The 57,671-nt window shown below is 42.2% G+C and carries 51 protein-coding genes, 1 tRNA gene and 5 pseudogenes; 47 read left to right on the top strand and 10 right to left on the bottom strand.

Annotated elements, in window-relative coordinates; genetic code table 11:
- Positions 1 to 11 precede the first annotated feature (11 nt).
- The 24 genes and pseudogenes from JCM14108_RS05900 to JCM14108_RS05785 all read left to right on the top strand — a co-directional run bounded on the left by JCM14108_RS05900 (position 12) and on the right by JCM14108_RS05785 (position 22,588).
- A complete protein-coding gene (locus JCM14108_RS05900; RefSeq protein ID WP_152536912.1) occupies positions 12 to 1,154 on the top strand; it encodes a CamS family sex pheromone protein in 1,143 nt (380 codons plus the stop codon).
- 87 nt (positions 1,155 to 1,241) lie between these two features.
- Complete coding sequence (gene gatC, locus JCM14108_RS05895) at positions 1,242 to 1,553, top strand: Asp-tRNA(Asn)/Glu-tRNA(Gln) amidotransferase subunit GatC (protein ID WP_035179206.1); 312 nt, start codon at positions 1,242 to 1,244, stop codon at positions 1,551 to 1,553.
- Complete coding sequence (gene gatA / locus JCM14108_RS05890) at positions 1,553 to 3,016, top strand: Asp-tRNA(Asn)/Glu-tRNA(Gln) amidotransferase subunit GatA (protein WP_035179203.1); 1,464 nt, start codon at positions 1,553 to 1,555, stop codon at positions 3,014 to 3,016. Before gatC ends, gatA begins: the two co-directional genes overlap by 1 nt.
- Positions 3,016 to 4,437 (top strand): Asp-tRNA(Asn)/Glu-tRNA(Gln) amidotransferase subunit GatB, encoded by a 1,422-nt coding sequence (gatB, locus tag JCM14108_RS05885; RefSeq protein WP_035179200.1) that lies wholly within the window; start codon positions 3,016 to 3,018, stop codon positions 4,435 to 4,437. Before gatA ends, gatB begins: the two co-directional genes overlap by 1 nt.
- A 15-nt stretch (positions 4,438 to 4,452) precedes the next feature.
- Positions 4,453 to 5,457 carry a diacylglycerol kinase gene (locus JCM14108_RS05880; RefSeq protein WP_035179227.1) on the top strand — a complete coding sequence of 335 codons (1,005 nt, stop codon included), beginning with the start codon at positions 4,453 to 4,455 and terminating at the stop codon, positions 5,455 to 5,457.
- A gap of 81 nt (positions 5,458 to 5,538) precedes the next feature.
- Complete coding sequence (gene rlmD, locus JCM14108_RS05875) at positions 5,539 to 6,909, top strand: 23S rRNA (uracil(1939)-C(5))-methyltransferase RlmD (RefSeq protein ID WP_035179197.1); 1,371 nt, start codon at positions 5,539 to 5,541, stop codon at positions 6,907 to 6,909.
- A gap of 619 nt (positions 6,910 to 7,528) precedes the next feature.
- Positions 7,529 to 8,727, top strand: a pseudogene (locus tag JCM14108_RS05870) (quaternary amine ABC transporter ATP-binding protein).
- Positions 8,720 to 9,571, top strand: coding sequence for an ABC transporter permease (locus JCM14108_RS05865; protein WP_035179193.1), 852 nt, complete (start codon positions 8,720 to 8,722; stop codon positions 9,569 to 9,571). The pseudogene JCM14108_RS05870 and the gene JCM14108_RS05865 overlap by 8 nt, the downstream one beginning before the upstream one ends.
- A gap of 12 nt (positions 9,572 to 9,583) precedes the next feature.
- Positions 9,584 to 10,486, top strand: coding sequence for a glycine betaine ABC transporter substrate-binding protein (locus JCM14108_RS05860; protein ID WP_035179190.1), 903 nt, complete (start codon positions 9,584 to 9,586; stop codon positions 10,484 to 10,486).
- Between the two features lie 386 nt (positions 10,487 to 10,872).
- Entirely contained in the window at positions 10,873 to 11,319 is a 447-nt protein-coding gene (gene fabZ, locus JCM14108_RS05855) for a 3-hydroxyacyl-ACP dehydratase FabZ (RefSeq protein ID WP_035179187.1), read from the top strand.
- Between the two features lie 38 nt (positions 11,320 to 11,357).
- The gene (locus JCM14108_RS05850; protein WP_035179184.1) at positions 11,358 to 11,825 is read left to right on the top strand and encodes a MarR family winged helix-turn-helix transcriptional regulator; all 468 of its coding nucleotides are present in this window, start codon (positions 11,358 to 11,360) and stop codon (positions 11,823 to 11,825) included.
- Complete coding sequence (locus JCM14108_RS05845; protein WP_035179181.1) at positions 11,822 to 12,805, top strand: beta-ketoacyl-ACP synthase III; 984 nt, start codon at positions 11,822 to 11,824, stop codon at positions 12,803 to 12,805. Before JCM14108_RS05850 ends, JCM14108_RS05845 begins: the two co-directional genes overlap by 4 nt.
- 74 nt (positions 12,806 to 12,879) lie before the next feature.
- Positions 12,880 to 13,119 (top strand): acyl carrier protein, encoded by a 240-nt coding sequence (locus tag JCM14108_RS05840; RefSeq protein ID WP_035179178.1) that lies wholly within the window; start codon positions 12,880 to 12,882, stop codon positions 13,117 to 13,119.
- Positions 13,120 to 13,131: 12 nt separating this feature from the next.
- Positions 13,132 to 14,049, top strand: a complete 918-nt coding sequence (locus JCM14108_RS05835) for an ACP S-malonyltransferase (RefSeq protein ID WP_035179175.1) — start codon at positions 13,132 to 13,134, stop codon at positions 14,047 to 14,049.
- Positions 14,049 to 14,780, top strand: coding sequence for a 3-oxoacyl-[acyl-carrier-protein] reductase (gene fabG, locus JCM14108_RS05830; protein ID WP_035179172.1), 732 nt, complete (start codon positions 14,049 to 14,051; stop codon positions 14,778 to 14,780). The genes JCM14108_RS05835 and fabG overlap by 1 nt, the downstream gene beginning before the upstream one ends.
- A 19-nt stretch (positions 14,781 to 14,799) precedes the next feature.
- Positions 14,800 to 16,029, top strand: a complete 1,230-nt coding sequence (gene fabF / locus JCM14108_RS05825) for a beta-ketoacyl-ACP synthase II (RefSeq protein ID WP_035179169.1) — start codon at positions 14,800 to 14,802, stop codon at positions 16,027 to 16,029.
- 3 nt (positions 16,030 to 16,032) lie between these two features.
- Complete coding sequence (gene accB / locus JCM14108_RS05820) at positions 16,033 to 16,515, top strand: acetyl-CoA carboxylase biotin carboxyl carrier protein (protein ID WP_035179167.1); 483 nt, start codon at positions 16,033 to 16,035, stop codon at positions 16,513 to 16,515.
- 5 nt (positions 16,516 to 16,520) lie between these two features.
- On the top strand, positions 16,521 to 16,937 hold the full coding sequence (locus JCM14108_RS05815) for a 3-hydroxyacyl-ACP dehydratase FabZ family protein (RefSeq protein ID WP_035179164.1): 417 nt from the start codon (positions 16,521 to 16,523) through the stop codon (positions 16,935 to 16,937).
- Between the two features lie 36 nt (positions 16,938 to 16,973).
- Positions 16,974 to 18,353: an acetyl-CoA carboxylase biotin carboxylase subunit gene (gene accC / locus JCM14108_RS05810; protein ID WP_035179162.1), complete on the top strand. Its 1,380-nt coding sequence runs from the start codon at positions 16,974 to 16,976 to the stop codon at positions 18,351 to 18,353.
- Entirely contained in the window at positions 18,334 to 19,176 is an 843-nt protein-coding gene (locus JCM14108_RS05805) for an acetyl-CoA carboxylase carboxyltransferase subunit beta (RefSeq protein WP_035179160.1), read from the top strand. The genes accC and JCM14108_RS05805 overlap by 20 nt, the downstream gene beginning before the upstream one ends.
- A complete protein-coding gene (gene accA, locus JCM14108_RS05800; RefSeq protein ID WP_035179157.1) occupies positions 19,169 to 19,939 on the top strand; it encodes a carboxyltransferase subunit alpha in 771 nt (256 codons plus the stop codon). The genes JCM14108_RS05805 and accA overlap by 8 nt, the downstream gene beginning before the upstream one ends.
- Before the next feature lie 26 nt (positions 19,940 to 19,965).
- Entirely contained in the window at positions 19,966 to 20,724 is a 759-nt protein-coding gene (gene fabI / locus JCM14108_RS05795; RefSeq protein WP_035179155.1) for an enoyl-ACP reductase FabI, read from the top strand.
- Between the two features lie 244 nt (positions 20,725 to 20,968).
- Positions 20,969 to 21,961 (top strand): biotin--[acetyl-CoA-carboxylase] ligase, encoded by a 993-nt coding sequence (locus JCM14108_RS05790; protein WP_035179152.1) that lies wholly within the window; start codon positions 20,969 to 20,971, stop codon positions 21,959 to 21,961.
- A 91-nt stretch (positions 21,962 to 22,052) separates the two neighbouring features.
- Positions 22,053 to 22,588: pseudogene (locus JCM14108_RS05785) on the top strand (biotin transporter BioY).
- A gap of 123 nt (positions 22,589 to 22,711) precedes the next feature.
- Here the strand turns inward: JCM14108_RS05785 and JCM14108_RS05780 are convergent.
- Complete coding sequence (locus tag JCM14108_RS05780) at positions 22,712 to 24,067, bottom strand: gluconate:H+ symporter (protein ID WP_035179149.1); 1,356 nt, start codon at positions 24,065 to 24,067, stop codon at positions 22,712 to 22,714.
- Positions 24,068 to 24,127: 60 nt separating this feature from the next.
- Positions 24,128 to 25,690, bottom strand: coding sequence for a gluconokinase (gntK, locus tag JCM14108_RS05775; protein WP_035179147.1), 1,563 nt, complete (start codon positions 25,688 to 25,690; stop codon positions 24,128 to 24,130).
- 322 nt (positions 25,691 to 26,012) lie between these two features.
- Here gntK and JCM14108_RS05770 point away from each other — a divergent pair, with 322 nt between their 5' ends.
- Both JCM14108_RS05770 and JCM14108_RS05765 read left to right on the top strand, forming a co-directional pair.
- Entirely contained in the window at positions 26,013 to 26,858 is an 846-nt protein-coding gene (locus JCM14108_RS05770) for a MurR/RpiR family transcriptional regulator (protein ID WP_035179144.1), read from the top strand.
- Between the two features lie 310 nt (positions 26,859 to 27,168).
- The gene (locus tag JCM14108_RS05765; RefSeq protein WP_035179141.1) at positions 27,169 to 27,930 is read left to right on the top strand and encodes a GH25 family lysozyme; all 762 of its coding nucleotides are present in this window, start codon (positions 27,169 to 27,171) and stop codon (positions 27,928 to 27,930) included.
- 50 nt (positions 27,931 to 27,980) lie between these two features.
- Here JCM14108_RS05765 and JCM14108_RS15180 read toward each other — a convergent pair whose 3' ends face one another.
- A complete protein-coding gene (locus JCM14108_RS15180; RefSeq protein ID WP_237745731.1) occupies positions 27,981 to 28,181 on the bottom strand; it encodes a DUF4828 domain-containing protein in 201 nt (66 codons plus the stop codon).
- Positions 28,160 to 28,336 carry a hypothetical protein gene (locus JCM14108_RS15175; RefSeq protein ID WP_237745730.1) on the bottom strand — a complete coding sequence of 59 codons (177 nt, stop codon included), beginning with the start codon at positions 28,334 to 28,336 and terminating at the stop codon, positions 28,160 to 28,162. The genes JCM14108_RS15180 and JCM14108_RS15175 overlap by 22 nt, the downstream gene beginning before the upstream one ends.
- Positions 28,337 to 28,471: 135 nt before the next feature.
- Here JCM14108_RS15175 and JCM14108_RS05755 point away from each other — a divergent pair, with 135 nt between their 5' ends.
- From JCM14108_RS05755 to JCM14108_RS05745, 3 genes are all read left to right on the top strand, one after another.
- Positions 28,472 to 29,473: a Gfo/Idh/MocA family protein gene (locus JCM14108_RS05755; RefSeq protein ID WP_035179138.1), complete on the top strand. Its 1,002-nt coding sequence runs from the start codon at positions 28,472 to 28,474 to the stop codon at positions 29,471 to 29,473.
- 17 nt (positions 29,474 to 29,490) lie between these two features.
- On the top strand, positions 29,491 to 30,780 hold the full coding sequence (locus JCM14108_RS05750) for a DEAD/DEAH box helicase (RefSeq protein WP_035179136.1): 1,290 nt from the start codon (positions 29,491 to 29,493) through the stop codon (positions 30,778 to 30,780).
- A gap of 102 nt (positions 30,781 to 30,882) precedes the next feature.
- Positions 30,883 to 30,955 (top strand) — tRNA-Arg (locus JCM14108_RS05745).
- Positions 30,956 to 31,053: 98 nt separating this feature from the next.
- On the opposite strand, the gene JCM14108_RS14815 is transcribed toward JCM14108_RS05745, so the two are convergent.
- The 3 genes from JCM14108_RS14815 to JCM14108_RS05735 are packed head-to-tail and all read right to left on the bottom strand — an operon-like array spanning position 31,054 to position 32,619.
- The gene (locus tag JCM14108_RS14815; protein WP_169790404.1) at positions 31,054 to 31,206 is read right to left on the bottom strand and encodes a hypothetical protein; all 153 of its coding nucleotides are present in this window, start codon (positions 31,204 to 31,206) and stop codon (positions 31,054 to 31,056) included.
- Positions 31,207 to 31,239: 33 nt separating this feature from the next.
- Positions 31,240 to 31,665 carry a GtrA family protein gene (locus tag JCM14108_RS05740; protein WP_035179133.1) on the bottom strand — a complete coding sequence of 142 codons (426 nt, stop codon included), beginning with the start codon at positions 31,663 to 31,665 and terminating at the stop codon, positions 31,240 to 31,242.
- A gap of 6 nt (positions 31,666 to 31,671) precedes the next feature.
- Positions 31,672 to 32,619: a glycosyltransferase family 2 protein gene (locus tag JCM14108_RS05735; RefSeq protein WP_035179130.1), complete on the bottom strand. Its 948-nt coding sequence runs from the start codon at positions 32,617 to 32,619 to the stop codon at positions 31,672 to 31,674.
- A gap of 389 nt (positions 32,620 to 33,008) precedes the next feature.
- On the opposite strand from JCM14108_RS05735, the gene wecB reads away from it, so the two are divergent.
- Both wecB and JCM14108_RS05725 read left to right on the top strand, forming a co-directional pair.
- Complete coding sequence (gene wecB / locus JCM14108_RS05730) at positions 33,009 to 34,127, top strand: non-hydrolyzing UDP-N-acetylglucosamine 2-epimerase (RefSeq protein WP_035179129.1); 1,119 nt, start codon at positions 33,009 to 33,011, stop codon at positions 34,125 to 34,127.
- A 22-nt stretch (positions 34,128 to 34,149) separates the two neighbouring features.
- Positions 34,150 to 35,049: a YihY/virulence factor BrkB family protein gene (locus tag JCM14108_RS05725; RefSeq protein ID WP_035179224.1), complete on the top strand. Its 900-nt coding sequence runs from the start codon at positions 34,150 to 34,152 to the stop codon at positions 35,047 to 35,049.
- A gap of 63 nt (positions 35,050 to 35,112) precedes the next feature.
- Here the strand turns inward: JCM14108_RS05725 and JCM14108_RS05720 are convergent.
- Positions 35,113 to 35,567, bottom strand: a pseudogene (locus JCM14108_RS05720) (flavodoxin).
- Between the two features lie 97 nt (positions 35,568 to 35,664).
- Between JCM14108_RS05720 and recX the strand changes: the two are divergent.
- The 9 genes and pseudogenes from recX to JCM14108_RS05675 all read left to right on the top strand — a co-directional run bounded on the left by recX (position 35,665) and on the right by JCM14108_RS05675 (position 44,983).
- Positions 35,665 to 36,462, top strand: a complete 798-nt coding sequence (gene recX / locus JCM14108_RS05715; RefSeq protein ID WP_035179126.1) for a recombination regulator RecX — start codon at positions 35,665 to 35,667, stop codon at positions 36,460 to 36,462.
- A gap of 117 nt (positions 36,463 to 36,579) precedes the next feature.
- Positions 36,580 to 37,131, top strand: coding sequence for a nucleoside tri-diphosphate phosphatase (ntdP, locus tag JCM14108_RS05710; protein WP_035179123.1), 552 nt, complete (start codon positions 36,580 to 36,582; stop codon positions 37,129 to 37,131).
- Between the two features lie 150 nt (positions 37,132 to 37,281).
- The gene (locus tag JCM14108_RS05705; RefSeq protein ID WP_035179221.1) at positions 37,282 to 38,361 is read left to right on the top strand and encodes an AI-2E family transporter; all 1,080 of its coding nucleotides are present in this window, start codon (positions 37,282 to 37,284) and stop codon (positions 38,359 to 38,361) included.
- Between the two features lie 108 nt (positions 38,362 to 38,469).
- Positions 38,470 to 38,880 (top strand): glycerol-3-phosphate cytidylyltransferase, encoded by a 411-nt coding sequence (gene tagD, locus JCM14108_RS05700; RefSeq protein ID WP_035179120.1) that lies wholly within the window; start codon positions 38,470 to 38,472, stop codon positions 38,878 to 38,880.
- A 93-nt stretch (positions 38,881 to 38,973) separates the two neighbouring features.
- The gene (locus tag JCM14108_RS05695) at positions 38,974 to 39,567 is read left to right on the top strand and encodes a hypothetical protein (protein ID WP_237745729.1); all 594 of its coding nucleotides are present in this window, start codon (positions 38,974 to 38,976) and stop codon (positions 39,565 to 39,567) included.
- A gap of 86 nt (positions 39,568 to 39,653) precedes the next feature.
- Positions 39,654 to 39,824 (top strand): hypothetical protein, encoded by a 171-nt coding sequence (locus JCM14108_RS15170; protein ID WP_237745728.1) that lies wholly within the window; start codon positions 39,654 to 39,656, stop codon positions 39,822 to 39,824.
- Positions 39,825 to 39,837: 13 nt separating this feature from the next.
- Positions 39,838 to 41,859 (top strand): annotated as a pseudogene (locus tag JCM14108_RS16085) (CDP-glycerol glycerophosphotransferase family protein).
- A gap of 100 nt (positions 41,860 to 41,959) precedes the next feature.
- Entirely contained in the window at positions 41,960 to 43,534 is a 1,575-nt protein-coding gene (locus JCM14108_RS05680; protein WP_035179116.1) for a peptide chain release factor 3, read from the top strand.
- A gap of 21 nt (positions 43,535 to 43,555) precedes the next feature.
- Complete coding sequence (locus tag JCM14108_RS05675) at positions 43,556 to 44,983, top strand: C69 family dipeptidase (RefSeq protein WP_035179114.1); 1,428 nt, start codon at positions 43,556 to 43,558, stop codon at positions 44,981 to 44,983.
- A 122-nt stretch (positions 44,984 to 45,105) separates the two neighbouring features.
- Here the strand turns inward: JCM14108_RS05675 and JCM14108_RS05670 are convergent, their stop codons facing one another.
- The gene (locus JCM14108_RS05670) at positions 45,106 to 46,215 is read right to left on the bottom strand and encodes a MucBP domain-containing protein (RefSeq protein WP_035179112.1); all 1,110 of its coding nucleotides are present in this window, start codon (positions 46,213 to 46,215) and stop codon (positions 45,106 to 45,108) included.
- 188 nt (positions 46,216 to 46,403) lie between these two features.
- Positions 46,404 to 48,641: an ATP-dependent Clp protease ATP-binding subunit gene (locus JCM14108_RS05665; RefSeq protein WP_035179109.1), complete on the bottom strand. Its 2,238-nt coding sequence runs from the start codon at positions 48,639 to 48,641 to the stop codon at positions 46,404 to 46,406.
- Between the two features lie 425 nt (positions 48,642 to 49,066).
- On the opposite strand from JCM14108_RS05665, the gene ykzS reads away from it, so the two are divergent.
- The 7 genes and pseudogenes from ykzS (at position 49,067) to JCM14108_RS05630 (ending at position 57,170) form a co-directional block, all read left to right on the top strand.
- The gene (gene ykzS, locus JCM14108_RS05660) at positions 49,067 to 49,282 is read left to right on the top strand and encodes a protein YkzS (RefSeq protein WP_035179107.1); all 216 of its coding nucleotides are present in this window, start codon (positions 49,067 to 49,069) and stop codon (positions 49,280 to 49,282) included.
- Positions 49,283 to 49,456: 174 nt separating this feature from the next.
- Complete coding sequence (locus JCM14108_RS05655; protein WP_035179104.1) at positions 49,457 to 49,723, top strand: phosphocarrier protein HPr; 267 nt, start codon at positions 49,457 to 49,459, stop codon at positions 49,721 to 49,723.
- Between the two features lie 4 nt (positions 49,724 to 49,727).
- Positions 49,728 to 51,449 (top strand): phosphoenolpyruvate--protein phosphotransferase, encoded by a 1,722-nt coding sequence (ptsP, locus tag JCM14108_RS05650; protein WP_035179102.1) that lies wholly within the window; start codon positions 49,728 to 49,730, stop codon positions 51,447 to 51,449.
- Positions 51,450 to 51,678: 229 nt separating this feature from the next.
- Positions 51,679 to 52,865: pseudogene (locus JCM14108_RS05645) on the top strand (glycosyltransferase family 4 protein).
- A 20-nt stretch (positions 52,866 to 52,885) separates the two neighbouring features.
- Positions 52,886 to 53,908 (top strand): glycosyltransferase family 4 protein, encoded by a 1,023-nt coding sequence (locus tag JCM14108_RS05640; protein WP_035179099.1) that lies wholly within the window; start codon positions 52,886 to 52,888, stop codon positions 53,906 to 53,908.
- Between the two features lie 2 nt (positions 53,909 to 53,910).
- Positions 53,911 to 54,951, top strand: coding sequence for a lysylphosphatidylglycerol synthase transmembrane domain-containing protein (locus tag JCM14108_RS05635; RefSeq protein ID WP_035179097.1), 1,041 nt, complete (start codon positions 53,911 to 53,913; stop codon positions 54,949 to 54,951).
- 158 nt (positions 54,952 to 55,109) lie between these two features.
- Entirely contained in the window at positions 55,110 to 57,170 is a 2,061-nt protein-coding gene (locus JCM14108_RS05630) for an LTA synthase family protein (RefSeq protein ID WP_169790403.1), read from the top strand.
- Positions 57,171 to 57,671 lie beyond the last annotated feature (501 nt).

Here is a 57,671-nt window from a genome sequence, read left to right as displayed (position 1 = left end):
AGGAATCAATTTTGAAAAAAATATTTCTGGGAATTTCGGTTGTTTTAACCGGAATCCTGTTGGCGGCCTGTGGAAGCGTTGATAACTTATCCAATGATACCATTAATTCCGGTAGTTCAAAGGCCAAAACGCAGTTAACTGGGCAAACAAATGCCAGTTACTATCAAGGGGTCATTAAAAACGGCCGTTACCAGACTAGTAAATCACGTGGTGTTAGTGTTCAACAGGAGTCAAATCAATTCAATATCAAAGGATTCGAAAACGGATTACTTAATATTTCCAAGAAAGAGTTTTCTACAAAGAAATACGTTTTTCAGGAAGGTCAATATTTATCGACAGACCGGGTTGAAAATTGGTTAGGCAGAAAATCCAAATCAAATCCAACCGGTCTGAATCCTAAAAAGTCTAAGTCAACTAATCCCAATACCAGAACACCGGTGTATCTGTCACAGATTAGTGAGCAGGACTTTATGACACGGAATGGTAAGTCGTTAAGCCTGCAAGGAATGACAATCGGGTTAGCCATTAATTCCGTGGATTATTATAAGAAGAAGCAATACGGTCCAACTTATGAAACCCATATTTCCAATGCTGAAATTAGTCGCGAAGGTAAAAAAATTGCCGGCCAGGTTTTGCAGCGACTACGGAAAAATAAAAAATTGAAAAACATTCCAATTGTGATTGCATTGTATAAGCAGGCTTCCGATGATAGTCTGGTTGGGGGCAATTTCTTTGCTTATTCAACCAATAATAAGGGATCAAACAGCATTGACAAATGGACCAAGGTAAAGCAAAAGAACTACGTTTTCCCGCTTCAATCAAATAAAAAAGGACCGAGTCAAAACGACGAGGATTCATTTGATAATTTTAAATCCCAAGTTCAGACATTTTTCCCTAATTTAAGTGGTGTGACAGCACAGGCGCAATACACGGATGGGGCCTTAAACGGGATGAATATCAATATCACGACGCAATTTTACAGTCAAACTGAAATCATCAGCTTTACACAATACATTCAAAGCGCAGCTCAAAAATATTTACCTGCAAATGCGCCAATCGATATTACGGTTCAATCAACGGAAGGAATTCAGAGTTTCCTATCGCGTAAAGAAAATGAGAAAAAGTTTTCAGCTCATATCTTTAACAGTTACTAATTTTGTAAGAAATCAGTTTAATTTATATGTTAAAATGAACATTGTTGCTAAATAAAATGACTATTTTCAGAAGAGAGAAGGATTTCAATGACTGAAAAGATCTCCGAAGATCAAGTAAAGCACGTCGCCGAACTGGCTAAGCTAAAGATTGATGACGATCAGCTGCCATACTTTACAACCCAGTTGGACAAAATTATTGGTTTATTTGAGACTTTGAGTGAAGTAGACACTGACGGTGTTGAACCGACAAGCAGCGTCACGGATCAAGTGAATGTCATGCGGGAAGATATTGCTGATAATTGGCATCAGCGTCAAGCATTGCTTGATAATGCTCCGGATACGCAGGATGGTTACATCCGGGTTCCGACAATTATTGATGAAAGTGGGTCGAACGAATAATGAATTATTTTAACCAATCATTGACCAGCATTCACAAGCAGTTAGTCGATAAAGACATTTCTGCCGAAGAGTTAACCAACCAGACTTTAAAGAATATCAAGCAGGTTGATGGTGATATCAATGCGTTTCTAACACTTGATGAAGACGGTGCTTTGGCACAAGCCAAGCAACTTGATGAAAACGGGATTGAACCGGATAATCTTTTATCTGGAATGCCGGTAGCCATTAAAGATAATATCGTTACAAAGGGATTAAAGACAACGGCAGCTTCCAAAATTTTGGAAAACTTTACGCCTATTTATGATGCGACCGCAGCGGCTAAAATGAAAAAGCTCGGCACCATCGCGGTTGGCAAAACCAACATGGATGAATTTGCGATGGGTGGCTCAACTGAAAATTCCGCTTTTAAGATTACACATAATCCATGGGATAAAACGAAAGTTCCTGGCGGCTCATCAGGTGGTTCTGCCGCTGCAGTTGCTGCCGGCGAAGTAATTGCTGCGCTGGGTTCTGACACAGGTGGTTCTATTCGGCAACCGGCTTCTTTTAACGGAGTTGTCGGAATGAAACCAACGTATGGTCGGGTTTCCCGTTGGGGATTGATTGCATTTGGCTCCAGTTTGGATCAAATTGGACCAATCACACGAAACGTTGCCGATAACGCAACATTGTTAAACGCCATTGCCGGGCATGATGATCATGATTTAACATCTTCAACAAAGGAAGTTCCTGACTTCACAAGTACTTTGAAAAAAGGGGTTAAGGGCTTACGGATTGGAATTCCTTCAGAGTTTATGGCTCAAGGATTGGATGATGATGTTAAGAAGGTTGTTAATGAGACTGCCGAAACGTTTAAGAAGCTGGGAGCAACGGTTGATGAGGTTTCATTACCACATACAAAATACGGTGTCGCTGCTTACTACATTATTTCTTCATCCGAAGCATCGTCTAACCTACAACGGTTTGACGGTATTCGATATGGGCGTCGCGCTAAGAATGTTAAAAATCTGGATGATTTGTATATCAAATCACGTTCCGAAGGTTTTGGCGATGAGGTTAAACGGCGAATTATGCTTGGGACTTTCTCACTTTCAGCCGGCTTTTACGATGCTTACTTTAAAAAGGCCGCCCAAGTTCGAACTTTGATGATTAACGACTTTACAAACGTTTTTAAAGATTTTGACTTGATTTTGGCACCAACCGCACCAACTCCTGCTTATGGTATTGGTGAAGATGTTTCAGATCCAATGACAATGTACATGAACGATGTTTTGACTTTACCGGTTAACTTGGCTGGACTTCCCGGAATGTCAGTTCCTGCCGGCTTTTCCAAGGGCTTGCCGGTCGGGGTTCAATTGATTGGACGTCCCTATGACGAATTGACAGTTTATCAAGCTGGTAATGCATTTGAACAAGCAACTGATTTTGCGAAGCAGACACCGAAGATGGGAGGAAACAACTAATGAATTTTGAAACAACAATTGGTTTGGAAGTCCACGTTGAGCTTAAAACGAAATCCAAGATTTTTAGTCCTTCTCCCGTTGAATTTGGTGATAAACCAAATGCCAACACCAACGTTATTGATTGGGGTTACCCCGGTGTTTTACCAACAACCAACAAGGGCGTCGTTCACGACGGTATTATGGCTGGCTTGGCACTTCATGCTGAAATTGAGCGGCATCCACATTTTGACCGAAAGAATTACTTCTATCCTGATAATCCCAAAGCTTATCAGATTACGCAATCTGAAACACCAATTGCGCACGATGGCTGGGTTGAGGTAGAAGTTAACGGCCAAAAGAAGAAAATCGGGATTGCGGAAATGCATATCGAAGAAGATGCCGGTAAGAATACCCATGAGTCTGAACACTCATTTGTTGACCTGAATCGTCAGGGCACCCCGTTAATTGAAATTGTTTCAAAGCCGGATATTGCTTCACCGGATGAAGCCTACGCCTACTTGGAACAGTTACGACAGATCGTTCAATTCACCGGCGTTTCAGACGTTAAAATGGAAGAGGGTTCCATGCGGGTTGATACCAACATTTCTATTCGGCCAATCGGTCAAAAAGAATTTGGTACCAAAGTCGAAATGAAGAACATTAACTCATTCAATTATGTTCGCAAAAGTCTTGAATATGAAGAACAGCGTCAGCAACGGGTATTGATGTCTGGTGGTACTATCCAACAAGAAACCCGTCGATTTGATGAAACGACAGGCCAAACTGAATTGATGCGGGTTAAGGAAGGTTCTGACGATTATCGTTACTTCCCGGAACCTGATCTTCCTGTTCTTGATATTTCTCAAGACTGGATTGACCAGATTGCTAAGGAATTACCAGAAGCACCTAATAAACGTCGGCAACGATATGTTAATGAATTAGGGATTACCGACTATGATGCAATGGTTGTGACTCAGACTAAAGAAATGTCTGACTTCTTTGATCAGATGATTCGTGAAGGCGCCGATGCCAAATTAGCTGCCAATTATCTGCAAGGAAGCGTTAACGAGTACCTGAACGACAACCAAGTTGAGTTGCAGGATACAAAGCTTACGCCGCAACATTTGGCAACAATGATTAAGTTGATTACTGATGGGACAATTTCTTCAAAGATGGCTAAGAAGGTCTTTAAGGCAATTACCAAGGGTGAAGAACCTAAGAAATTTGTTGAAGAAAAAGGAATGGTCCAGTTATCGGATCCTGCCAAGCTTCAACCGATTGTTAACAGCGTCATTGCAGACAATCCACAGTCTGTAGAGGATTTCCACAATGGTAAAGACCGAGCTATCGGCTTCTTGGTTGGCCAAATTATGAAGCAAACTCATGGAAAAGCAAATCCACAGATTGTTAATAAATTATTAAAGGACTCTATGAATAAGTAGAAGGTCAGAATGGTTATGCGAAAACGGGCGAGAGTGATATATAATCCGACTTCCGGAAGAGAAATTCTAAAGCAGAAAATGGTTGATATTTTGGATGTTTTTGAGCATGCAGGATTTGAAACCAGTGCTTTTGCAACAACTCCTCAAAAGGATTCAGCCAAAAATGAAGCACGGCGAGCGGCTCAGGAAGGCTTTGAGTTGATTGTTGCTGCCGGTGGTGACGGTACCATTAATGAAGTCGTTAATGGCGTTGCACCATTGAAGAAACGTCCTCAAATGGCAATTATACCGGCAGGAACAACTAATGATTATGCGCGGGCACTTCACATACCGCGAGAAGATCCGGTTGATGCTGCCAAGATTATCTTTAAAAAGCAAACGATTAATATGGATATTGGTCGTGCCGGTGAAAATTATTTTATTAACATTGCTGCTGGTGGTCTTTTGACTGAACTGACGTATGATGTGCCATCTGATCTGAAAACGTTCTTTGGTTATTTGGCTTACTTGGTAAGGGGAGCTGAACTCTTACCAAGGATTAAACCAATTGAGATGGATATTAAATATGATCATGGTGAATTCAGAGGCAAAGCTTCTATGTTTTTCCTCGCCTTAACTAATTCTGTAGGTGGTTTTGAACAAATTGTTCCTGATGCTTCGTTGGACGACGGCAAGTTTACGTTAATTATTGTTAAGACCAGTAATCTGGTTGAAATCCTTCACTTAGCCTCAAAAGTTTTAAATGGTGGCCGTCATATTGATGATCCACGGATAATTTACGAAAAAACCCGGAAAGTAACCGCTAAACCGGCCCAAAAGGGTGATCGGATGTTAATCAACCTGGATGGTGAATACGGTGGCGATGCACCAATGACGTTTGTTGATTTAAAACAGCACATTACTTTTTATGCTAATCTCGATGAAATCCCGGATGATGCTTACTCTAATGAAACAGATGAAATGAAACGGGTTGAAAAGAACTTCGTCAAAGGTGTTGACAAGTTGCCCGATAAAGAATAGTTTAATAGGTTGTTGAAGAAAATTGCGATTCGAATTCTCGACTCGCAATTTTTGCTTATAAGTAAATGCAAAGGTGAATAAATGAAAACACAAGTACCCGTACAAAAAAATCAAAAATACGATGTTGAAGTAACTGACTTGACTTATCAGGGATTGGGAGTCGCTAAAATTGATGATTTTCCGATTTTCATTGAGAACGCACTGCCAACCGAATCGGTTACGATTCAAGTAACGAAGGTCAAGAAAAACTTCGCTTTTGGGAAAACAATTAAAATTTTGAAAAAAAGCGCTGATCGGGTTGAGCCGGTAAATCGAGCATACACCCAGACCGGGATTGCGCTGCTTCAACACCTGGCTTATCCGGCCCAGTTGATGTTTAAGCAACACCAAATTCAGGTCGATTTTGACAAAATGAAACTTGATGTCGAGGTAGCACCGACAATTGGGATGGAAACGCCTTATCATTATCGCAACAAGGCTCAAATCCCTGTTCGGCTGCTGAATGGTCAATTGCAAACCGGCTTTTATCGAAAGCATTCCCATGATTTGGTGCCAATTGAAGATTTTTATATTCAGGATCCGGAAATTGATAAGGCCGTTGTAGTAGTCAGAAATATTCTTAGGAAGTTTCAAATTACGCCGTATGACGAAAAAAGCCATCGGGGTGTTATTCGAAATATCATGGTGCGTAGAGGTCACTATTCACATGAGATGATGGTGGTGCTAATCACTAAGAGTCGAAAATTACCGAGTGAAGCCGAATTAGTTTCGGAAATTGTTGACCAACTCCCCGAAGTGAAGAGCCTTGTGCAAAATATCAATCCTAAAAATACAAATGCATTGATGGGTGAACAAAACAAGGTACTCTGGGGAAAGGGAACTATTACGGATCAGTTAATGGGGCTGAAGTTTGAAATTTCACCAAACTCGTTTTATCAAGTTAATCCTGTTCAAACCGAGAAATTGTATAAATTGGCTATTCAAAAGGCCCGGTTGAATGAAAATGACGTTGTTATCGATGCTTATTGCGGTATTGGGACAATTTCGCTGTCGTTGGCAAAAGTCGTCAAGAAGGTTTATGGTGTTGATATTGTTCCCGAAGCCATTGAAGATGCCAATCGAAATGCCCGGCTGAACAAGTTGAACAATTGCCAATTTATTACCGGTAAGGCGGAAGACCAACTAGCCAAGTGGCAAAAAGATGGCTTGAAACCGGATGTGGTTGTGGTTGACCCACCGCGAAAAGGTTTGGATGAGTCTTTGATTGAAAGTGTTGCCGGGATGTCCCCACAACGATTAATCTATGTTTCCTGCAATCCGGCAACGCTTGCGAGAGATGCAAAGCTGCTTTTGGAACATGGTTATCAGATTAATCAACCGATTCAGCCGGTGGACCAATTTCCACAAACGGTTCACGTTGAATCCGTAACGGTATTTGAAAAAGTTCGTTAAAATACCATCGAAAATTGGTTTAGCTAAATAAATAATCTAAAAAAGTCTCAAGCCCCAAGGTCAAAGTCAAAACTTTAATCTTGGGGCTTGTTTGCGTGGGAGAGGGCTGAGACAAAAGTAATTTTGTCTAGCCCCGTTTGTTTTAATCACGATTATTACCGAGTGCAAACGCCGAAAGGTAATTTTCTGCTGCAAAATCGAATTGCCCAAACATTTAAGCTCGGAATATTTGACTAATTCGATTGTGCTTTGGAAGTTGCCCTTCGTCCCACGCCTAAAATTTGTGGGGCATTGTTTGCTTAAAAAATCGTCCTTCATCATCTCTTTTATTAAAACCATTATTTTTTAGTTATCTAAGCTACGAAGACCGATTTGGCAGTCATTAAAGCCAATCTGATGTGGAAAACGGCAAATTCTTGTAAAACAGCTGAGAAAGCTTTTACGGTCCCGTTTTGCAAAGAAAATGTTAATCTATAATTAAAGGGCGTTTTTAGGTCAATCGTTTGATTGAAACTTCATTTTTTGTTATGGTAGTAATCGTTATTCTTTTATGAAAAATCCACGACACCCCGTCCGAGTGTCATTTTTTTAAGGTTAATTTTGATAGAGGAGGAAGCGTATGACAGAAAAAATCAAAGTACAAAACCTAACCAAGATTTTCGGCAGACGAATTCAGAGAGCCCAAGAGCTTGTGAAAGCCGGGAAGTCAAAGGCTGAAATTTTGAATTCAGTTGGTGCCACAGTTGGTGTCAATAATGCTTCTTTCACCGTAAATGATGGTGAGATATTTGTTGTTATGGGACTATCCGGCAGTGGGAAGTCGACAATTATTCGAATGATCAACCGATTGATCGAACCAACTTCCGGGAAAATTTCCTGGATGGTCAGGATTTAACAAAGCTGGATAAAAAGGAACTTCTGAATGTTCGGCGAAAAAAGATGAGCATGGTTTTTCAGAACTTTGCGTTGTTTCCTAACCGAACGATTATTGAAAATACCGCCTATGGATTGGAAGTTCAAGGTGTTGACAAAGATACCCGCCATCAAAAAGCTCATGAGGCTTTAGAGCTGGTTGGGCTTCATGGATATGATGATCAATATCCAACCCAGCTTTCTGGTGGGATGCAACAGCGGGTTGGCCTCGCCAGAGCCTTGGCAAATAATTCCGAAATCCTGTTAATGGATGAGGCTTTCTCAGCGCTGGATCCTTTAAATCGAAAAGATATGCAGGATGAATTGTTGGACCTGCAGGAAAATCTCCATAAAACGATTGTCTTTATTTCACATGATTTAAACGAAGCTTTAAGAATTGGTGATCGGATCATGATTATGAAAGACGGTGAAGTTGTCCAAATCGGGACGCCGGAAGAGATCTTGACGCAGCCGGCTGATGAGTACGTTGAACGCTTCATTGAAGATGTTGATCGAACCAAAGTCTTGACAGCTGCTAATGTCATGATTCGACCAAACACGGTCAACATTGATAAAGATGGTCCCAGAATTGCTATGCGGCGAATGCTTGAAAATGAAATTTCCTCGGTATATGTGGTTAACAACAAGCGGGAATTTATTGGAATTGTCGACGCCAGCCATGTAATGGATCTTATTCGAAAGAAGATCACGAAGCTTGATTCTGTCGTGCAGCGTGATGTTCCGACAACAGCGGCGGATACACCAATTACGACAATTATGGAAAAAATTTCAGAGACATCCATTCCATTTGCGGTTGTTGATGATCAAAAGCACCTGTTGGGTATTATCATCAGAGGTGCCGTTCTGGGGGCAATTTCAGGAAATGAGGTGAACGTAAATGACTAATATACCACAATTACCGGTGTCGGATTGGATTAATCATTTTGTTAACTGGCTGGAAGGCTTTACCGGTTTCTTTAACGGCATCACTAATTTCATCGGTGGTATTATTAATGGTTTTCAGTGGATTTTTGATTTAATTCCGATTTGGCTGTTTATTATCATCGTCGTCGGTGTCACTTATTGGCTTAACCGAAAGACTAAGCATTGGTCATTGATTGCTTTTGAATTAATTGGGCTGATTTATATTTGGAATCAAGGCTACTGGCGTGACATGACTCAAACGCTGACACTGGTTCTAACATCGAGTTTAATTGCGTTGGTGATTGGCGTTCCGCTGGGAATCTGGATGGCTAAATCAAAAGCGGTAGAAATCATCGTTAAACCGATCCTTGATTTCATGCAGACAATGCCTGCCTTTGTTTATTTAATTCCTGCCGTTGCTTTCTTTGGTATCGGGATGGTTCCCGGGGTCATCGCTTCTGTTATTTTTGCGATGCCACCGACAATTCGAATGACCAATTTGGGTATTCGCCAAGTTCCGGCTGATTTAATTGAAGCGGCTGATTCATATGGCTCAACGGCATGGCAAAAGCTGATGAAAGTTCAGCTGCCGTTAGCCAAATCAACGTTAATGGCCGGCGTTAATCAAAGTATGATGCTCTCTCTTTCAATGGTTGTAATTGCATCCATGATTGGGGCAATGGGTCTTGGTAACAAAGTTTATTTTGCCGTTGGTCGAAACGATGCCGGTAGCGGTTTTGCGGCTGGTTTAGCAATTGTTATTTTGGCAATTATTCTGGATCGAATTACCCAGGCAATTAATCGGAGCAAAACGCCAAAGGCATAGAAAGGAGTTCAGATGAAAAAGTCAACCAGTAAATTACTAATCTTTATTTCGGTCCTTTTTTCCATCATTCTCCTCTCCGGATGTTCCAGTCAAATGGCGAAATACAATCCAAAGGAAAGTGTTGGCAAGCAGATTAACTACACCATTACCGGAATTGAAGCCGGAGCTGGTGAGATGGCAACAACGCAAAAAGCGATGAAAGCCTATGGATTGGATAAGGGAAACTGGCAGTTGCAAACGAGTTCTACTGCTGCAATGTTATCGACACTTGGAAAATCAATTCGATATAAACAGCCAATTGTGATTACCGGTTGGACACCCCACTGGATGTTCACTAAATATAAACTGAAGTTTTTAAAAGATCCTAAAAATATCTATGGGAAAACGGAAGATATTAATACGATTGTACGAAAAGGGTTAAAGAAGGACAAGCCTGAAGCTTATGAACTGTTGAATCGATTCCACTGGAATCCTGAACAGATGTCGGCTGTCATGTTAAAGGTTAATGGCGGTGAAAGTCCGCGAAAAGCTGCTAATGACTGGATTAAGCAAAATAAGGCCCAGGTTAATACTTGGACAAAGGGTATTAAGCACGTTAAGGGGCAAAAAATTAAGCTGACCTACGTTGCTTGGGACTCAGAAATTGCTTCTACTAATGTGGTTGCCAATGCGCTGCGAACGCTTGGCTATCAGGTTACGATTCAGGCAATGGAGCTCCAGCCAATGTGGACTTCAATTGCGACGAAAGCAGCCGACGGGACGGTTAGTGCTTGGCTGCCAAATACGCAAGGACTTTACTATAAAGACTTCAAGGGTCGTTTTGATGACCTGGGTGAAAATCTGCACGGTGCCAAAGTCGGCTTAGCTGTTCCAACTTATATGAAGAACGTTAACACTATTTCGGATCTGAAATAGGTTTATCAACCATGGCTTGAACTAAAAGCCGATCGAAAATTGAATATGAAAGTTGAACGGGATTGCTGAAGATTCAAGATCAGCAATTTCGTTTTATTTTTTTTATTTGTTAATCCAAATCAGTACGCAGGATTTTCTCATTAAATTTTTATTTTTAATCCAAATCATCAAGAATCCTTTATTTTCGCGGTTCAGTTAGGTAAAATAGGCTTATTTAATAATGCCGTTAACTAAAATAGTTTGATTCTCAAACTATTTTAGTATATAGTGTGATTTGTCCAAAAAAATGGATACCTATGATCAGGTTAATCAAATTTAATTGCAGGTTGGCTGTTAATTATTCGAAAGACCGGGTCACCAGTTTAACAACTGAAAGGAAGAAACCAATGAGTGTACTAGACGCATCTGAAATTATGGAATTAATTCCAAACCGTTATCCAATTTTATTTATGGATCGGGTTGACGAATTGAATCCTGGCGAGTCAATTGTATGTACAAAGAATGTTACGATTAACGAAGAGTTTTTCCAAGGCCATTTTCCCGGTAATCCGGTTATGCCCGGCGTGTTGATTATCGAATCACTTGCCCAGGCAGCTTCAATCTTGATCCTTAAGACCGAAAAATATCAGGGGAAAACGGCTTATCTTGGCTCAATCGATAATGCCAAGTTCCGAAAGGTTGTCCGTCCCGGAGACGTTTTGAAACTTCACGTTGAAATGGAAAAACAACGGGATAATATGGGGAAAGTCAAATGTGAAGCAAAGGTTGATGAAAAAGTTGCCTGCTCCACTACCCTGACATTTATTGTTCCGGATCCAAAAAAGAAAATCTAATTTGTGTTACGGTACCGTAAAACTAGGAGAATTAACCAATGAATGCCACAAGTAATGAAATTAAAGCGGATTACAACTTTATTAGTGACGCCCTGGTGGACATTTATGATCAAATCATGCGAATTGAAGAGAGCGAAATTAGAAAGAGTCGGTTTAAGGACATTACTGCAAAGGAACTTCATTTGGTTCACACGATTGGATTGCATGACCTCAAAACAACTTCGGAAGTTGCCAGAATATTGAGATTGAGTAAGGGGACGCTGACCGCCAATCTCAATAATTTGGAGCGTAAGGGTTATATTACCCGGATTACAAACCAACAGGATCGGCGGATTATTAATCTGACATTAACCAGTAAGGGCCGACTGTTGTACAGGGCGCACTATGCTTTTCACCGAAAATTGGTAGAACAATGTCTGAAGGGGTTTGACGGACCTGCAATTAAAAAAATGAAACAAGCGTTGATTAACGTTGAAGATTTTATTGGTGAGGTTTCAACAAAATGAAATTTGAAGGCTTCAAAATTTTAGCAACCGCGAGCCAGGCGCCTCAAAAAACCGTTGATAATGATGAATTGGCAACGATGATGGATACTTCGGACGACTGGATTGTTCAGCGGACCGGTATCAAGCGTCGACACATTGCAGTGGATGAAACTACCAGTTCGCTATGCACGGCGGTTGCCCAACAACTTTTGCAAAAGAGCGGTGTTTCTTCAAGTGAAATTGACCTCATTATTGTGGCGACCATGTCACCGGATTATCTGACGCCTTCCGTGAGTGCAATGGTTCAGGGAGCCCTGGGAGCAGCTAATGCGGTTGCAATGGATATTGATGCAGCATGTTCAGGATTTGTCTATGGGCTTAACATGGCCAAGCAGATGCTGATGGATGATCAGTCAAAAAAAGCAATTTTAATCGGCGGTGAAACGCTGAGTAAATTAATCGATTGGCACGATCGTTCCACTGCTGTTTTATTCGGTGACGGGGCCGGCGGTGTTTTGCTCAGCAATACGGTTAAAACCGAAGACGCGTTTATTTCTGAAAATTTAAAGACCCTTGGGACCCTTGGTCATTATCTGACTGCCGGTCAAACTGGTGTGCCAACGCCATTTATGGACCAGCAAAAGGCCTTTTCACCGTTCTTTAAGATGAACGGGCGGCGGGTTTATCAATTTGCGGTTAACAACGTTCCCGAATCGATTAACCAGGCACTAGCTGCAGCTTCAATGCAGGCAGATGAGATTGATCACTTTGTTTTACATCAGGCCAACAAGCGGATTGTTGAACGAATCGCGACAGCATTAAACGTGTCGATGGATAAATTTCCGGTTAATATCGATGAATATGGCAACACCGCGGCTGCCAGCGAACCGATTTTATTGGACCAGTTGGTGAGTGACGGGACCATTAAAAGGGGGGATGTCGTTTTGCTGTCAGGTTTTGGCGGCGGATTAACAGTTGGCACCATCATATTGAAATTCTAAGCACAGTTATGAATGCTGGCTGCCATCGGGTAGTCGGTAACTAAAAAATAAAATTATTTCGGAGGAATTTACACATGACAAAAGAAGAGGTATTTAACAAAGTTAAGGACATTATCGTAGACCAATTGGACGTTGACGCAGACAAGATCAAAGAAGATACCAACTTCAAAAACGATCTTGATTTGGACAGCTTGGATATTTTTGAAGTTGTTGACAAGATTGAAGACACATACGACATTGAAATTGAAACGGATGACGGTATGGAAACTGTTGAAGACTTGGTAAATTACGTTCTCAAACAAAAAGCTGAATAGTGAGTTGATATTTTGAAATTAAGTTATTTATTTAGCGGTCAGGGAAAACAATTTGCCGGGATGGGTCAGGATCTCTACCGCCAGGAAGACATCTATCGACAGACCATTGACGAAGCGTCCGATATTCTGGAATTGGATTTGAGTGATGCATCGGTGATGGCCGATCCTGAAAATACACAGGTGGCAATTGTTGCCATGAGTACCGGTATTTATCGAATTCTGGAAAAAGAAATCGGTTCGCCGATTGGGGCTGCCGGTTTAAGCTTGGGCGAATACAGCGCGTTGATTGCTGCTCGTGGCATTCAATTTGAAGAGGCGCTGCCCTTGGTCCGCGATCGTAGCCATTATATGGATCAGGCAGGTAAAAATCATCCTGGTAAGATGGCGGCTGTTTTAAAAGCCAACCCCGATATAGTTGAGGAAGCTTGTCGGGTTGGCTCTCAAGCCGGCGAGGTTTATCCCGCCAACTACAATACAACTTCACAAATTGTGATTGGTGGTTCCAAAGATGGGCTGGCTGCTGCTGCCGATTACTTACATGAACATGGTATTAAACGAGTGGTTCCGCTAAAGATGACGGTTGCTTCACATACGCCCTTTATGCAGGAAGCCAGTGATTTGCTGGCTGATCGGATTAAGAACGTTCATTTTCATGACTTTAAGTTTCCAGTCATCAGCAACACGACCAAGAAGCCCTTTGAAGTTGATCAAATGAAACCAACACTGGCAGCCCAATTGATTCATCCGACCCACTTTGTTGATTGTCTACAGCAGCTTCACGATATGGACAGCCAGGCAATGATTGAAATCGGCCCGGGTGATACTTTAATGAAGTTTGCTTTAAAGACGATTCCAAACGTAACGGCTTATCACATTGATAGTGTTGAAACTTTGAATAGCGTCAGATCAAACATGAAGTTGGTGAAATAATGAGTGAATCAAAGAAAATTGCATTGGTAACTGGTGCCGGCAAAGGAATTGGTTTGGCAATTGCGAAGCGGTTGTTAAATGACGGCTTCTTTGTCGTTATCAATACCCACCACGAATTAACCGATAGCGTCAAAAAGGACTTAGCGGCATTTGAAAACCGGTATGACAATTTAATCGGTGATGTTGCAAATGAAGATGATGCCAAATCAATGGTCGAATCGACCGTTGAAAAGCATGGTCAGTTGGACGTCTTGGTTAACAATGCCGGAATTACCAGGGATAAGCTGTTGAGTCGCTTAAAGCTGGCAGATTTTAAAGCGGTTATTGATACCAATTTGACCGGTGCCTTTAATATGACTAAGTTCGCAATGAAAGTGATGCAAAAAGCCCGGACAGGCGCGATTGTTAACATCTCAAGCATTTCTGGGCTGCATGGTAATCTTGGCCAGGCTAATTATTCAGCCAGTAAAGCCGGCTTGGTTGGTTTAACCAAGACAGCTGCCCGTGAAGGTGCCCTGCGCAATATTCGTTGTAACGCGGTTGCACCGGGAATGATTCGGACTGATATGACAGAAAAAATGAGTGAACGGCGCCAACAGGAATTTGCTGATCAAATTCCTTTGAAAAGGTTTGGCGAGGCGGATGAAGTTGCCGACACCGTTGCGTTTTTGGTTGCCAATCAGTACATCACCGGCCAAGTTGTTACGGTCGATGGTGGACTCACAATTTAAGTATTGAAGGAGTAATTTCATGAACAGAGTAGTTATCACTGGAATGGGAGCCGTGACCCCCATCGGAAACGACGTTGAAAGTTTCCTTCAGAATTTGTTTGATTCAAAAGTCGGCATTAACAAGATTACCAAGTTTGATGCTGAACCAACCGGTATTTCGGTTGCTGGTGAAGTTAAGGACTTTGAGCCACTTAACAGGCTTGACAAAAAAGCTGCTAAACGAAACGATCTTTTTGTGAACTATGCATTGTACAGCGCATATGAAGCAATGGAAATGGCCGGATTAAACGAAGATAACATTAAACCTGAAGAATTAGGTGTTATTTACGGTTCCGGAATCGGTGGTTTAACCACGATTGAACAGCAGGTTATCAAAATGCATGACAAGGGACCAAAACGGGTATCACCGCTGTTTGTGCCAAACTCAATTGTTAATATGGCCGCCGGTGATATTTCGATTGCGTTTAACGCGCGAAACACCAGTCAGGCAATTGTTACCGCATGTTCAACCGGGACCAATGCCATTGGTAATGCGTTTGAATACATTAAGCAGGGAAAAGCTGAGGCAATGATTGCCGGTGGTTCAGAAGCTTCCGTTAACGAAATTGGGATTTCCGGTTTTGCAGCTATCACTGCGCTTTCAAAGACGGCGGATCCCCTCAAAGCATCGATTCCGTTTGATAAGGATCGAAACGGTTTTGTAATGGGTGAAGGTGCCGGCACATTGATTCTGGAAAGTTATGATCATGCTAAGCAGCGTGGTGCCAACATTCTGGCCGAAATTGTCGGTTATGGGACAACTAGCGATGCTTATCATATGACGGCACCTGATCCGGACGGTAACGGGGCCAAGCGGGCAATGCAAATGGCAGTTGATGAAGCTGGAATTGATGCCAGCGACGTGGACTATATTAACGCGCATGGAACCAGTACCCATGCAAATGATAGCGCTGAATCAAAAGCAATTAGCGAAGTCTTTGCTAAGAACGATCATGTCAAAGTAAGTAGTACAAAAGGCATGACGGGTCACGCTTTGGGTGCCGCTGGTGCGATTGAAGCAGTTGCGACGATTGGTGCAATTCGCCACAATCAGATGCCGGTTAATGTCGGTGTTGTCAACCAAGATGAAGCCTGCACGGTTGATTTGGTAAATGAGGACAACAAGAAGGCCCCTGTTAATTATGCAATTAGTAATTCATTTGGTTTTGGTGGCCACAATGCCGTTATTGCATTCAAGGGATGTGAGTAGTTCATGGATGAGAAAGAAATTGAGCGGTTATTGGATAAATTTGATAAATCGTCATTAAAAAACTTTGAATTAACCCAAGACGATTTCAAATTATCATTAAGCAAACGTGATAGTGCGGATCGGCTTGTAAGTACCCCTCAGGCAACTGAGGTTGTTGACAATGATAGTGTTCATCATGAATCAAGTCGGCCGGCAGCGCCAAAAGACGATCAACCATCAGCAGACGAAACTGAAAAGCCTGATGACGTTGAAGAAATCACAGCGCCTTTGGTTGGCGTGGTTTATTTTGCACCAGATCCGGATAAGCCACCCTATAAAAAACAGGGCGATAAGGTTAATAAAGGCGACGTTGTGTGCGTAATCGAAGCTATGAAGATGATTAACGAGGTTAAGAGTGAGGTTTCCGGGACCATTTCCAATGTGCTGGTTAAAGACGGCAGCATGGTGGAATACGGTCAGCCGATTTTTCAAGTAACGAAAGGGTAGTTTGAATGAAACCAGAAGTAAACGATGTGATTCCGCAACGGTATCCCTTTCAAATGATTGATCGTTTTTTGGAAGTGACAGCCGGCAAGACGGCCACTGCGGTGAAGCTGATTTCGATTAATGAGTGGTTTTTTGCCAATCAGCAGGCGGGCCAGTTGACGGTGCCTCGGCCGATTATGATCGAAGCCATGGCCCAGACAGGCGTTGCCGCCATTTTAACGTTACCTGAGTATCACGGTAAAAATGTTTTCTTTGGTGGCATTAAGAACGCCCAATTTCAAGATGATTTTCGGCCTGGTGATCAATTAACATTTAAAGTGGAAATGAAAAAATTACGTGCAAACATTGGCTTGGGGCACGGGGTAATTACCCGTGAAGCCAAAGTAATTTGTGAGGCGGATTTGATATTTGCAGTGGAGTAAGAGCATGTTTAATTGGGAGAATTGAGAGGTGAGCATATGTTTAAAAAGGTTTTAGTGGCAAATCGTGGAGAGATTGCCGTACAAATTATCAGGGCACTTCATGATATGGATATTGAAGCGGTCGCAGTTTATTCCAGTGCCGACAAAGACAGTCTATTTGTTCACTTGGCAGACGAAGCAATCTGCATTGGCGGGCCGCAGCCCAGCGATTCTTATTTAAATATGACTCAAATTGTCAGTGCGGCAACTTTAACCGGCTGTGAAGCCATTCATCCCGGTTACGGCTTTTTGTCCGAAAACGCGGAGTTCGCCGAACTGTGTGAGTCGTGCCATATCAAGTTTATCGGCCCCAGTCACCAACTGATTTCTTTAATGGGGGATAAGGCAAATGCCCGTGAAGCAATGAAGTCAGCCGGTGTGCCGGTTATTCCCGGTAGTGAAGGCGACGTTACTTCCGTTGAGCAGGCTGAAAAGATTGCTGAGAAAATCGGCTTTCCGGTTTTATTGAAGTCGGCTGCTGGTGGCGGTGGTAAGGGAATTCGTGAAGTTGACCGTCCCGACCAGCTGCGGGATGCATTTCAACAGGCACAACAGGAAGCCCAGGCCTCCTTTAACGATAATAGTATGTATGTGGAAAAGTTGATTCGAAATGCCAAACACGTTGAGATGCAGGTGATCGCCGATAACTTTGGCAACGTTGTTTATTTGCCGGAGCGTGATTGCTCCCTTCAGCGGAACCACCAAAAGGTGATTGAAGAAAGTCCCTGTGTTCTGATTTCGCCGGCTGAACGAAAAGAACTTGGTGAAACGGTGGCTCAGGCGACTTTAAAACTTGGATATACCAATACCGGTACCTACGAATTCCTAATGGATGCGGAGCACCATTTTTATTTTATGGAGATGAATACTCGGCTCCAAGTTGAACATACCATTACCGAAGAAGTAACGGGAATTGAGTTGGTAAAGGGACAGCTGGCAGTTGCCAGTGGTGAAAAACTGGCCTTTACCCAGGAAGACGCGGCCGTTAAAGGTCATGCGTTGGAATGCCGGCTAAACGCTGAGGATCCGGAAAATAATTTTGCGCCGCAACCCGGAAAAATCAACCATTTATTTTTCCCGGACGGCTCATTGGGTGTTCGAATTGATGCCGGTATTACTAATGGCAGCTTCATTTCACCGTTTTACGATTCAATGATTGCAAAGTTAATCGTTCATTTGAATGATCGGGATGCTGTGATTGCTAAAATGAAGCGTTTGCTTGGTGAACTTGAAATCACGGGTGTGACAACCAACCAGGCTTTTCTTTACAAGCTGATTACCACTGATCGATTCAAGGAAGGGACTTATTCTACCAGCTTTATTGAAAATGATGTCCTTGCTGACAGGAGGGGATTAGATGCTGCAAAGTCGGTTTAAAATGCCCAGTCGTGAAGAGCTGAAGAAGCGCATGGACAATATCCCCGACAACATTATGAAGGAGTGTCCGGTTTGTCACGCGACGTTCTTTTCGATGCGGGCCGGTAAACAGCGGATTTGTCCGAACTGCGGTTTTGGGTTCCGGATTACTGCCAAACGGCGGGCAAAGATTACTTTTGACGCGTTTGATGAGCTCGATGCCAATTTAACGGTTCCCAAGCAGTATCAGGATGAAAAATACCTTGCAAAAGTTGCGAAGGGTAAAAAAGTAACCGGGATCAAAGAGAGCGTCTTGACCGGGATTGGAACTTTGGCGGATATGAAGGTAGCTGCCGGGATTATGGATCCCTTCTTCATCATGGGGAGCCTGGGCAGTGCAACTGGTGAAAAAATCACCAGATTGTTTGAAAAAGCAACCAGTGAACGCTTACCGGTAGTGATGTTTACGGCTTCCGGCGGTGCCAGAATGCAGGAAGGGATTCATTCACTTATGCAGATGGCGAAAGTTTCACAGGCAGTTGAAGCCCATAGTAAAGCCGGTTTATTGTACGTTGTGGTTCTTTGTGATCCAACAACCGGTGGGGTAACGGCCAGCTTTGCGATGCAGGGCGATATTATCTTAGCTGAAAGTCATGCATTGATAGGTTTTGCTGGGCGGCGGGTAATCGAACAGACGATTATGAAAAAGCCTCCCAAGAACTTTCAACGAGCTGAAACGGTCCTTGAGCATGGCTTTGTGGATGCGATCGTGCAGCGAAATGATTTAAAACAAGTATTGACCAACCTGCTTTCCCTGCATAAAAAGGAGGACGCAAATGGTTAAGAAAACAGCTTATGAACGGGTTCAGGCCGCTAGAAGTACGAAGAAGATCTCAACCGATGAATTGATTCACGGATTAATTGATAACTTCTTTGAGCTTCACGGTGACCGCTCGGATGGTGATGACCAGGCGATTATCGGTGGTGTTGGACTGCTTAACGATGAACCGGTAACGGTGGTTGGTATTCGCAAGGGCGCCAACACTGATGAAAATATTAAGCGGCATTTCGGCAGCCCTGAGCCCGAAGGTTATCGTAAGGCGTTGCGCTTAATGAAGCAGGCTGAAAAGTTTCATCGGCCGATTCTCGCACTGGTAAATACACCGGGAGCTTGGCCGGATGTTGAAGCTGAATATCACGGCATCGGTTCGGCAATTGCCCAGTGTCTGCAGGTCGGAATGCAGTTAAAAGTGCCTTACATCAGTGTGATTGTTGGTGAAGGCGGTAGTGGTGGTGCGATTGCGCTGGCTTGTGGTGATAAGGTGTTTATGTTTGAAGACAGTATTTATTCTGTTTTATCACCGGAAGGCTACGCAAGTATTATGTGGAAAGATTCGTCAAAGGTAGCGCAGGCCGCGGAGGATCTTAAGTTAACACCGGATCATCTCTTAAAAAGTGGTATTATTGATCAAATTATTCATGAGTATCGACCCGGTGATGATCTAAAGCCATTACGGGATTTTCTTTATAATCAATTTAATGAATTAAAAAATCTGCCAGTAGATGAGTTGTTGCGTCAGCGTAAAGAACGCTATCGAAAGTTTTGAAGAAATTGAATTTGGAGGCCGAATAAATGAGTGGCTTTTTAGATGGAAAAACAATTGTGATCATGGGGGTCGCAAATAAAAGAAGTATCGCGTGGGGGTGTACCCAGGCGATTTTGGATCAGGGTGCCAAAGTTGTTTTAACCTATCAAAATGATCGAATTAAAAAGAGTCTGCAGCGGTTTGTGCCTGAAGAGGCAGATTTGGTTGAATGTGACGTTTCAGCAGATGAGAATATCAAGCGGGCCTTTGAAGAAATTGGTCAAAAGTACACTAAAATTGATGGGGTCATTCATGCAATTGCTTATGCGGACAAAGAAACACTGACATCCGGTCTGGTTAACACATCCAGAGACGGATATGATTTGGCACAAAATATCAGTGCCTATTCGTTAATTGCTGTCAGCCGTTATGCACAGCCGATCCTAAACACGCCGGGCAGTATTTTGACATTGACGTATTTTGGTTCTACACGGGCAATTCCAAATTACAACATGATGGGAGTTGCCAAGGCAGCTTTGGAATCCAGCGTTCGTTATTTGGCTTCCGACTTGGGCGAAGCCGGTATCCGGGTAAACGCAATTTCAGCCGGGGCAGTGAAAACGTTAGCTGTTACGGGAATTAAGCACCATAGTGAATTACTTAAGGAATCAGAATCTCGAACGGTTGACCAAAAGAGTGTTACAACTTCTGAAATTGGCAATGTAGCGGCCTTTTTAATGAGTGATTTGGCAACTGGGATGACCGGCGACATTGTTTATGTGGATAAAGGGGTTCATTTGATTTAATCTACAAAAGGTCGGTCGACTTCGGATGACGGAAACTTCTTTGAACTAGTTATAGATTATTTATGCTGATATGAAGTTGTTTTCCGTTATTCGGAGAAGCAATTGATATATGGCATGTTATATATCAATGATGTAACCCCAAAATTTTGCGCTTGTTGCGATAAAGATGATGGTTGTTACATAATTTTGACCGGATAGTCTTTGGCACAATTTTTATTTTGACAGGTTAGCGAGGTAATCAGTGATGGCGGATCATCAATCGGAAGTGTTGCACGAGTTATTGTCTTCGGACAATCGATATATTTCAGGAAACGAGTTGGCAAAGCGATTAAAGATCAGTCGACCGGCGATTTATAACAACATTATAAAATTAGAGCGTCGCGGTCATAAAATCACGACCAAAAAGGGGCTGGGTTACCGTTACCAATATTCAACGTGTTTTGATGCCCAAGTTATCAAACATTATCGAATGACAACGTTTCCTGTCGAAATTCACACGTTTAAAAAACTGACATCGACCAATGATTACGCGAAGGCTTACAGCAGCCATTTTACAGCGGCTTGTCCACAAATTTTTGTAGCGGATACGCAGACCCATGGTAGAGGTCGCTTAAATCGGCAATTTTATTCACCCGGTAAAACTGGAATTTATATGAGTTTACTGCTGCCCTTACAGAATCGAACGACGATTCATTCGGGTTTGATTACAACAGGGACGGCGGTTTGTGTTGTTCGGACATTAAAACAGTTTTTCCCTCAGGTTGATTTTCGGGTTAAATGGGTAAACGATATTTTGGCACATCATAAAAAATGTGGGGGCATCTTAACCGAAACAATTTCCAGCTTGGAAGACGGCATTCATGAAAACGTCATCGTTGGAATTGGCCTTAATATTAGTTCTCAGGGATTTCCAGATGAGATCAGGCATAAGGCTGGCGCGATCGTTGATCGAAGCGAAATTGATCGAAATCGGATCGTGGCGGCGATTATTGATAATTTCTTTTATATGTACCAAACATATCGAACCGGCAGCTTCTTATCTGAATACGCAGCGCTTTCTGAAACATTAGGTCAAAGGATCGAAGTCGTGATGGGAAATCAAACGGTCATTGGCACTGCCCTGCGCTTTAACAAGGAGGGGGCATTGGTTATTCGACGGGATGATGGCCGGACAACAACGGTTTCCAGTGGTGAAGTAAAGAAGGTCTTTCTACCGGACAGTGCTTATCACGGCTGACCTTTTGTTGTCCAATTGTGGTTAACCAAAATCAAAAATCGGTTAACGGCAAAAACTTAACTTATCCAATATTAAGAAGGAATGATATTTAATGAAAATTCGTGAGGTAACTGAAATTGCACTAATGACAGCTGTTATCATTGTGCTGGGATTGATTCCACCAATTCCACTTGGGTTTATTCCGGTCCCCATTGTCCTGCAAAATTTAGGGTGATGATTGCCGGTGTTGTTTTAGGGCCAAAGCGGGGGAGTATTTCAGTCGGGTTATTTCTGCTGCTTGCGTTAATTGGGTTTCCGGTTTTGAGTGGCGGTCAAGCCGGGCCGGTTGTTTTTGCGGGTTCAACCGGCGGTTATCTGATTGGCTGGCTGTTAACGCCGGCCTTGATTGGCAGCACGGTGTCATTAAAGTTTATGACGCATTTTTGGCAAAAATTGCTTTGTACCTGGATTGGAGCGGTACTGGTTGTCGATGTTATCGGCTCACTATGGCTGGCTGTCAGTACCGGTATGCCATTATTAAGCGCATTGGTATCTAATATCGTCTTTATTCCCGGAGACACATTAAAGGCCGTTGTCGCCTGTTTGGTGGCACAACGCGTCCGAGTACCCGGAATCAAACAAATATAATGACGGGGTTGTTTAAAAAAATGACCAAATAAATAACGGTTGACTCACTGACAAAACATCAGTAGGTCAACCGTTATTTTTGAATAAAAATAGCAAACAATTGCAATTGATTTTTTGGTTGAATTAATGGAAGAAGAGATTCAAAATCATAACCAGTACGATTCCGACGACTGAAATAATCGATTCAAGAACCGTCCAAGTTGCCAGTGTCTGGGTGATTGTTAAATCAAAATATTCTCTAAACATCCAGAAACCAGCATCGTTAACGTGTGATGCGGCAAGCGAACCGGCACCGATTGCCAATACCATTAAAGCAGGATCAACGCCTGATTGAGCCATTAATGGGGCAACGATTCCAGCGGCCGTCAGTGAAGCAACGGTTGCTGAACCAAGGGCAACCCGTAAAACGACGGCGATCAGCCAGCCGAGAATTAATGGTGAGATTGAGGAGCCCAAGAAGATCTTGGCGACTTCTTTACCCACACCACCATCAATTAGAACCTGCTTGAAAGCACCACCACCACCAATAACCAGGAGCAGCATGGCAATGGATTTAACAGCATTTTCAAGTGATTCCATAATTTGGGCGGTTGTCCGCTTACGGGCCCAGCCCATTGTCCACATTGCAAAGAACAAGGAAATTAACATTGCAATACTTGGTGAACCGATAAATTCAATGATTGAATCAAGCGTTGACGGGTGTTTTGGATCAACCCCGCCGTTAACGGTCATCTTATAGATAGTTGCGATTGCCAGTAAGATAACCGGGAAAAGTGCGGTCAGAACCGAAAGACCAAATGATGGTGATTCTTCCGGACTGAATTGTTTAACTTCACCGATTGAAGAAAGGTTTCCTTTTCGGTTAAAAGCATCCGGCGCAAACTTGCGTGCGATTTTCGAGAAAAGCGGACCGGCAATGTATGCCGCGATAATTGCAATGATAAAGCCAAATAACAGAACCCGGCCATCATTGGCACCCAATACCTGCGCAATGGCAACTGGTGCTGGATGTGGTGGCAGAAAACCGTGGGTAACGGATAAAGCAGCGGCCATTGGAATACCCAAATAAAGAATTGGAACGCCGGCCTCGACAGCAATTGCGAAAACAATCGGAACCAGTAAGACCATTCCAACTTCGAAGAATAGCGCAATTCCTAAAATAAACGAAGCAATCATAACGGCAATTTGCAGTCGCTGTTTACCAAATCGTTTGATCAGGGTATTGGCGATCATGTAAGCACCACCGGAATCAGAAACCAGTCTGCCAAGCATGGCACCAAAACCAAAGACCATTGATAATTCGCCTAATTGACTGCCAATACCGTTTGTAATTGAATCGGCAATCTTACCCAATGGCATTCCCAGCATAATCGCGGTTATTGCAGCGGTTAATACCAGGGAAACAAAGGTGTTGATTTTAAATTTGATGATTAAAACCAGTAGGATGATAATACCGATTAACAAACCTATTAACTCCATCTCATCAATCTCCTTTCGAGTGAGTCACTTATTTTTTCAGACATAATCTATAGAGCTGAACTATTCCGATTTCTTTGAAAAGTCATCTTCATGTTCATGACGACGCTGATAGTCCGCAATATTTTTATATTCAGGCTGCAGCGAACGGCTTAGACGAATATAAATTGGTACCAGTTCCCGATAAGCTGGGAAATTCTTTGGATCGGGATGATGAACAACCGTGGTCCCAACAAAGTTTGAGACATCTGTTAAGCTGTCAATCAGGCCCAGGCTATACATCCCCAAAGTAGCAGCTCCCAGTGCGGTACTTTCAAAACTTTCCGGAATAGCAACATCCTGTTCGAAAATATCGGTCAGCATTTGGCGCCAAAGAGCGGACCGGGCGAAGCCGCCGTTAGCCTGAATACTGGTTGGTCGGCCAACGACTTCTTCCAGTGCCAACATAACTGTATACAGGTTGTAAACAATTCCCTCAAGAACGGCTCGAATCATGTGGGCCCGTGTATGAGTCCGATTTAACCCAAAGAATGATCCACGAGCATTGGCATCCCAAATTGGTGCCCGCTCGCCGCCAAGGAATGGGAAGAATAGGAGCCCATCAGAACCAGCGGGGATTTTAGCCGCAATCTGAGTTAACAGATCATAAGGATCGATGTGCATCTGTTCGGCAGTTACTTTTTCAGGGGCGCAAAGTTGATCACGAACCCAACGGAAGACAACGCCGCCGTTGTTAACCGGCCCGCCGATAACCCACATGTTTTTGGCCAGGTAGTAGCAGAACACCCGGGCTTTTGGATCGGTATGCGGCTTGTCCGCCACCACCCGAACGGCACCGGACGTTCCGATTGTCACGGCAACGACACCGGGCTGAATGGCGTTAACTCCCAAATTAGCTAAAGGACCATCGGAAGCACCGATAATAAAGGGTGTCTCAGCATCAATCCCCAATACTTTGGCGTATTGATCATGCATACCCTTTAACTGATAAGTTGTGTCCACTAGTTCAGGGAGCTGGTCACGGGTAACGCCGGCTAATTTAAGTGCTTGGTCATCCCAGTCCATATTGTAGATATTAAACATCCCGGTTGCGTTAGCGATTGAATAATCTTCTTTTAGGGTACCAAAGAGTTTGTAAAGAATATATTCTTTAATTCCAACGAACCAACGTGCTTGGTTGAATAAATCCGGATGATCATTACGCAGCCAGATTAATTTGGTCAGGGGGGTCATCGGATGAATCGGGGTTCCGGTATGTTGATAAATTTCCATACCTTCCGGACTGGCCTTCAAATCATCTGCGTATTTAACGGCTCGGTTGTCTCCCCAGGTAATCGCTCGGGTAAGCGGTTTGTGATCTGCATCCAAAAGAATCAAGCTGTGCATGGCACACGAGAATGCAATCCCTTTCAATTCACCCGATTTTAAATTTGCTTTTCGAATAAGTTCTGTTATACCGTCTTGCATTGCAGAAAAGATTTCTTCAGGGTCTTCTTCTGCCATGTCAGGTGTGTCCTGATAAAGCGGATAGCCGTTGTTTGAATAGCCGTGAACTTTGCCATCTGTATCGTATAGGACTGTTTTGACACTGGTTGTACCAATATCAACACCTAATGTGTAAGCCATTAAAATAACTTCCTTTCTGAAATTAAAGTTAGAAATATCGGTTTTCGAATCTGAAAAAACACGCTAAAATAATACATAGTTGGTTTCATAATTAAAAAAGACGAAAAGAACCTCCCAATTCCGATATCGCTTCGCACTAAATTTACCATGCCTACCGCATTGCATCAAACATAAGCATCTTTCTTTTTGCTTAATGTAAGCGACTACAATATTATATGAAAAACAATTTCACAATGCAACCTTTTTGTTGTAAAATATTTACAAGTAATTGGAATTGTAATAATTAACCGCTCTTTATAGATAGAATGAAAGGTGATTAAAAATGAGCTCACCAGTTCAAATATTGAAACAATCTTTTGATAATTTAAGTCGGACGAACAAAAAAATTGCAAAATATGTTATTGAAAACCCACAGGCTGCTTCGGAAGCCAATATTGAGGATTTGGCAGCCGTTACTGATACGTCAACCGCATCTGTTTCCAGATTAGTGAAAACACTTGGCTATTCAAATTTTCGTGAATTCACGTTATCGTTAGCCTATACGCAATTAAGACCGCAAAATTTACCGATTTTTAAGGATATTGATGCAAACGACACGTTGTCGACGATTGCGGATAAAATTTTTTCCGGTTCACAGCGGGCGCTTCAAGACACTCGGGAAAGCATTGATGAGTCTGAATTTGCCCGTTCGGTACTTCGGATTATTCATTGCCGCCGGTTAGGCTTTTTTGGCTTAGGGGGGTCTTCGGTAGCTGCTTTGGATGGGTACCACAAATTTTTAAGAACGTCGATTGACTGTTTTTACTACCCCGACTTTGACGTACAGTTGATGCAAGCTGTAAAATTGGGGGAGGATGATTGTGCGATTGTTATTTCACATTCCGGAAAGAACCGGCAGACAATTAAAATTGCCGAGACACTGAAACGCCGTAAGGTTCCGGTGATCGCAATTACCAGTTATCAGGACTCGCCGTTAGTTGGTCATAGTGATATTGCATTTATTTCTTCAAGTGACGAGTCTAATTACCGCTCCGAAGGGATGTACTCACTGTTGGCACAAATGACGATTATTGATACTTTGTTCATGATGGCAACGGTCAGAATGGGGCCGGCAACTGAAGACACAATCCATAGCGTCCAAAATATAATTGAAAGTACTAGGGGATAAACAGTGTGCGAAGCAAAGCGGTTAATGCCCGGAGTATAAGGCGTGAATCTTAGGAATCCCGGTTTTGGATTTTTAAGATTTATCCCTTAGACGGAGCGGCATTGCTTTGAGTAGCAGTCCTAAAACAGTGTGCGGAGCTAACCCGGGATAAACCGGAGCGTAAGGCGTTCTTTTTAGAAATCCCGGGTTTGGATTTTTAAAAGGGATCCCTTACGTGCAGGTTTATGGTTAGCGGAGCAGTCCTAAACTAGTGTATGAAACAAGCCACACCACCAGAAAAATATTCCCAATATAACTGAGATGAAGATTTATGCGACGAAGAGATATTCAACCAATTTATGCTGAAACTTACCGACGGCGAAAGCGAACCCGTAAGGTGATTTTTGGCATTTTTTTGTTATTCCTTTTGCTGGTCACGCTTTTTTCGATTTGGCGTTGGCACGCAAAACAGGAATTGAAAAAATATCCGATTCGAGGCGTTTCGATTGATCAAAGTAATGGTTATATTGATTTTGAAAGTTTAAAAAATAATGGGGTTAAGTTTGTTTACTTAAAAGCAACTCAGGGGGCAACCTATGCTGACGATAATTTTTTAAGTAATTTTCAACGCAGCCAGGGGTCTCAACTGCCGGTTGGCGTTTATCATTATTTTAGCTTTAGCAGTTCGCCCAAAGCGCAATTTAAGAATTTTGTCCGTCAGGTTGCTACCAATACCGGTAGTTTGCCAATTTGCATTTTAGTTCAGTATTATGGGAATTACGATGAGGGGACGGTTCACTGGTCAGCTGCTCGAAAGCATATCCGAAAGTTGATGACGGCCATTCGGACTTACTATAAGCGGCCGGTGATTATTTCAACAAGTCATACCATCATGCAGCACCTTAAGCTGCAAGCTACAGAACGGACCCAATTTTGGCTGACGGACGCACAGTTGGGGAAGCCAAATGGTGACGCTACTTTTATGCTGGTTACCCCTAAGCAGCACTTTACATTGGATCGGCAGGTGATATTTCTGCCAATGTCGGTCTTTAACGGCAGTCGCCGGCAGTGGGCCCGTTATCTTGAAAATTAAGTTGGCAGGGCGGCATTATAAAAGCAGCCACAAATGTCCTGCGACTGCTTTTAGCGGTTCTCTAAACTTGAATTTAAGTCATAAGTATTATTGTCGGATTCATCGTAAAATTTAACGGGGCGGGCTTCATTTGCCCGAATTTCTAATTTGTAGCCGTAACGATCTACGTAGGAAACTTGGTATTTTTTTACAGCAGAAACTTTGGCCGATGAATCGTTGCCATCAATTGTCAACTTGAGGTCGGGACCCACTTCAAGTTTGTGTCGCCGGTTGTGGGCATCTTTAAAATACCAAGTGCCGGCAAAAACAGGGGATCAACGTGGGTTGCCTGTTTTTGACGTTTGGGGGTCCGAAAAAAACCGATGAGAAAAGAAATTAAAAAGATAATAATGCTTCTTTTGCGCAATAAAAACATCCCCTCTAATCATAATTGGAACACATTATAGCATTATAGTCGTCATTGTTAGTTGAAGATAGCTATTTTAGATGTTAATCACGTTAAAACATTGTTACAATTTAAATAGGAAAGGCGGTTTTCTAGATGATTAAATTAGGAACTATCGGTACCAACTGGATTACCCAACAGTTTGTTGACGCAGTTAAAAGCACGGGATTGTATGACGTCACAACTGTTTATTCACGACACATTGAAACGGCTGAACAATTTGCAGATAAAAATGGGGCGGCTGATTCATTTGATGATTTAAAGGCATTTTTTGCCAGCGATACGTTTGATACGGTTTACATCGCATCACCCAACAGCGTCCACTTTGAGCAAGCCAAGCTGGCGATTGAACATGGTAAAAATCTGATCGTTGAAAAACCGGCGTTTATGAACCAGAAAGAGATGGCTGAAATTCAGCGGCTGTTGGATCAACATCCCGACGTTCTTTACTTTGAAGCAGCGCGAAATATTCACACGCCCAACTTTCTTTCTATTCAGAAAAAGCTTGGTGAACTGAAAACTGTTGCCGGTGCGGAATTCACCTATTCGAAATATTCTTCCCGGTATGACAAAGTCCTAAATGGTGAAACGCCCAATGTCTTTTCACCGAAGTTTGGTGGCGGCGCGCTGCAGGATTTGGGTGTCTATACAGTTTATGATGCGGTTACGTTATTTGGAATGCCGGAAGAGGTTGCCTATTATCCGCAATTAATTCGAACCGGTGTTGACGGAAAAGGAACAGCCATTCTGAGTTATCCGGAATATACCGTAACCCTGAACTTTTCCAAAATTTCCAATTCGCACATGACCTCGGAGATTTATGGTTTAAAGGACTTGATTGAAATCGATGATGCTGGTGAGATTCAACACGTTGATTATCTTGACCAGGATGGCACCCGTCATCCGCTGGGAACTGATAGCGGTCAAAATCCAATGATTCCAGAGGCTAATGATTTTGCCAGAATTATCAATGATCCGGCCAACGATCAAAATCAAAAAGACTACGCTTACTGGCGTCAACTAAGTGTTTACGTTAATAAAATTCTGTTTAATTTACGACAGGATGCCCACATCTTCTTTGTTGGCGAAACAGAATAACAGAATGGAGAAAACGCATGATCAGTGAATTTGAAAAGCATGCTAAGGCTTTGGGGTATCAACAGTGGACAGCAATTCAAAAAGCCGTTTACGAGCCACTGGCGGCGGGGCAAAGCGTTGTCGGCATCGCGCCGACCGGCTCAGGAAAAACGGTAGCATTTACTATTCCCCTACTGGAGCGGCTTAGACCCGAAGACGGCTTGTCACTAATCGTGGTAGAGCCATCAGCCGAGCTGGCGATGCAAACGCAGAAGACGATGCTTGAATGGGGTAAATTGGTTAATTTAACGGTTCAAGGTGTGGTTGGCGGTGCGAACATTTCCCGACAGATTGATCGCCTTAAAGAGCACCCAAACGTGATTGTCGGCACAACTGGTCGATTGATGAACTTAATTGAGCTCGGAAAATTAAAGTTGGATTCAGTTCAGACGATTGTGATTGATGAAGCGGATAATCTTTTAAGTGAAGATACCCTGGATGATATTCGAAATCTGGTTGATCAGGCACCTGCTGATACGCAGTTAGGGCTGTTTTCAGCAACCTCAAATGATATTTTAAGCCATGCCAATCGTTGGTTTAATCAGAAGATTGAATCGATTGATGTGACAGCGGTTGATGATACCCGGGGGGTTGTCAAGCATGGCCTGCTGCAGGTTTCAAATTTAAAAAAAGAGCAGATGTTGTTGCGATTTTTGCATATGAAAGATTTTAAAGCCCTCGTCTTTTTTGACCAGCTTAATACGTTACAAAAAGTATCCGGATTTTTAATTCATCGCCACGTTCGTGAAACTGCCAAATTGACCAGTGAGCAGAATCAAACCAGTCGTCAAAATGCGTTGCGGGACTTTCGAAAGGGAAAAGTCCGATTACTTTTAACGACGGACGTTGCGGCGCGCGGCATTGACATTCCCAAGCTGCCGGCCGTCATTAATTTTGATTTACCACGCGATGCCAAAACCTATACGCATCGGGTAGGCCGAACCGGACGGATGCATCAAACCGGGTTGGTCATTAATATGGGCGACGATCATGATTTGCGCCGCTTGAAGCAGCAGGTTGGCGATCAGTTCGATCTGTCAAATATCTATTTTAACGGTAATCAGTTGTCGGACGTCAAGCCTGAAAAAGCAACGATTAAGCAGCCGGCACCGCAGGTCAATCACGAAACGCCCGTTGATGGTTCAAAAGAATTGTCCCATGAATCACACAAGCCACGCCGAGCACCGGCAGCTGTCAAAAAACATCCTAAGAAAAATAAGCATTTAAAGCGAAAAGGAATGCGGAACAAACGGGCCAAAAAGTCCTGATACTTCGGCTTACAATGTTTAATGGGCAGTTGAAAGAGAGAATCTTAAAAATTATCCTTTACATGTCGATTGATAAATGAGAAAATCGGTATGTATTGTTTTGGCCTCATAGCACAACTGGATAGGGCACCCGCCTCCTAAGCGGTTGATCCCGGTTCGAGTCCGGGTGAGGTCAGTTCCAACGGTTTTATTAAGCGATATGCAGGTACAATAAAAGACGATTATCAAGGCCAGCACTGATGAGCTGACGCTGATAACCGTCTTTTTAAGTGATTACATTAAGTATTGCGCGCAAACAACCAAAATAATGATCAAGATGGCGGCCATCCCCAGTAGTTTAAAGCCGTCGGCCACTGTATAGTACCCTTCCGGAAATTCGGCTTTTCGTTTACGCAGGGTTTGACGGTTGAAATTAAATCTTTGCATGATCAAGTTCCTTTCAATTATTGATTGGCCAAGTCAAGATTTTTGCTTTTGATCTCGAAAGACTGCCCACTTTGACCAGAAGTAGTTAAGGATTACCACGATAACGTTATCAATAATTTTTACGATTAACTGATTGCCACTCAGTAAAGTGATCCCAACAAACAGAATACCTTGTTCGAGGACCAAAACAAGCAACCGGCCACCGAAAAACGACATCATTTCACCAAGGTAGGCTCCAAAGCCGCGGGTCGTTGAATGAAAGACATATGCCCGATTTGATAAATAAGCTACGAGAACGCTGATAAACCAAGCAATGGCGTTGTTAATCATATAGTTCCAGTTTGTCCACAAATGAAAACCTTCGAACACCCCAATATTAACAATTGTGGTGATGACGCCCCAAAAAAGGTAGGCGATAACTTCCTGATATTTGTCGTAAAGTGCAAGTATTTTTTTCATTGGATATTATTTTCTTTCTGCAATAATAAATTTCGGTCGGTGCTTGGTTTCGAGATAAATTTTGCCGATATATTTACCGACAATTCCCAGGCAGAACAGTTGGACGCCACTTAAGAACAGAATGATGGAAACCAGTGATGCCCAACCGTTAACGGAGCCACCAAAGAAAAGTGCCCGAACAACGACAAATATTAACCCGATAACTGATAAAAAGCAAATTAAGCCGCCAACCAGTGTTGCCATCTTTAGCGGGACGTCTGAAAAGTCGACAACGGCTTCCAATGAATATTCAAAGAGTTGAAAGATTGACCAGGAACTGGTTCCGGCAGCTCTGGGAACCCCTTCGTATTCCAGATATTTGGTATTAAAGCCGACCCAGGAGAACATGCCCTTGGAAAACCGGTTATATTCCGGTAGTTCCAATAAAGCGTCGACGTATTTGCGTGTCATTAACCGGTAGTCGCGAACATTTTGTTTTAATTGTACTCGGGACATTTTATTAATGATTTTATAAAAGCTGGCTGAAAGAAAGCCTCGAATTGGATTTTGCTTACGTGAGGTCTGGACACAGCCAACAACCTCATAATCCTGATTGGGGTCTTCCAAAATAGCCACCATTTGGAGCAGCAATTGTGGTGGATCCTGCAAATCGACGTCCATCACTGCGACGTAATCTCCCTTGGCATTGCTTAAGCCGGCAGCTAAAGCCGACTCCTTGCCGAAGTTTCTTGAAAACGAAAGGTAGTGAACGGTGTCGGGATGTTCGTCATGCAGTCGACGCATGATTGCCAGTGTCTTGTCTGCAGAACCATCATTTACAAATAAATAATCCGGTTGGTAGTCGCCACTGCGGGTTTCATTTAACTGTTTAAATACTTTTTCCGTTGTATTGTAGAAAAGCTCGACAGTCGGTTCCTCATTATAGCAAGGAACGATTAGACTGATTGTCTTCACGATAGATCCTCCAATTGTTAAAAATAATCAATGTTAACGTGTTATAGCCAATGGTTACCGGGTATCTGTTCAGGCGATACCTAAAAAGTCGGCTTTATGAAGCCAATTTTGACCAGTAATTTTGAAACTACGGCGCAATTTACTCACCCTCCAAAATGCCTTATGGTATGTACATCATCAAATTATAACATAATGGAAAAAAGTTCGGGTTTACGATCTGGTTAAAACTGCCAGTTCGATAGTTTGATTGTTATGCAAACATAACCCAAACACAATTTTTGAAGTTCAAACAGCTGCTGATTTTCAAAAAATAACCGAACTTTGTTGAAACGACTTTTCGAACCAACCAGGTTTGTTATAATGAAAGCACTTGTCAAAGGAGAATTGAAATGAAACCTATAAAAGTTATGACCATTTTTGGAACCCGGCCCGAAGCAATTAAGATGGCACCGATTATTTTAATGATGCAGCAGCAACCGGAGCGCTTTTTACCGGTGACGGTGGTGACAGCGCAACATCGGGAAATGCTTGACCAAGTGTTGGCCGTTTTTCATATCAAACCGGATCATGATTTGAATATTATGAAAAAGGGACAGACATTAAGCGATATTACCACCCGGGTTTTAACATTACTGGATCCGGTTGTTGAACAGGAAAAGCCGGACGTTATTTTGGTTCATGGCGACACCACGACGACGTTTGCTGCCGGCGTGAGCGCTTTTTATCATCAGGTTGCGATTGGCCATGTTGAAGCCGGCCTTCGAACTTGGCATAAATGGTCGCCCTACCCGGAGGAAATGAATCGGCAATTAACTGATGTTTTGGCAGACTTATATTTTGCGCCCACCGAATTAAGTCGGCATAATTTACTTAAAGAGAATCATCCGGCAGCTAATATTTTTGTAACGGGAAATACCGCAATCGACGCGCTTAAACAGACGGTTTCCACAGACTATCAGCATACCGTCCTAGAGGAGTTGAAATCGACTTCAAAAATGATTCTGCTGACAATGCACCGACGCGAGAACCAGGGTGCGCCAATGAAACGGACATTTGAAGCGATTACAAAGGTTTTAAAGGCCCACCCCGACGTGGAAGTTGTCTACCCGGTTCATCTCAGCCCAGCCGTCCAGAAGGTGGCCCATGAAATATTTGATGGTAACCCGCAGGTTCATTTAATTGCGCCGCTTGACGTTTTGGATTTTCATAATCTGGCCGCTAGAAGTTATTTTATTATGACTGACTCCGGTGGCGTTCAGGAAGAAGCACCGTCACTTGGGAAACCGGTTTTGGTTCTTCGGGAGACGACTGAGCGGCCCGAGGGAATCAAAGCGGGGACACTGCGGTTGGTTGGGACCAATCCTGAGACGGTGGCTCAAAATATGAATCAACTATTGGATGATGCGGATGAATATCGGCAGATGGCAACTGCCAAAAACCCGTACGGTGATGGAAAAGCTTCTGAAAGAATTTTGAAAGCAATAGTTGACTATTTTTCGAATAAATAATGTTGATAAGGTTGGGCGAATAATGATTAAATCAGTTTTTCTAAAAATTAAACAGTTTATTCAAATCCTGGTTGGTCGTTATTCACAGGGGGATGTTTCCGATTCCGCGGCCGTATTGGCATTTTATTCGCTGTTGTCAATTTTTCCGATTTTATTTATCGGCGGCAGTATTTTAAACCTGTTTCATATTCATACAGGAGAGATTATGCTTTATGCCAGGCCGATTTTCCCTGATAAAATTTATACGACGCTTGAACCGGTCATTGATTCCACCTTAAAAAGCGGCGGTACCAGTCAGCTTTCAATTGGACTGATTGTGACAATCTGGTCTGCCAGCCGGGCAATCGCGGCTTTTCAGCGCAGTATTAATAAAGCTTACGGCGTAGCAGAAAACCAAACGGCCATTGCCAATCGGCTGCTGTCCTTTTTGTGGATGCTGCTGTTGATTGTGGTTGTAGTTGCGGTGATGGTTGCGTTTGCGCTGAGTCAGTTTATTTTTAATTGGCTCTCGCCGTTGCTTCACATACCAACATCGATTATCAACCTTGTTTCAACTGCCAAATGGCCGACCACCATTTTATTAATCTGGCTGTTACTATGTATCTTGTTTTATATTGTCCCCACTGCAAGAGTGAAGTTTAAGTATGTATGGGTTGGGGCCTTATTCACGACGGTCGGATTGTTGGTATTGGCACAGGCCTTTTCGATTTATGTTACTTTTTTTGCTCATCGAATTGATGCTTATAAGACGATCGGGACGTTTATTGTCCTGATGTTTTGGCTGGATTTTTCCGGTCTGATTATGCTTTTAGGCGGCGTGATTAACGCAACTATTCAAGAGTTGAAAATGGGCAGTATTCAGGAGCAGCCGGATGCCATTGACTCGGTTTTAAGGCGGGCAAAAAGGCACCGTAAACGATAAGTCGAATAAAAAACAGTTTCAAGCAGTAAAGCTGCCTGAAACTGTTTAAGATAGTTGATTGATTTATTGGCCGTTTTTTGCCTTTTCAATAAGCTTTTCGGCGAAAGCATCAAGCTTTTTAATATCGTCTTCGTCCGGTTCCAAATTGATTTTAACGCTGTCGGCACCTTGGGTAGCACCCGTCTTTTTAAACGTTTCTTCAAATTTGTCAACGGAAACGTTATAGTATTCTTCGTAAAAAGTATCACCAGAACCGGCAACCCCAAAGACCTTGCCCTTTAAATCTTCATCGGCCAAGTCATCGTAAAAATCCAGTCCTTCTTCCGGCAGTGCGCTTCATCGTATGTATAAGGACAAACGACACAAATATCAACATCTTCAAAAACGGATGGATCGGTTTGGGAAATTTCAGTTTCGGTTACCTTAACACCGGCATCCTCAAAGTATTCCGTGACAATATCGGCAATGTCTTCATTGTTGCCGGTAATGGTGGCATAAACAACGTGAGCAGTTATCATATTAGTCATTCCTCTATTCTAATTTGATTTCAGTATAGCAAATCCATTCGGTAATGTGAATTTAATCTGACAGATTTGTAGTGAAGGGAGTGGTTGCATGACTCAAAAAATTACCAAAATCCAAGCCCAAAAACGGAAGGGACGATTCAATGTTTATGTAGACGGCCAATATGCTTTCCCAATTAGTGAGGCAGTCTTTATTAAGTATCGGCTGTTTAAGGGGATGGAACTTGATAAACAGTTGATTGAGACCCTAAAAACTGCTGATAACCTCTCAAAATTACATACACGGGCGTTAAATTACCTGGCTCATAATTTAAGAACGGAAGCTGAAGTGAGAACCAAACTGCAGACGTTAACGGATGATGACGAGGCAATTGACGAGGTGATTGATCAATTAAAGGATCAGCAGCTGATAAACGATCGGAAGTACGCAGATAGTTACGTGCGGACGATTGTTCGCCAAAGGAAAAACGGCCCCGGCTGGATTCATCAAAAGCTACTCGAAAAAAAGATTGACCAATCATTAATCGAGGCGGCTCTGGCTGACTATTTTCCTGAATCACAGGTGATTGAAATTGGTGTGCGGGTAGCTGAATCACAGATGAAGCATTATCAACGGGAATCTCAAAAGATGGCAATTAATAAAATAAAAGAAATGTTGGTTCGCCGCGGCTTTGGCTTTGAGCTGATCGGCGATATCATGGAACGGGTTGATATGACGCCATTGGCCGATCATGACCGTGAAATTATTCGTCAAGCGGCCGAGAAGTATTGGCGAAAGTATCGCGGGCTTGAAAATTATCAGCGAATCCAAAAAACAAAACAGGCGCTTTTTCGTAAGGGGTTTACAATGGCAGATATTGAGACAGCACTGTCTAATTTGGATGAATAGCAATTTGGATAATGGTTGTTATTTATTTCATTCGGAAAAAGCCGGCCATTCTGATATAATTACCATTGGATTGGTAACAATCGTAGCTGATAGCTTATTCAGAAAGTGGGTACCATAATGCCACGTGGACAAAAGATGCCAAAGGAGGGTGACTTCATTGCGATTCAAAGCTACAAACATGATGGCAGCTTGCATCGGATTTGGCGAGATACGATGGTATTAAAGAATAGCGAAAATTCACTTATTGGATGTAATAATCACACTTTGGTCACTGAAGATGACGGTCGTCATTGGGTGACCAGAGAACCCGCTTTGGTTTATTTTCATAAACATTATTGGTTTAACGTTGTCGCGATGATTAGGGATGACGGCATTGCCTATTATTGCAATTTAGCTTCCCCGTATGTTTTAGACAAAGAAGCCTTGAAATACATTGATTACGACTTAGACGTTAAAGTTTTTCCGGACGGCAGGCGAAAGCTGTTGGATGTCGATGAATATCTGGCTTTCAGCAAACGCTGGGATTATGGGCCGGAGATCGACCATATCCTGAAAAAAAACGTTCGGATGATTGTTGATTGGATTGACAACGAAAAAGGTCCGTTTTCAAAGGATTTTATTGCAATCTGGTATGAGCGCTACTTGGAACTATCCCGCCAACGTAAATGAGAGTCACTTGAATAACGGTCGTTTGGCAAAGCTTAATTTGCTTAACGGCTGTTTTTTCATAATCGGTTTCCATGATACAATTGACGTAATTAAGTTGAATCTGTTAGGGGGACACTGCTATTGCTAAAAAAATTGAGAAGCTCCTCGCTGATGTTTTGGTCCCTTGAAATTTTAATTGTTGTTGGGATCATTTGGGGCTGTACACAAATTAGTTTTATGTTTTCGCCGATTGCAATTTTTTTCTCGACCATCTTTATTCCGGTTTTACTGGCAGGGATTCTTTACTACATGTTGAATCCGATTGTCAGCTTGTTGACCAGAATTCCGTTGGGAAAAAAGCGGCTTTCCCGTACCTGGGCGGTAACGTTGGTCTTTTTATTGCTGATCGGCATTATTGTGCTGTTGGCAACCGTTTTTATTCCCAAAGTGTTGAATCAATTGATGACCTTGGCCAACAACGTTCCTGGTGCTATTAATGATGGCCGGCAACTGCTTGAAAAAACGTTAAAGGAAATGAATTCCCAGCAGCTGTTAAAGAAAATTGATTTTACGCAATTGTCAAAAAAATTCACAACTAATATTACTGATTACGCCAACAGCTTTTTTAATGGGTTAACCAGCGGAATTGGCGGTATTATTTCAGCAGCCGCCAATGCGGTGATTATCGCTGTTACGGTTCCGGTCGTTCTTTTTTACATGTTAAAAGATGGGGACCGGTTAGCCCCCAACATCAAAGCATTACTTCCTGAAAAGCATCGCGAGCAGACAATGGATTTGCTGTCTGCAATGAATAAAACGATTTCAAAATATATCTCCGGTCAAATGATTGAGTGTTTATTTGTCGGGACTTTCACGGCCATTGGTTATTTAATTATTGGACTGCCATATGCCCTGCTGCTTGGCGTAATTGCCGGTATCTGTAATGTCATTCCCTACATCGGTCCATATATCGGAATTGCCCCGGCTTTAATGGTGTCCTTTTCCCACGGTGGCTGGCTGAGCATGGTTTACAACGTTATTATTGTCGTTATTGTTCAGCAGATCGACGGTAATCTGGTTTATCCGAATGTTATTGGAAAGTCACTGCAAATTCATCCGTTGACAATTATCATTATTTTGCTGGCTGCCGGAAATATTGCCGGCTTAATGGGAATGATTTTGGCGATCCCGCTTTACGCGATTGTAAAGGTCATTTTGATTCACTTGTATAATATCTACCAGCTGGATTAACGTTAATTATTTTTAATAATTCTTAATTCATGTTGACGTTGAATCTGGTTATGCTACTATTTAAGTTGTGTTTATTTTAATTTCTAGTAACAGATAGTAGGAGATTTTATGAAAAAAGTAATTACTTACGGGACATTTGACTTGCTGCATAAGGGTCACGTTAGATTGTTAAAGCGGGCCAAAGCCCTTGGTGATCATCTAACTGTGTGCTTATCTTCTGATGAGTTTAATGCTGAAAAGGGTAAAAAAGCATACACGTCCTATGAAGATCGAAAATACATTTTAGAAGCAATTAAATATGTGGATGAAGTGATTCCGGAGACCAATTGGGATCAAAAAATCCACGATGTGCAGGAACGAAACATCGATGTATTTGTAATGGGCGACGACTGGAAAGGTAAATTTGATTTTTTGAAGGATTACTGTGAAGTTGTTTATTTGCCGAGAACAGAAGGTATTTCAACTACCAAAATTAAGGAAGATTTGGGCTTGACCGATTCAAAGGATTGGCAGGCCTAAGTGTTACCGGACTAAAGAGAGGCTGTTCGCAAAACTGGGTGTTTTGCACCAGCCCCCTTTTATTATGATTTGTAAAGGGCTAGGAGGAAAATAATGAGACGGGCAATTTTCTTGGTAACAACAATTCAAGGTATTCGAAAGCCGACTTTTTTGCAGCAACTGCTGACATTGTTGAATGACCACTATGAAGTGGCAATTTTATTTGCGATGACCAACTTTGATGAAGTTTGGCAAGCCCAACGCGAGTTTGAGATGATCAGAAATCGGGAGCATCTTCAGCAGGGGGTCAATGTGATTACCTTGGGCGATGTTTATGCCGATCGTTCAGGTGTTCGGTTAACGGATACAGATTATCTGAAGGTGGAGCTGACAGCTTTGACACCTTATGAATCACATGCCGGTCACGATAAAGTGGTCAGGTACGTTGATCATGACGGCAATATTGTTGCGGAAACACTTTACGGCAAAAATCAGGTTCGGTTACATACAATCTTGTTTGATAAAAATAGTCGGATTATTCAGATTAATAATTATAATCAACAGGATCATTTGTATGGCATTGAGCGATGCAGCGATGATTTGGTGACGGAAAGTCTGTTGTTGAATGCCAACTCTGAACTGGTCTTTCGCTTTAGCAATTACGTGATTGAGCAAAAGATTCACTATGCGTTGCCAAAACATCACTAATTCCGGTTCCAAGCAGCTTGTCGGAAATTTCCGGTAATAAAAAAGAAGATCCGCTAACGCATTATGAAACTAAAGGTGAATCGGTGGTGACAAAGGCGACATCGTATAGTGATTATCATCGTTATAATGATATCAACGCTTTTTATCATCAGGTATTGCTGAATTTAAATACGGATAGTGCTCGAGTTTACTTGGATATCGATAACGTGATTGATGCTTCCAAGTATTTACCAGGAAAGCAAATCTTTAATTATTAAGGGGAAATCAACATTGCGAGCAATCTTATCGGGAGTCCATCAAAAAAAAGGGCTTCAAGTTCTGGAATTTGAATTATTAGACGTTGCCAGTTCACTAGAACATGCTTATATGCTGTTCGTGGAAAAAAACAGTTTGGCATCGATGATGAAGCCCATCACGAAGGTGTTGAACCATAATATTGTACGGGTAAAAATCGATGCCCAGGAGTTCCATTTTGAATCAGCTGATCAAACGGAATTTGAATGGCAGATTTTTTAATCGATAATGCGGCTGATTTTAAAAATGTGGTTCAAGTCGAAAGTGAGTACTTAAGTGATCGTCATCAACTGGAATTAACCAGTTACTATCAGTTTAATAGCGATGCCGCTGGGATGGCACTGTTTAATATTCGGACGCACCAGTCTGATCAGGATTTTATGATCAATTCCATTAACTTGACGGATACGGGCTTGGAAATTACGGGTTATAATAAAATTAACGGCACACCGATTAAGAATCAACGGATTATTCTACAAAATCGAACAACCGATGGTAAGTTAGACTATCCGGTTTCTCAAACAATGTTTAAGGGCATGTTTAAAGTTGGCATTCCGCTGACCGATATCCCACAAGACTCTGTTGGAGAATTGTTTATCAGATATGAACTTCATGAGCGGGAAATTGTTCAGCGACTGATTATTTCCAAGTCGTTAAGCGGGCAGTCCATTGAAGCTGACTTACCGGGAAATCGGGTCATTACGATTGAAAAACGGTTTGACAACGGTATTTTGGTAAAAGAGTTTAAGGGTGCGTCGCTGCCTCAGAAATTAATTGCTGCTGGTGGTAAAGCCCATGGGGTGCTTGACGTTTGTCGGATGGTCCAGGATAAATTAAATTTGGCCAGAATGCGGTTCCTGTTTAAAGCAGGTCATTCGCCTTATGAAAACACGACCATTATTTTTGAAAGCTTTGGCGGCCGTCAGGTCAGTGACAGCCCATATGCCATTTATCGGTTGTTTCAAACGCTGTATCCCGGTATTCGGATGGTTTGGTCAATTGATCGTTCGCAAAAGGCTTTTTGTAAAGAAAATCAGATTGCTTATGTGATTCGACGCACGTCAAAGTGGGTTCGGCTGCTGGAAAAATCCCAGTTCTGGATCAGTAATGCCCGCTTTCCGTCGTGGGTCAAGAAACCGAATTACGTTACCTATATTCAAACCTGGCACGGTACCCCGCTTAAGAAATTAGGCTTGGATATCGAAAACGTGTCGATGCCGGGGACCACGACTGCCAAATATCATAAGAACTTTGTTCGGGAGCTAACCGTTGGGACGCCCTGGTTTCACCCAATGATTATTCAACTCAGATTTTTAGGTCGGCTTTTGGGTTCAATAACCAGATTCTTAAAATCGGTTATCCCAGAAACGATGAATTAATCAATACCCAACCTGATGAAATTACGGAAATTAAAAATAAATTGGGGATTCCTTTGGATAAGAAAGTGGTCATGTACGCGCCAACTTATCGGGATAATCAATTCGCGGAAAAGGGAAAGTATACGTTTGAACTGCCATTTGGTTGGATGATTTTCGCAAGTCCTTCGGCGATGATACTGTTTTAATTTTAAGGATGCATTACTTGATCTCCAATGCGCTTGATATTTCTGATTATTCTGATTTTGTCTATGATTTTTCAAACTATCCAAATATTAGTGATTTATATCTGGTTTCCGATCTATTGATTACCGATTACTCGTCCGTCTTTTTCGATTACGCCTATTTGAAGCGGCCCATTTTGTTTTATCCGTATGATTACCATTTGTATAAAGAAGAGTTACGGGGCTTTTATTTAAACTATGAACGTGATTTACCGGGAAAGATTGCCCATAATTCTAAAGAATTACTGGCTGAAATTCACCATGCACTTGAGCATTCGGATATGAGTGCCAATCAGCGATTTATGAATTTCTATAATCGTTTCTGTGCGATTAATGATGGGTTAAGTTCGTTGAAAGTGGTTAACTACGTTATGCATCAAATTGAGAGCGGTGTTTGATTCAGGCCCAAGCCAAGCTGCCAATCAGTCGGTTGGTGGCTTTTTGCTGTGTGAATATGTTAAACTTAGTTAGTTATTTTGCGTTTGAAAGGAAGTAAACATGAGTAATCAAGACTTACAGACAAGGGACAGTACTCGAAGAACGTTTGCGATCATTTCCCATCCGGATGCCGGTAAAACGACGATTACCGAGCAGCTGTTGCTTTTCGGTGGCGTTGTTAGACAGGCTGGGACCGTCAAAGCTCGAAAGACGGGGAATTTTGCCAAATCAGATTGGATGGAAATTGAGCAAAAGCGGGGGATTTCTGTAACCAGTTCCGTGATGCAATTTGATTATGGCGGCAAACGGATCAATATTTTGGATACGCCGGGGCATGCGGATTTCTCCGAGGATACTTATCGGACTTTGATGGCCGTGGATTCGGCCGTTATGGTAATTGATTCGGCTAAAGGAATTGAGCCCCAAACAAAAAAGCTGTTTCAGATTTGTAAGATGCGGGGAATCCCGATTTTTACATTTATGAATAAACTGGATCGGGACGGCCGTGATCCGATGGATTTAATTGATGAATTGGAAACCGTTTTGGGCGTTCAAGCTTATCCGATGAATTGGCCGATTGGAATGGGAAAAACACTTGAAGGTATTTTTGATCGGTATAATCATCGAGTTGAGTTATACACGCACGCGCAAAAAAGTCGGATGGTTAAGCTGGATGACGATAATAATCCGATTGACGATCCGAAACTGGCAGAAGACGATCAGTTTAAAGAAACCCGCGATAGCATTGATTTATTGGATATGGCCGGAAATCAATTTGATGAGGCCAAAATTGCGACAGGTGATTTGACGCCGGTTTTCTTTGGCTCTGCCTTAGTCAACTTTGGGGTTAAAACATTCTTCGATGCCTATTTGAAGTACGCACCGGCACCGAGTGCTCACAAAACCCAATCCGGTGATGTGGTTGAACCTGATGAAAATCAGTTTTCCGGGTTTGTATTTAAAATTCAGGCGAACATGAATCCAAATCACCGTGATCGAATTGCCTTTGTGCGGATTTGTTCGGGTGAATTTGAAAAAGGAATGGACGTAAATCTGTATCGTACCCAGAAAAAGTTGCGGTTATCCAACGTAACCGAATTCATGGCAAATACCCGGGAAAACGTCAAGACGGCCGTTGCTGGCGACATTATCGGGCTTTATGATACCGGTAATTTCCAAATTGGGGATACAATTTACACCGGTAAAAAACCGGTTGAATTTGAAAAACTGCCGCAGTTTACCCCAGAATTATTTGTTCGGGTTTCTGCTAAAAACGTGATGAAGCAAAAATCATTTCATAAGGGGATTAATCAGTTGGTCCAGGAAGGCGCCGTTCAATTATACATGTCTTATACGACAAACGATTACATTTTAGGTGCGGTTGGTCAACTGCAATTTGAAGTTTTCCAATTCAGAATGAAAAATGAGTATAATTCGGATGTCAATATGGAACCGATGGGGCATAAGATTGCCCGTTGGGTTGAACCGGATCAACTTGATGAAAAGATGTCCTCCTCACGAAATCTTTTGGTTAAGGATCGGGCTGGTCAGCCGTTGTTCTTATTTGAAAATGAATTTGCGATGCGCTGGTTTAAGCAAAAATATCCGGACGTTACGTTAACTGCTAAATTATAATTTTGAAAGAAGAGATTTTTTATGGCTTTGAAGCATTTGTCAGCTTGTACATCAGTATTGGTCGGTAAAAAAGCATCGATTGACGGTTCAACGATGATTGCCAGAAATGACGATACCTTTCTGCCGCTGACACCGCAACGATTCTATATTGAGCCGGCTGTTTCGGATCGTCACGAGACGTGGAAATCTAATCAAAACGGTTTTACCGCGCCACTTCCTGAAAAGGGTTATCGGTATTCTTTAACGCCGAACGCTGACGTTGCTAAAGAAGGGGTTTATGCTGAAAGTGGTTTTAACGAAAAAAATGTTGCGATGAGTGCCACTGAAAGCGTGTACGGCAACGAACGTGCCTTGGCTTTTGATCCATTGGTTGCGGATGGCCTGGCGGAGGATTCACTCCAATCGATGGTTTTGCCGTATATTAATTCTGCCCGGGAAGGGGTTTCATATCTTGGTAATTTAATCAAGCAGTATGGCTCACCAGAGGGCAACGGCGTTTTGTTCAGTGATCGGGATGAAGTCTGGTACATGGAAATTGTTACCGGCCATCACTGGGTCGCGCAAAGAATTCCTGATGACGCCTATGCCATTACAGCCAACCAAGTTGCTATTCAACAAGTTGACTTTGATGACCCCGATAATTTTATGTATTCTGATGGTATTCAGGAATTTGTTGCCAAGTATCATTTAAATACCAGTAAAACGGGCTTTAACTTTCGGCGGATTTTTGGAACCGATAACGAAAAGGATCGGCACTATAATACGCCGCGGGTATGGTTTGGTCAGCGGTATTTAAATCCGGAAATCAAGCAATCGCCAACTTCTTCGGATTTGCCGTTTATCTGCAGAACGGATAAGAAGATTAGTGTTGAGGACGTTGAATATATTTTAAGTTCTCATTACAATGAAACGGAATATGATCCGTTGGGGAAGGGCAATGAAGCAACCAAGACCCTTTTTAGGCCGATTTCGATGAATCGAACGCAAAATTCGCACGTTCTGCAAATTCGTAATGACGTAGCAAACGATTGTGCGGCAATTATGTGGTTGAACTTTGGGGTGCCAGCCTTTTCTCCTTACGTGCCATTCTTTGGCAATGCTAATGATACTGATGAAAGCTATGAGAAAACGCCCCTTCACTGCGATGATAAGAGCGCTTATTGGATGTATCGAAAATTGTCCGTCTTGGTTGAATCACACTATTCTGAATTTATTCAGGATGATATCGACTTTCTGACCGATGTGAAGGAAAAATTACGCCGACATGTTCAGGCAACAATTGACGAGGCAAATGGGCTTACCGGAAAAGAATTGACAAATTATTTGACGGAGCAAAATCATCAAGTTGTCAAAATGATGAGAATAGCGACTGAACAAATGATTCATCAACTATTTGAAAAGGGCTTAACACTTTCAAACTTAACGTTTAATATGGATAAAAACCTTTAATGTAAGCTTGGGGCAGAAAGTTGCCTTTTGGCGGCCGTTGCCGCTCAGCAATAATCGAGATTAAATAAACAAACGGGATTGGGCAAAATTATTTTTTGCCGCAATCCCGTTTTATTTTGATTTTAATCAACGGTGACATATGCTTTCGGAACTACCCCGGCATCAGCTAATTCATACCAAATTAGGTTTTGGTCATCAACAATGGTTGCGGTGATTGAAACCCGGCTGCCGTGCATCAAAGCGCCGGTTTTTTTGCCATAGGGCTTATTAAAAATCGCAATTGCCTTATGGGGTACAAAATTAATTGTGCCGGCTAATCGGGCCGGATTTCGAGAAGTTTTAGTGATTTGTTCGATTAAATGATGAAGCGGCGGGTTGCTTGGCTCGAGATGAGTATTGCGGATCCATTCAAAGCCGCCGATGTTTAACCAGCTGGATTTATCAGCCAGGTCAATTCTGGCAAAGACCTTAATAATAATGTTTGCCGGTAGGCCGGTTTTTAATGTCTGTCCTTGCGGATTATTGAAAACTTCGTGGGCATTTTTCAGCTTTACGAAGTATTCAACTGGTTGGACGGTCTCCCAATTTTTCCGGCGATAGGCAAAGATGACGCCATGGGTTTGGCGGTCAAATTGGCCATAGGTTGCTCCGGTACTGCTGATGACGCGAAAGCCCTTAATTTCTGGGGCTGTTAGTCGGTATTGATGGCCAAGCTTTCCCGTTAATATCTGAACAGATCTTAAAATCTGACCGGTATCTGTATCCAAGCAATAGATCATGACGGGGAGACCGTTTTTCAAGGCAAATCGAAAAGTGACGGTTTGGTTGGTTGCTTCAAATTGATAAGTGAAATTATCAATTGCCGTTAAGTAGTAATCAGCAAAGCTGGGAATTTTAAACTGAATTTTGTCACCTACGATGCCGTGAAAAATGTCGGATTTAGCAATTGGAATTTCGGCTTCATCCAAGTAACTAAAGATAACCTGAGCTTGATGCTGATTGTCAAGTGGCGAGGGGTCAACAATTTTAGCCGGTTCCGGGTCTGATTTATCTTTTTTTGAAATGCTTGTCGCGGTTTCATCGGGGTGAAGTGGGGCAGTCCGATTGGTTTCTAAAAACTGCCGCTTGCGATGATGGTAGTCAAAATGCCGCCCGCGTCTTTTTCGCTGACTTGGCCGAATTGACGGTGTAATTGTTTGTAAGTGTTTTTGTAGCCAATTAAAGAAAGTCATCAAATTGCCCCCATCAAACATTCTAAAGAAAATTATAGCATACCGGCCGGGGTGGCATAACTTTGAAAAAAACTTTTAAGAGATTTTTGTAATCCTGGATTGGTTTTCGGCAAGGTTAGCCGTTTCTTGCCCAAGAAAAAAGCACGCGGAAAATTTTCCCGCGTGCTTTAATTTAAAGGTAATCTAAATTACTTTGTCTGCTCAGAAGTCGTTGAGGCGTCTGCTTGATGGCTGTCATCGGTGGAAATGGTGATATTACCATCATTATTAACGTCAGCAGTTAATCTTGCAGCACCTTCGTGATCCAAGTAGTAGTCGGCAACTTTATCTTCAATTTGTTCTTGAATAACGCGTCGGAGCGGTCGAGCGCCCATTTGTGGGTTATAACCCAGATCGACCAACTTGGCCTTTGCCTTGTCAGTGACATTAATGAACAATCCTTGAGAAGCGAGCATGCCATTAACTTCATCGATCATTAACCCAACAATCTTTTGAAGATCCGGCTTGCTTAGTGGATTGAATTCAACAATGTCGTCAAATCGGTTTAGAAGTTCCGGTTTGAAGTAGTCGGTAAGTCTATCAATAATTGAATGCGTCTTGCCGGATGCGGCGGCCCCAAAGCCAACGTTGGCTTCTGCATTCCCTTGGCCGGCGTTACTGGTCATGATGATGATGGTATCCTTGAATGAAACGGTTCGTCCCTGACTGTCGGTTAATCGACCATCGTCAAGAATTTGCAGGAACATATGCAGGACATCAGGATGGGCCTTTTCAACTTCATCCAGTAGAATCAAACTATATGGATGACGACGAACTTGTTCAGTTAGTTGACCGGCTTCCTCGTAACCAACATAGCCGGGAGGTGACCCGATTAATTTAGCGACTGAATGCGGCTCCATGTACTCAGACATATCAAACCGAATCATGGCGTCCTTGGAACCAAAGAGTTCACGGGCCAATTGCTTGGCTAATTCAGTCTTACCAACTCCGGTTGGACCGACAAACAGGAAGGAACCAATTGGTCGGCCGGTACCGTTAAAGCCGACTCGATTACGACGAATGGCTCGAGCCACCTTTTCGACAGCCTCATTTTGACCGATGACGTGTTTTTCAAGGTTGGGCCCCAGATTCTTGAGTTGGGTTTGTTCTTTGGCTTGAAGTTCGCCAACCGGGATTTCGGTCTTTTCTTCGACAATTTTTTCCATATCTTTAGAAGTGACCTTTGGCGTATCTGCCGCGTCAAGACTATCTGATTTGGCATTTTTTTCAAGTTTGTTTACCTGATCACGATAGTAGGCAGCTTTCTCGTAGTCCTCACTTTGCAAAGCAGCCTGCTTTTGCTTTTCGGCATTTTGAATCTTTTCTTGAACGGTTCTTGGATCAACCGCGTTAATTGTTAAATTCTTTCTTGAACCGGCCTCATCCAGAAGGTCAATCGCCTTGTCAGGCAGGAATCGATCTTGAATGTAACGATCCGAAAGCTTAACAGCAGCTTTGATGGCATCATCAGTGTATTTAACGTGATGATAGTCTTCATAACGCTTTTGAATACCCTTGAGGATTTTAACGGCTTCTTCAGGTGACGGCTCATCAACCGTAACTGGTTGAAGACGTCGAGCCAGAGCGGAATCTTTTTCAATATCCCGATATTCTTTCAAAGTTGTGGCACCAATTAATTGAAATTCGCCACGGGCAAGCGCAGGCTTCAAAACATTACCTGCATCCATGCCGCCTTCAGCATTACCGGCGCCCACAATCTCATGAATTTCATCAATGAAGAGAATGATGTCCGGATTATCCTGAACTTCTTTAATCAATTGCTGCATTCTTTGTTCGAATTGACCACGGATTCCGGTCCCCTGAACAAGTGAAACAACATCAAGTCTGATAATTTGTTTGTTTTGAAGTTTGGCAGGAACGTTGCCGGAAACAATTTCCTGAGCAAGTCCTTCCACAACGGCTGTTTTCCCAACACCGGCTTCACCAATCAGAACAGGATTGTTCTTTGTTCGTCGATTGAGGATTTCAATGACCCGCTGGATTTCATTGTCACGGCCGATAACCGGATCAATTTTGCCGTCTTTGGCCATTTGTGTCATGTTAATCCCATATTGGCCGAGTAGACTGTTGCCGCCTTGACGGCTGCCGTTACCACGGCCATTTCCACCGGGCCCTTGGGGTTGGGTTGGTGGAATTTGTTGTGGATTTGGATTCATATTTCCGCCTTGCATTGCTCGGAAAATATCATCCAAACCACCAAAACCGAATGGATCTTGAGCCATATCTTGAGCACCTCCTGTGTTGCGTTGTTTGTTAGAGAGGAGTTGATAGCAATTTTGACAAAGATTAATAGTTTGCTTCTGACCATTCACGTTTGTGTAAAGATGAATGGTTGCTGGATTCTTATGGCAATTCTGGCATAGCATTAATTGCTTTCCTCCTTTTGTAAATAGAAAGTAAAAGGACAAAATAATGTACGAATTAGGTACTGACCAACTTTGACCTTTGACTATGATTATACAACAAGCGCAATTTGAATCAAGTAATTGAACTCAAAGTAATCAACCGGTTGGTTAAGTCTCCAGCAACGGTTTCCCGTTGTTTTTAAAGTGTCCTAAAAAGCGATGCCCTTAGCCATTGAGCTGTTGTCTAACACTTTGACCTATCCGATAGGCTTGGTTGATAGATTGAGAAATTTCCAAGTTGCGTTACAATATCAAAGTACCACTTATGTTAGAATTAAGTAAAGCAAAGCGCTTAATTCGGTTTCGGCGGTTATTTGATCGGTGTAGCCGATAAATTTTTCTAACATTGATGAGTAATTAAATTTTATTGAAAAGAGGATTCACGTTTGACTGACAACACAAAGGGCTTTGATTTTGAAAAACAGTTAAAGCAGCTTGAAACTGGTGAAATTAAAAAAATTGTGGTTCAGCCCGAAGCATTTATGGCTTTTCAAACGGCTTACATGAATTATGATAAGCGAAAACGGATTATTGGCACGGCTGGCCAAGGTGGTGTGATAACCTATATTTTTGAACACGATGAACAAAATCAAAAATCTTAAAAAATGGTGTAAGCGGTTCATGTAAAGCTTGTATTTTCGCTTATATATTGCTATTCTTAGATGAGTAAGGAATAATTTTAGAAAGTAAGTCAGACAGTGAGTGATTTCTCATTTGTTATAGCATTAAATAGTCTGCCTGCCTTCTTATAATATGACCAGAGGAGAATGATTGAAATGGAAAAACGTCAGTACAACATCACTGCAGAAACCGGGATTCATGCACGCCCAGCAACCTTATTGGTTCAAACAGCCAGCAAATTTAATTCGGATATTACACTTGAATATCAAGAAAAGTCTGTTAATTTGAAGTCAATTATGGGTGTTATGTCACTTGGGGTCGGCCAAAGTGCGTCAGTTACTATTACTGCGGATGGTGACGATGAAAAAGAAGCATTGGATGCCATTACCGAAACTATGAAATCAGAAGGATTGACTGACTAAATTCATGACAAAGTTTAAGGGGATCGCCGCAAGTGATGGAATTGCGATTGCATCTGCATTTCGGTTGACTGAACCTGATCTGAGTTTTAATAAAGAAACGATTAAGGATTCAGATGCGGAAATTGCGCGTTTGAATCAGGCAATTGAAGTTTCCAAGCAGGAACTTCGTACAATCCAACAAAGAACTCTTAAAGACCTCGGTAGACATGAAGCTGAGGTCTTTAAAGCACATATTGCGATTTTGTCGGATCCGGAACTGCTGAAACGAATTAAAACGATGATTGAGACGCGACATGTCAATGCAGAATACGCGTTAAAAAATGTATCGGACAGTTATATTCAGATCTTTAATTCAATGACCGATAATGATTACTTAAAGCAGCGGTCAACTGATATCAAGGATGTTATGAAGCGGGTACTCAGCCATTTGTTAGGTGTTCCGCTGAGTGATCCGGCTTTAATTGATCATCAAGTAATTATTATTGCCCATGATTTAACACCAAGTGACACGGCGCAATTTGTTCCTAATTATGTTAAAGGGATTGTTTCTGATATGGGCGGTCGGACGTCTCATTCAGCAATTATGTCCAGGACAATGGAAATTCCGGCGGTTGTCGGTTTTCAAGGATCGTTAGCAGACATAAAGGACGGCGACCCGGTCATTGTTGACGGCTTAACTGGTAATGTCATCGTTAAGCCAACGGCCGATGAAAGACAGGCATATCATGAGAAGCAGCGCCAATATCAGCAGCGAAATGAACAGTTAGGAGCCTTTAGAAACGCTGCGACAACTTCTTCAGATGGCAAGCATCCGATTATCGCGGCTAATATTGGCACTTTAGATGATTTACAAGCAGCCATTGACAATGGTGCCGAAGGAATTGGTCTTTTCCGGACTGAATTTTTGTATATGGATTCTGATAAACTTCCATCGGAAGAGGCGCAATTTAACGTTTATAAAACGGTTGTTCAGAAAATGGCTGGAAAGCCGGTTATTTTCAGAACAGCTGATATTGGTGGCGATAAAGATCTACCATATCTGCATACACCGCATGAAGCAAATCCGTTTTTAGGCTATCGGGCAATTCGAATGAGTTTGGATCAGCCGGACGTTTTTCGAACGCAACTTCGGGCGTTAATTCGAGCTTCTGCTTTCGGAAACTTATCGATTATGTTTCCAATGATCGCCACGGTGACGGAGTTTAAACACGCCAAACGAATCTTTGAGGATGAACGGACAAAATTAGTCGCCAAAGATATCCCCGTGGGCAATATCAAACTTGGCATAATGGTTGAAGTGCCAGCGGCAGCATTATTGGCGGATCAATTCGCAAACGTGGTTGATTTTATGAGTATTGGCACCAATGACTTGATTCAGTATGTGATGGCTGCTGACCGTGGCAACCGGCGAATTTCATACTTGTACCAGCCTTATAATCCAGCTGTTTTGAGGCTGATTAAGTCAGTTATCGATGCCTGCCATGATAATGGGACGCCTGCTTATATGTGTGGTGAAATGGCCGGTGACCAAAAGGCAATTCCGATTTTAGTCGGGATGGGTCTTAACGAGTTTTCAATGAGTGCCACTTCAATTTTGAAGTCAAGAGCACTAATTAAGGAGCTTGATTCAAGAGAGATGGTGACGTTGGCCAATAAAACAGTCAGTTTGGCCAGCACCAGCCAGCAGGTTTTGAAGTATGTTCATCAGGCGCTTGAAAAGCCGTGAGAGATACTTATAAATAACTTAAAAACAAGCTGTCAATGGCTAACGGATGCCGTTTGACAGCTTGTTTTGTTAACATTGATTGTTTGCATTCACGGGTTTAAACAAATATAATTACAATGATTGTCAGACTGGCGGTGGGAAGCTTTCGGTCCGGCAAAGTGCATCTAAGATTAAATTGATGGGTAGCGTTTAGAAAGTTGATGTTTCCTTTAGAAAGGAGGGGCTGTTCATGAATATTGGTATCTTTACAGACACTTATTTCCCCCAAGTTAGTGGTGTTGCCACTTCAATTAAGACACTTAAAAACGAGTTGGAACGCCAGGAAAATCAGGTTTATATTTTTACGACAACGGACCCCCATGTTGATAAGGATACATATGAACGAAATATTTTTCGCTTTTCCAGCATTCCGTTCATTTCGTTTACGGATCGGCGAATTGCTGTCCGGGGGTTATTCCAGGCATATGAAATTGCCAAGGAGTTGAATTTGGATATTGTCCATACGCAAACGGAATTTTCAATGGGCATGATTGGCAAATTTGTTGCCAAGAATTTAAACATTCCTTGTGTTCATACGTATCACACGATGTATGAAGATTATTTACACTATGTTGCGAACGGTAAGCTGCTAAAACCGGTGCACGTTAAAGAAGGTACATTGGCATTTTGCTACCATTTGGCTGGCGTTATTGCACCTTCCGACAGAGTGCTTGATAAATTAACGGAATATGGTGTTAAGTGTCAAATGCGAATTATTCCTACTGGTGTGGATATTGGTATGTATGCAACAGCTACACACGTTGACATCCGAAAAAAATATCATCTTTCCGAGAAAACGCCGATGATGTTATCTATCAGTAGATTAGCTTATGAAAAGAATATTTCCGAGATGATTAACCTGCTGCCTTCAATTTTGAAACAGGTTCCAGATGGCGTTTTAATGATTGTCGGTGATGGGCCTGCCAAAGAAGATTTGATTAATCAGGTAGATTCGCTTGGCGTGGCGGATCACGTTATTTTTACGGGTGAGGTCAATAATGATCACGTAAACGCATTTTATCAGGCGGCCGATGTGTTCGTTTCGACGTCTAATTCTGAATCCCAGGGATTAACTTATATTGAGGCAATGGCAGCCGGCCTACCAGTGGTTGTAACCGCCAGTGATTATACGGACGGCCTGTTGAACAATCCGTCACTTGGAAAAACGTTCAAGACGCTGATGCGTTTGTCGAAACAGTTGCCCGGTATCTAATAAATCCGGTGGATAATAACAGCCCGCAGGCCAAAAAGATTTTAGATCAGAAGCTCAAAGAAATTTCTGCTGAAACGTTTGCAAAACGGGTTGTGGATTTTTACCATAGTGTCACGGTTGAACAACAGCTGCAGGGTGATCCGACCGCTACAAATATTGAATAATTGTTTTTAAAGGAGTTTATATGCTTAAAATCAATATGTTCTCAACGGCTACGAAAGTTAAGGGCCAGGGTGTGGGAAGTGCCTACTCTGAATTGATAAATATGTTAAAAAAATATTTTCCAGAGGAATTTGATATTAAAATTAATGACTACTCCCGTTCAGATATTAGTCATTATCACACGATTAATCCGACTTTTTTTGCATCAACCTTTTTCAAAAAGCGGGGGCGAAAAATCGGCTATGTCCATTTTCTGCCCGAAACACTGGAAGGCAGTTTAAAAATTCCGCAGCCAATTAAGGGATTGGTTTATTGGTATGTCATTGCGTTTTATAAACGAATGGATCATTTGGTAGTTGTTAACCCGTCCTTTATTCCGAAATTGGAAAAATACGGCATTAAGCATGATGCCATTACCTACATTCCAAATTTTGTTAATCGCGAGGAGTTTCATCCTGCTGATGACGCAACTAAACGACGGTTGCGGGAAAAGCGGGGGTATGACCCGGATAAGTTTACCATCTTGGGAAGCGGCCAGATTCAAACCCGCAAAGGGGTGTTGGACTTCGTGGAATTGGCAAAAAGAAACCCGCAGCTTCAGTTCATTTGGACCGGCGGCTTTTCGTTTGGAAAAATGACTGAGGGATATCCCGAGCTTGAAAAAATAGTGAAGGATCCACCTAATAACTTGGCATTTCCTGGAATTATTGATCGTAAAAAAATGGTTGATTATTATAACATGGCTGATTTGTTCTTGTTGCCTTCGTATAATGAGCTGTTTCCGATGTCTGTGCTCGAAGCTTTTTCAACCCATACACCAGTGATGCTTCGCAATTTGGACCTTTATGAGTCGATTATTAAGGGATATTATCTAAAGGCTGCCAATGTCGATGAAATGAATGAAGAGCTCCAGGCTCTGCTTTTGAATCCGGCTGCGTTATCGGAGCTGACTAAAAAGGCGGCAGCCGCCAGCCAACGGTATTCGGAAAGTCATTTGGCGCAAATTTGGCATGATTTTTATAATCAACAGGCTGAGAAAGGTTAAGCATGTCACGGAAAAATAAATTTACTTTCATACTGATGGTGCTAATAGGCATTTTAATCATTGGTTATTCAATGCGGGATGTCAAGTTGCGTGTTCTGATTCATGATTTCTTTACCTTGGATCCGTTGTGGCTGCTCGTGTCATTTGGCTGTATTTGTATGTACCTCTTGGTTGAAGCGGTTATCACGAAGGTGCTTGTGTCCAACCGGGTGACCTCGTTTACGTTTAAAGACGCGCTTCGAGTCCCATTGGTAGAGCAGCTGTTTAATGGCATTACCCCGTTTTCTTCCGGTGGGCAGCCGGGCCAGTTGGTTGTTATGCTGCAGACTGGGATTGACGGCGGCCGGGCCAGCTCGGTTTTGTTGATGAAGTTTGTGGTTTATCAAGCCATGATCGTTGTCAATTTTTTTATTAGTCTGATTATCGGATTTCATTATGTAGCTACTAAGATGCATTACCTATCGTTGTTTGTCCTCTTTGGTTTTCTGATTCACTTTTTTGTTATTGTCGGACTACTAATGGTGATGTATTGGCCGGCGTTTACCAAGAAGGTTACTAAAATTTTGTTTCATCCTGTAAAATGGTTTGTCAAGGATGAGAAATACTACCAAATGCGAACGACTTTGTACGAAAAAATTGATAATTTGTATGAAGAAAGTATTCGAATTGGCCGACAACCGAAGCTGATGTTCAAGGTTGTCCTGTTAACGCTGGTTCAGCTGAGCTTTTACTACCTAATTCCCTACTTCATTATGCTGGCGTTTGGTTACTATAATGTTAACGTCTTTATGGTTACCAGCCTGCATATTATGATTGTCATGATCATTTCACTCTTTCCAATCCCAGGCGGCTCCGGTGGTGCAGAATTCAGTTTTGAATCGTTGTTTCAAAGTTACATTTCCAGTAACAGTAAATTGGTATTGGCAATGATTTTATGGCGGCTTTTAACGTATTATTTTGGGATGATTGTTGGTGCGGCGGCACTGCTGATTAAACCCGACAAAGTTAACGATTCACACAAGAAAATTCAAAAGAAAAATTAAGTTCACTTAAACTTTCCTGATTAAGTTTTGGAAGCGAAGGCGGCTTGGGTATGGTTCAAAATAGCTTTATTTTTGAGGACTGGATAGGCAGGCCCCAGGAGATATCATATTCAGTCGGCTGAATAACGACTGTAAGAAATTTTGGAGGAACAAGCATAATGTCTACAAAGAAATCACGACTATTAAATTTCTTTAATACCAGATTGGGTTTCTTTCTTCTGGTTGTGGTATTGTTTTGTATCAAAACGTATATTATCTATCAAACAAAGTTTACGCTTGGCGCAAAGGGTGGCATGCAACAGTTTCTGTTGGCAGTTAATCCAATTCCGGCAGCTCTTTTAACAGTCGGGATCGCGCTGTATTTTAGTGGCCGATTATCCTATTGGTTGATGATGATTATCGATTTTCTTGAAAGTATTTGGATCTTCGCTAATATCGTTTATTACCGTGAATTTTCTGATTTTTTATCAATGGGAATTATAAAAGGTAGTGGCAATGTCCAAAACAACTTGGGAAAAAGTTTGATGGAAATTATTCATTTTTCGGACTTCCTGGTTTTTTTAGACATCGTTGTTTTAATTTTATTGTTGGCTTTTAAAGTTATTCGAATTGATGCGCGACCGTTTAAAAAGCGTTATGCTGCGTTAATTTCAGGATTGGCTTTGATTTTGATGGTTGGTGAATACGGTCTTGCCAATAGTGACCGATCGGGACTATTGACTCGGACGTTTGACAATAACTACATTGTAAAATATCTGGGGTTAAATGAGTATGCGGCTTTTAACGCCTATCAAACACATAAGGAGTCGGCTACCAGATCACATGCCAAAGCCAGTGACATGGATTCGATTTTGAAGTACTTAAAAAATAATCGAGCGGCTGCCAATCCACAGTATTTTGGAAAAGCTAAGGGGAAAAATGTGTTTATCATCCATTTGGAAAGTTTTCAGCAATTTCTGATTAACTATAAGGTTGACGGTAAAGCGGTTACCCCGCATTTGAATGCTTTTTACAAAAACCAAAACACCTTGAGTTTCGATAATTTTTATCATCAAGTTGCCCAGGGGAAGACGTCCGATGCTGAAATAATGTTGGAAAACTCGCTTTACGGCTTGCCGCAGGGCTCCGCGATGGTCACTTATGGGGCCCAAAACACCTTCCAGGCTGCGCCGGCCATTCTGGATCAACATGGATACACGACAGCTGCCTTTCATGGGGATGTTCCCAGCTTTTGGAATCGGGACAGTACCTATAAATCATGGGGCTATCAGTACTTTTTCAGTTCCCAGTATTACAAAACCAAGCCGTCATATAACGTTGGCTATGGTATGAAAGATAAAATCTTTTTCAAAGACGCGGCAAACTATATCCAGCAATTACCGCAACCGTTTTATGCCAAGCTGATTACGCTTACCAATCATTATCCATACCTGCTTGATAAGCAGAATACTGATTTCCCGGCTACCAAAACGGGGGACAAAACTGTTGATCCGTATGTTCAGACAGCGCATTATCTGGATCAGGCATTTGCCGAGTTTTTGAGTTATTTGAAGAAAGTGGGTCTTTATAAGAACAGCATGATTGTTCTTTATGGTGACCATTACGGGATTTCTAATAATCATCGGCCGGCAATTGCACAATTACTGCATAAAAAGAGCATCAATAATTATGATTTGGCACAATTTCAAAAAGTACCATTTATGATTCACATGCCAGGCTTAAAAGGCGGCATTCGGCATACGTATGGCGGCGAAATTGACGTTTTGCCGACGTTGCTTCATTTATTGGGGATTAAAGATAATGACACGATTCAGTTTGGAACCGATCTGTTATCTAAACAACATGACCAGCGAGTGGCGTTTAGAGACGGCGACTTTGTTACACCTAAATATACGAAAGTCGGCAGCTCCGTTTACTTAACTAAGACAGGGAAGGAAATCACGCCCAACACTAGTCAAAAGAAAGAAATTGCTTCAATTCAAAACCATGTAACGACGGAACTATCCCTTTCTGATCGGGTTATTTATGGTGATTTATTGCGTTTCTACACGCCTAAGGGTTTCAAGAAAGTTAATAAGAAGGACTTTACTTATCAGTATACTAAGGGGATTGCCAACCTTAAGAAAGCTAATGAGGTGCATCCAACAAGTATTGAGGATAAGAATGACGGCAAGTCGACCATGGATCTATATAAAACGGATGCTCCCGAGCTGAAATAAGCTTTTTAAAGGAGTTGCTTTATACCGCCGTTTAGGTTCTTTTAATCACAGAAGTTGTCGAAATTTTAAATGATTTGAGTGCATTTGACAGCTAAGTATGTTGGCTGTTTATCATCAGATCTTTTATGAGGCTGGTATCAGAAAATGATATTGGCTTCTTTTTTTATTAACTGAAACGTGAACAAATAATTGGGTATCACGACTTTTTAACAGCTATACCACTTTTAAAGCGAACGATAATTATATAAAATAGTCTGATGTTCGTGATTGGCCAGAAAGTACGAAAATTGGCGAGTGTTTTGGGGACTTTGTCAAAAAACTTTTTGGGTTTAGGGGTTGACGAATGCGGTGTTATCCGGTATATTTATCTATGCTGCTTCAGTGAGTTACCAAGTTTTGATTTTCAGCAATTTAGTTGATTGAAAAAAGTTGTTGACATCGCAAAAGCAGCGTGGTAATATTAAATAGTTGTCAAAAGCGAGGGATTGCCACTGACAACTT

This window comes from Lentilactobacillus farraginis DSM 18382 = JCM 14108 (assembly GCF_000583655.1).
GTDB classification, from domain to species: domain Bacteria; phylum Bacillota; class Bacilli; order Lactobacillales; family Lactobacillaceae; genus Lentilactobacillus; species Lentilactobacillus farraginis.
This window is presented reverse-complemented; position numbering and strand designations above follow the sequence as displayed.

Excerpts from the sequence above, each read along its gene's own strand:
- JCM14108_RS05665 (WP_035179109.1), bottom strand. The coding sequence starts at position 48,641 with ATGCTATGCCAGAATTGCCATAAGAATCCAGCAACCATTCATCTTTAC.
- ptsP (WP_035179102.1), top strand. The coding sequence starts at position 49,728 with ATGACAAAGTTTAAGGGGATCGCCGCAAGTGATGGAATTGCGATTGCA.
- gatB (WP_035179200.1), top strand. The coding sequence starts at position 3,016 with ATGAATTTTGAAACAACAATTGGTTTGGAAGTCCACGTTGAGCTTAAA.
- gatA (WP_035179203.1), top strand. The coding sequence starts at position 1,553 with ATGAATTATTTTAACCAATCATTGACCAGCATTCACAAGCAGTTAGTC.
- JCM14108_RS05750 (WP_035179136.1), top strand. The coding sequence starts at position 29,491 with ATGATCAGTGAATTTGAAAAGCATGCTAAGGCTTTGGGGTATCAACAG.
- fabZ (WP_035179187.1), top strand. The coding sequence starts at position 10,873 with ATGAGTGTACTAGACGCATCTGAAATTATGGAATTAATTCCAAACCGT.
- fabF (WP_035179169.1), top strand. The coding sequence starts at position 14,800 with ATGAACAGAGTAGTTATCACTGGAATGGGAGCCGTGACCCCCATCGGA.
- JCM14108_RS05865 (WP_035179193.1), top strand. The coding sequence starts at position 8,720 with ATGACTAATATACCACAATTACCGGTGTCGGATTGGATTAATCATTTT.
- rlmD (WP_035179197.1), top strand. The coding sequence starts at position 5,539 with ATGAAAACACAAGTACCCGTACAAAAAAATCAAAAATACGATGTTGAA.
- JCM14108_RS05680 (WP_035179116.1), top strand. The coding sequence starts at position 41,960 with ATGAGTAATCAAGACTTACAGACAAGGGACAGTACTCGAAGAACGTTT.
- JCM14108_RS05640 (WP_035179099.1), top strand. The coding sequence starts at position 52,886 with ATGCTTAAAATCAATATGTTCTCAACGGCTACGAAAGTTAAGGGCCAG.
- gntK (WP_035179147.1), bottom strand. The coding sequence starts at position 25,690 with ATGGCTTACACATTAGGTGTTGATATTGGTACAACCAGTGTCAAAACA.
- JCM14108_RS05705 (WP_035179221.1), top strand. The coding sequence starts at position 37,282 with ATGTTTTGGTCCCTTGAAATTTTAATTGTTGTTGGGATCATTTGGGGC.
- JCM14108_RS05630 (WP_169790403.1), top strand. The coding sequence starts at position 55,110 with ATGTCTACAAAGAAATCACGACTATTAAATTTCTTTAATACCAGATTG.
- JCM14108_RS05815 (WP_035179164.1), top strand. The coding sequence starts at position 16,521 with ATGAAACCAGAAGTAAACGATGTGATTCCGCAACGGTATCCCTTTCAA.
- JCM14108_RS05755 (WP_035179138.1), top strand. The coding sequence starts at position 28,472 with ATGATTAAATTAGGAACTATCGGTACCAACTGGATTACCCAACAGTTT.
- JCM14108_RS05770 (WP_035179144.1), top strand. The coding sequence starts at position 26,013 with ATGAGCTCACCAGTTCAAATATTGAAACAATCTTTTGATAATTTAAGT.
- JCM14108_RS05670 (WP_035179112.1), bottom strand. The coding sequence starts at position 46,215 with ATGACTTTCTTTAATTGGCTACAAAAACACTTACAAACAATTACACCG.
- wecB (WP_035179129.1), top strand. The coding sequence starts at position 33,009 with ATGAAACCTATAAAAGTTATGACCATTTTTGGAACCCGGCCCGAAGCA.
- JCM14108_RS05655 (WP_035179104.1), top strand. The coding sequence starts at position 49,457 with ATGGAAAAACGTCAGTACAACATCACTGCAGAAACCGGGATTCATGCA.
- JCM14108_RS05725 (WP_035179224.1), top strand. The coding sequence starts at position 34,150 with ATGATTAAATCAGTTTTTCTAAAAATTAAACAGTTTATTCAAATCCTG.
- gatC (WP_035179206.1), top strand. The coding sequence starts at position 1,242 with ATGACTGAAAAGATCTCCGAAGATCAAGTAAAGCACGTCGCCGAACTG.
- fabG (WP_035179172.1), top strand. The coding sequence starts at position 14,049 with ATGAGTGAATCAAAGAAAATTGCATTGGTAACTGGTGCCGGCAAAGGA.
- accA (WP_035179157.1), top strand. The coding sequence starts at position 19,169 with ATGGTTAAGAAAACAGCTTATGAACGGGTTCAGGCCGCTAGAAGTACG.
- JCM14108_RS05675 (WP_035179114.1), top strand. The coding sequence starts at position 43,556 with ATGGCTTTGAAGCATTTGTCAGCTTGTACATCAGTATTGGTCGGTAAA.
- JCM14108_RS05765 (WP_035179141.1), top strand. The coding sequence starts at position 27,169 with ATGCGACGAAGAGATATTCAACCAATTTATGCTGAAACTTACCGACGG.
- JCM14108_RS05740 (WP_035179133.1), bottom strand. The coding sequence starts at position 31,665 with ATGAAAAAAATACTTGCACTTTACGACAAATATCAGGAAGTTATCGCC.
- recX (WP_035179126.1), top strand. The coding sequence starts at position 35,665 with ATGACTCAAAAAATTACCAAAATCCAAGCCCAAAAACGGAAGGGACGA.
- JCM14108_RS05790 (WP_035179152.1), top strand. The coding sequence starts at position 20,969 with ATGGCGGATCATCAATCGGAAGTGTTGCACGAGTTATTGTCTTCGGAC.
- JCM14108_RS05850 (WP_035179184.1), top strand. The coding sequence starts at position 11,358 with ATGAATGCCACAAGTAATGAAATTAAAGCGGATTACAACTTTATTAGT.
- ntdP (WP_035179123.1), top strand. The coding sequence starts at position 36,580 with ATGCCACGTGGACAAAAGATGCCAAAGGAGGGTGACTTCATTGCGATT.
- JCM14108_RS05840 (WP_035179178.1), top strand. The coding sequence starts at position 12,880 with ATGACAAAAGAAGAGGTATTTAACAAAGTTAAGGACATTATCGTAGAC.
- JCM14108_RS05805 (WP_035179160.1), top strand. The coding sequence starts at position 18,334 with ATGCTGCAAAGTCGGTTTAAAATGCCCAGTCGTGAAGAGCTGAAGAAG.
- JCM14108_RS14815 (WP_169790404.1), bottom strand. The coding sequence starts at position 31,206 with ATGCAAAGATTTAATTTCAACCGTCAAACCCTGCGTAAACGAAAAGCC.
- accB (WP_035179167.1), top strand. The coding sequence starts at position 16,033 with ATGGATGAGAAAGAAATTGAGCGGTTATTGGATAAATTTGATAAATCG.
- JCM14108_RS05860 (WP_035179190.1), top strand. The coding sequence starts at position 9,584 with ATGAAAAAGTCAACCAGTAAATTACTAATCTTTATTTCGGTCCTTTTT.
- JCM14108_RS05845 (WP_035179181.1), top strand. The coding sequence starts at position 11,822 with ATGAAATTTGAAGGCTTCAAAATTTTAGCAACCGCGAGCCAGGCGCCT.
- JCM14108_RS05880 (WP_035179227.1), top strand. The coding sequence starts at position 4,453 with ATGCGAAAACGGGCGAGAGTGATATATAATCCGACTTCCGGAAGAGAA.
- JCM14108_RS05780 (WP_035179149.1), bottom strand. The coding sequence starts at position 24,067 with ATGGAGTTAATAGGTTTGTTAATCGGTATTATCATCCTACTGGTTTTA.
- JCM14108_RS05695 (WP_237745729.1), top strand. The coding sequence starts at position 38,974 with ATGAGACGGGCAATTTTCTTGGTAACAACAATTCAAGGTATTCGAAAG.
- JCM14108_RS05635 (WP_035179097.1), top strand. The coding sequence starts at position 53,911 with ATGTCACGGAAAAATAAATTTACTTTCATACTGATGGTGCTAATAGGC.
- accC (WP_035179162.1), top strand. The coding sequence starts at position 16,974 with ATGTTTAAAAAGGTTTTAGTGGCAAATCGTGGAGAGATTGCCGTACAA.
- tagD (WP_035179120.1), top strand. The coding sequence starts at position 38,470 with ATGAAAAAAGTAATTACTTACGGGACATTTGACTTGCTGCATAAGGGT.
- fabI (WP_035179155.1), top strand. The coding sequence starts at position 19,966 with ATGAGTGGCTTTTTAGATGGAAAAACAATTGTGATCATGGGGGTCGCA.